The sequence below is a fragment of the Nostoc sp. DedQUE02 genome (assembly GCF_034531035.1).
Taxonomy (GTDB): Bacteria; Cyanobacteriota; Cyanobacteriia; order Cyanobacteriales; family Nostocaceae; genus Nostoc.
Window position 1 is genome coordinate 1 of record NZ_JAVRBY020000022.1, and the last position, 57,671, is coordinate 57,671.

The following is a 57,671-nucleotide window of genomic DNA, read 5'->3' on the forward strand; positions in this document are numbered from 1 at the left end:
GGATGAATCCACCTCAGAACTTCGTTCATCCACCTCTGAACTGGATGAATCCACATCAGAACTCCGTTCATCCACCTTTGAACCGGATGAATCCACCTCAGAACTCCGTTCATCCACCTCTGAACTGGATGAATCCACCTCGGAACTCCGTTCATCCACCTCTGAACTGGATGAATCCACCTCAGAACTCCGTTCATCCACCTCTGAACTGGATGAATCCACCTCAGAACTCCGTTCATCCACCTTTGAACCGGATGAATCCACCTCAGAACTCCGTTCATCCACCTCCGAACTGGATGAATCCACCTCAGAACTCCGTTCATCCACCTTTGAACTGGATGAATCCACCTCAGAACTCCGTTCATCCACCTCTGAACTGGATGAATCCACCTCAGAACTCCGTTCATCCACCTCTGAACTGGATGAATCCACCTTGTCTCCTTGTCCCCTTGTCTCCTTGTCTCCTTGTCCCCAATCCCCAATCCCCAAAATCGGCATCCTTTTCTACCGCGCTCATTATTTAGCGGGGAATACTAAAGTAATTGATGCTTTATGCGAAGCTTTGGTACAGAAAAATTTACAACCAGTGCCAGTATTTGTTTCTTCATTGCGCGAACCAGATGTGCAAGTTGAGTTGAGTGAATTTTTCCAACCCAAAGAAGCTGAATCAATCGCTGTACTGCTAAATACCACCAGTTTTTCTCTAGCACGCTTGGAAAGCGAAACACCCCAAACCGAACTTTGGCAACAATTAGATGTGCCTGTGTTGCAAGTAATCCTCAGTGGCGGATCGATTGAACAGTGGGAATCACAGTTTCAAGGGCTTTCTCCCCGCGATATTGGGATGAATGTGGCGCTACCAGAAGTAGATGGGCGGATTATTACCCGTGCTGTGTCTTTTAAGGCATTGCAAACTCGTAATCCCCATTTAGAAACAGATGTGGTAATTTATGAACCAGTGAGCGATCGCATCAAGTTCGTTGCTAACCTAGCAGCAAATTGGGCGCGTCTCCGTTCCAAACCACCCCAAGAACGTCGAATTGCTTTAATTCTGGCAAACTACCCCAATCGCAATGGCCGCCTCGCCAATGGTGTGGGACTCGACACCCCAGCAAGTTGTGTAGAAATCCTGCAAGCTTTACATCAAGCTGGATATGAAGTAGAAAATCCACCTGCTCAAGGAGACGAGTTGATTCAACGGCTGACAGATGGTGTAACCAACGATCCAGAAGGTAGAGAATCGCTTCCCGTAAACCAAAGTCTTTCTTGGGAAGAATATCAAGAATATTTCGCTTCATTACCGCCAGCAGTGCAGCAAGGTATCAGTGAACGGTGGGACAAACCAATTTTAGATTCAATCCAAAATCCAAAATCTAAAATCCAAAATTGGGCTGTTCCCGGAATTCAACTCGGCAACATCTTCGTGGGAATTCAGCCAGCAAGGGGTTATGATAATGACCCCAGCTTGAATTATCATGCGCCGGATTTAGAACCAACTCATGCTTATTTAGCTTTCTATTATTGGGTTAGAGAAACTTTTGGTGCTGATGCTGTAGTTCATGTAGGGAAACACGGAAATCTAGAATGGCTACCGGGTAAAAGTGTGGCTTTATCGAGTAATTGTTATCCAGAAGTAGCCTTCGGCGCACTTCCCCACCTGTACCCGTTTATCGTCAACGATCCTGGTGAAGGTTCCCAAGCGAAACGTCGCGCTCAAGCGGTGATTATAGATCACCTCACGCCGCCAATGACTCGTGCGGAACTCTACGGTTCTTTGCAACAGTTAGAAAATTTAATTGATGAGTATTATGAAGCCGACAGTTTAGATCCTTCGCGTTTGCCAGTAATTCGCGATCGCATCCACGAACTGGTAGTCAAAGAAAATCTCCATCTAGATTTAGGAATCCAAAATGAAACCGAAATTTTTAAGTCTGAATCTTTAATTTTGAATTCCATCGGTGGTTATCTTTGTGAATTAAAAGAAGCCCAAATCCGCGATGGCTTGCATATTTTTGGGCAATGTCCCCAAGGACGGCAACTCCGAGATTTAATAGTAGCGATCGCTCGCATCCCCAATCGCCATTCTCCAGGTATTACCCGTGCTATAGCTGAAGATTGGGGTCTAGACTTCGATCCCCTCACAGCCGATTTGTCAATGCCTAGCGGTGAATACTCAATAGTCAATGGCACAGAATGCCGTACCCTCGGCGATATTGTCGAAGTCCTAGAAGAACACGCCGCCCTCATAGTAGAACAACTAATAAATCAGGATTCAGAATTCAGAATTCAGAATTCAGAATTTAGAATTCAGGAATCTTGTACAGACGCGATTCATCGCGTCTCTACCTGGATACGCGATCGCCTCCTCCCAGCTTTACAAAAAACCCACGAAGAAATCACCCATTTATTACACGGACTCGATGGCGGTTACGTCCCCAGCGCTGCATCTGGCGCACCCACGCGCGGCCGCCCAGAAGTTCTCCCAACAGGGAAAAACTTTTATTCTGTCGATATTCGCGCCATTCCCACAGAGACAGCTTGGGATATCGGCAGAAAAGCCGCTGAAACTCTCGTAGAATATTACACTCAAGAACATGGCGAGTATCCCAAAACACTAGGCTTATCAATGTGGGGAACAGCCACCATGAGAACAGGCGGTGATGATATTGCCGAAGCCTTAGCTTTACTAGGAGTCCAACCTGTATGGGATGGTGCAGCACGGCGAGTAGTGGATTTTGAAATTTTGCCCCTAGCGATTTTGGGGCGTCCCCGTGTAGATGTCACCTTGCGAATTTCGGGATTCTTCCGCGATGCTTTTCCCAACTTAATTGACTTATTTGATCAAGCAGTATCAGCAGTAGCAGATTTAGATGAACCGCCAGAACAAAATCCTCTAGCGGATGCAGTTCGCCAAGAAACTGAATTGTGGACAAACCAAGGATTAACTGTCGAAGAAGCAGTGGTGCGATCGCGTTATCGCATCTTTGGTTCTCGCCCAGGTGCTTACGGCGCCGGACTCCAAGGTTTAATCGAATCGCAAAACTGGACAGATGACGAAGATTTAGCTCGCGCCTACATTAACTGGAGTTCTTACGCCTATTCTTCGGAAAACTTAGCAGGGGAGCAGGGGAGCAGGGGAGCAGAGGGGCAGGGGAGCAGGGGAGGAGAAATTCTTCCTAACTCCCAGTCCCCAATTTCCACTCCTAACTCCTCACTCCTAACTCCTAACTCCCCACTCCCCTCTCCCGAAGCCTTCGAGCAACGCTTGTCTCAAATGCAAGTTGTCCTGCACAATCAAGACAACCGCGAACACGATCTACTCGATTCTGATGATTATTACCAATTTCAGGGTGGCTTAACAGCAGCCGTGCGTTCTCTACAGGGGAAAAATCCTCAAACTTATTTTGGGGATAATTCTATACCCGCCCAACCACGCGTTCGTCAACTGAAAGCAGAAATTGCACGAGTGTATCGTTCTCGCGTAGTTAATCCCAAATGGATTGCAGGAGTAATGCGCCACGGATACAAGGGAGCCTTTGAAATGGCGGCGACAGTAGATTATCTATTCGCCTACGACGCAACTGCAAAATGTGCTGAAGATTACATGTATCAAGGTATCGTAGATGCTTATTTACTCGATCCAGTTGTTGTAGAATTTATTCAGCAAAAGAACCCTTACGCACTGCGTGATATTGCTGAAAAATTATTAGAAGCACACAAGCGCAATTTATGGGAGGATGTAAATATAGGAACATTAGAAGCTTTGAGGAACCTAGTACATCAAGCTGAAGCAGTTATCGAAGAAAAATCAATGGTGTAGGAAACAAATATGGAGAATCTTGCGTATTTGCACCTAGCTTTCGCCTACGAAGACAGCACACCCAGTGAATTGGTCTCCCTCAGTTCCTTGTTTAAGGACGCAGCTGCACCAGACTGGAAAAGGCTTTCAGGTAGGGCTTGGAAGTATATGTTGCCCCTTGCTCTGTCTTTATCTATTCTTGGCGCTGTTAGCAGCGTCATGGCACTAGAAAAAGGCGATCAAGGCCCTTCTGTCAGAAATCTACAACAAAAGTTGAAAACAGCAGGTTTTTACCAATCTTCTGTTACCCAAGTATATGACGCATCCACACAAGAAGCTGTACGGCGCTTCCAAAAGGCCGCCGGCTTACCAGTGGACGGCATTGTTGGAGCAAGCACCCTGCAAAAATTAGAAAGTTGGCAAGCGAAAAAGCCCACAACTAGGGCTACACAAGCTCAAAGAACCACTGCTGTAAGCGCACAAGCGAAAAAGTCCAGCACTACTAATTCAGCCACCAGCAAACGCCGCAATCCCAACTACCTTACTAAGGGGGATGAAGGTGAAGATGTCAAAGCTTTGCAAGAAAAGTTAAGAATCGCAGGCTTTTATTACGGAAACGCCACAGGCATATTTGGCCCAATTACCGAAGAATCTGTCAAGCGGTTCCAAGATTCTTACAAATTAAGCGTTGATGGAGTTGTTGGCCCAGCAACATTAGCTAAATTGCCAGGAACTGGCATTGGTGATGGAGAAGAGGCTCCCAAAAAAGTAGTCAATCGAGATAAACTTCGTATAGGCGATCGCGGTGAGCCAGTTAGAATTCTTCAAGAACAATTAATCCAGGCAGGATATTTAGAGGGAGAGCCAAATGGCTACTATGGCCCCTTTACTGCTGATGCTGTCAAGAGATTTCAGGCAGCTAACTACTTGAGTGCAAGTGGTGTTGCTGGCCCAACTACGCGAGCTAAGTTATATAGCTCAGTTAATACAACTAGCAAAAGCGAATTTAATACCCTAGAAATCCAAACCCGACTACGGGAGCGGGGTTTTTATAAAGGCAAGCTCAATGGTGTGATGGCAGATGACACCAAAAAAGCGATTAAACAAGCCCAAGAATTCTACGGCATTAGCCTTAAGGATCTTAAGAGCGGACGCTTTTAACATCCGCTTTGGTGTCGTTAGTATCAGTTCCCAACTGGTTGCTTGCCTCCAGTAACAGCAAATTACGAACTGCTCAGAATTCCAATTCTTTGGTAAATTTGAGTAGTTTCGTCTTATTTATCCACCCAAGTGCTAAAGCGGCATCAGCGCCCGTTGGCACTTGGGACACACTGCATGAATGGTCATTTGACAATCTAAGAGGTGAAAACCTTCTTTTTGAGCGGTTTTTGACCCAATTTTTAAAATTGAATCATTTTTAAACTCAATAGTCGAGTTGCATCTAACACAAATTAAGTGATGGTGATGATGAGGATAGGGCTGGTTGATTTCATAATGCTTATGTCCCTCGCCCAATTCTAGTTCCCGTAAAATTCCCATCCTTGCCATCAACTTCAAAGTCCGATAAATAGTTGACAGACTGATCCCTTCACCATCAGTTTCGAGCCGATGATAAAGATCCTCCGCACTCAGATGTTCACCTTGCGGAAGTTCTTGAAAAATGTGTAAAATTGTTTCGCGCTGGGGAGTTAAACGCCAGCCTCGTTCGTTCAGTTCTGCCTTGAGTGAAGTAGTTGTGTAGACAGTCATACTAATAGTTCTCAACAAAGCTTGTTAGTTGAGAATATAACAAATCTTGGGAGCAATTTGCAACAATCATTGCCTATTGAGAATTCTTACTAAATATTTAAGAACAATTCATCAAATCTTGAGCAAAATTCAAATAATTAGCTGTAGTGCATTTAATTTGCATACAGCTAACAGTTAGGATACTTGTAACGATTGCATCCCTTGACGTTGAATTTTCCCTAAGTTAGATTTGAATTGCTTAGTTGCTCCCCACCTTCAAGATATCTGAGCAAAGATTGGGGAAAACTTTTATACAGTTTAATGCTAATTATTTGCTGTAAGCCAATAAAAGGCTTTTAACTTAGGGATCAAATCACCCTTTTGTCCCTAGTCATTTGTCAAGTGTAATTTTCTAATGACAAATGACTAATGACAAATGACTAACTTAGAGACTCCAAATAGTCGCGGATGAGGTTGCGGCGCTTGGGTTGACGTAGCTTTTGCAAAGCCTTAGATTCAATTTGGCGGACTCGTTCGCGCGACAAATCAAGAGCGCGGCCAATTTCTGCTAAAGAATAAGGATGACCATCTGCCAAACCAAACCGCATCAGAATTACATCGCGCTCCCGGCTAGTTAAATCTGACAGAAGATGATGCAAGTCTCTTTGTAAAGATTCTCGCATTAACATCTCTTCTGGAGTTACACTGTCGGTTTCGAGTAATTCGCCTAACTCAGTGTCTTTATCTTTTCCTACCTTGGTTTCCAAAGAAACGGAGCGAGGAACCCGCAACAAAACTTCTCGGACTTGGGTTGGTGTCATCTCTAACTCGGTTGCTAAATCTTCCAGAGTTGGAGTCCGACCTTTTTCTTGAGCTATTTTGCGTTGAGCCTTTTTGATTTTGTTTAACTTTTCGGTGATGTGAACCGGTAGGCGAATTGTGCGACTAGAAGTAGCGATCGCTCGTGTAATACCCTGACGAATCCACCAGTAAGCATAGGTACTAAAGCGATAACCCTTAGTTGGGTCAAATTTTTCTACAGCCCGCTCCAAACCTAATGTACCTTCTTGGACTAAATCCAACAATTCCAAACCACGATTTTGATACTTCTTAGCAACAGACACAACTAAGCGAAGATTCGCCTTAATCATGTGTTCTTTTGCTTGGAGTCCTTGGGACTGAACTTGCTCCAACTCTTCTACAGTTAACTTGGCAATTTCAGCCCAGCGACGCTTGCCTTCTGCCAAAGTTGGCCTAAGATCGGATAAAACTATATCAGCAGTAGCAGCCCATCTTTCCAAAGACGGCCGATGTCCCAGTTCGGAAGTAAGACGTTCTTGAACTTCAATTAACCGAAGATAGGGCGTAATCACTTGATCCCCTTCCTTGGCGGCCTTAGCAAGTACTATCCGCATCCGCAAGTAGCGTTGGACTTTTTGAGCTTCTGAAACCTCTTCATCGCGCCCCAACAAGCGAACCCGACCAATTTCTTGAAGATATAGACGTACTAGGTCTGTACTCCGACGGTTGGTGCTAGCAGCAAAGTTAGCATTGTCTACAGTTGCCAGTTCTAGCTCCTGTAGGTCATCTACCGATAACTCACTGTCATCAACCGTGAGATCCGAGTCCAAAGCCTGGCTAGACTTTTTGGTGTTGTAGGGGGCGTCTGCATAAAAAGATGTTGCTGGCATAAGATCGTCTCAATGGCTCCAGGTAACAATAGATTTCGGTCAGCTTAGATTACGGTCAGCTATTCAACTGTTGCTATTGTTCCCGCGATTAACGATGAACTAACATAGTTGAACGTTCCCTTACAATTTTTTTTAGAAATTAACTGTAAGGGTTTTATTGGATACAGGATTACTGAACTTAATCGGCTGCTAAACTTTTGATTAAACCAATAGCTATTTAAATCCACAGCTAGGCTTTCAATATTTCAACTACTTAGTTAAGATTTCAACCTTGATGGTTTTTAGATAGTAACTTTTGTAACACAGTATAAACATCCTTCAGTGAATGTCATCTTTATAATTGGCATAGTCACATTTACATGGCTGCAAAAGTAATATCCTGACGATTTAGCAATTTTTTCTCAGGATTATTCAGGTATAAGTAGAACTAATAGATATCGCAAAAGTGATTAGCATTAACGGCAAAAATTCTCTCGACACGGAGATAGAAGATGCGGATAAATTATCAAACACCCTCTCCGTGTTCCTGCGTCGTTTTGTATGTCAGCTTTAATCTGCCAATTTCAACTTGACAGACTACTAGTAGTTCGCCAAGGGAACGCAAGCGGGGTAAAGGGTAAGGGGTAAGGGGGAAAGGTTTTAAATCCCTTACCATGAGTCCCTTTCCCTAGCCCTCACAAGCGCATTTTTGGGTTGGCAGACCACTAGTAGTCCATCATGCTAACGAAAGCTTGGTATGTAGTAAGCACTTCAGTGCTTAAGAAAATGACTAAAGTCCTTACTACAAACTTATTTACGCAGCATAGTTGACTTAACAGACTACTAAACTAGTAGTTGTACTCTGGCTTGATATCTCGCAACATCAGTTCATCAAGTGCTTGTCCGGGTGTGATTTCGCCTTGAAGTAACCGATAAACTTGCTCAGTAATTGGGACTGCAATGTTTTGTTGCTTGGCTCGTTGCATCAAAACTCGGCAAGTGTTCACTCCTTCAGCAGTTCCTTGTAAATTTGCGAGAGTTTCTGTAAGTGACTTACCACCAGCTAGCTGATAGCCGACTTGGTAATTGCGACTTAAGGGACTATTGCACGTTGCTAACAAATCTCCTAGACCCGATAAACCATAAAATGTTTCCGTCTTCGCACCCCAGTTGTTACCGATGCGAACCATTTCTGTAAGTCCACGGGTAACTAAAGCAGCTTTGGCATTGGTTCCCAGTTGTAAACCATCGCATACACCAGCTGCGATCGCAATCACATTTTTCAGTGTTCCCCCCAGTTCTACCCCCAAGGGATCAGGATTGGTATATACCCGAAAACGATGAGAAGAAAATACTAACTGCACTACTTCCGCAGCCGTGGGAATATTACTGGCTACCACGCTGGCTGCTGGTAATTCCATTTGAATTTCTTTTGATAAATTAGGCCCAGACAAAACAACTACTGGATGGTTAGGAAATATTGTTTGCCAAATTTGTGAAGGTGTACAGGTGGTTTGGGGATCTAAGCCTTTTGTTGCTGTCACAAAAATTGTCTCTGGAGAAAGGGGAAAAGACTGGACTTGGGAAGCAACATCTCTCACACCAATCATCGAGATAGCAGACAGGACTATTTGGACATCTTTTAAAACTAGTTGAAGACTGTGGGAACCTTGACGCGACCACACACGTACCTGATGACCATTCGCTGTGGCCAGATTTGCCAGAGATGCACCCCAAGCACCTGCACCAAGAATTGCAACGGAAAGTTTTGTGTTGGAGTACATCTGCTCACTCATAAATTCTATTCCTAACTCCTAACTTTTGAGCGTGGATAACGTTTCATTAATTCTCTGACTTGTTCTGCATGATATGAGCTTCTTGTCAATGGTGAAGAAACAACTTGTAAAAATCCGATTTCTTCCCCGAATGCCTTCCAAGCAGTAAATTGTTCTGGATTGACAAATTCGTTTACCTGCAAATGTTTTTGACTGGGTTGGAGATATTGCCCAATGGTCAAAATGTCGCAATCGACAGATCGCAAGTCTTGCATGACTTGGCGAATTTCTGCGTCAGTTTCACCGAGTCCAACCATGATCCCGGATTTAGTGTATGTGCTAGGAGAAAGTTGGCGAGTGCGTTGCAATAATTCTAATGTGCGATCGTAGTTTCCTTGGGGACGCACCCGGCGATATAGGCGTGGAACAGTTTCGGTATTGTGGTTTAATACCTCTGGCGCAGCTTGTAGAATTAACTCCAGAGCATTCCAATTACCGCATAAGTCAGGAATTAGCACCTCAATTGTGGTGTTGGGTGAAACAGAGTTAACTGCATCAATACACGCCATAAATTGAGATGCCCCACCATCAAGCAAGTCATCTCGGTTTACAGAAGTGATGACTACATGATTAAGGTTCAGGCGACGAACAGCTTGGGCCAATCGTGTAGGTTCTGTGGGGTCTAGTGGTTTGGGTTTTTTCTCAAAATCAATATCGCAGTAGGGACAAGCGCGTGTACAAGCGGGCCCCATAATCAAAAACGTGGCAGTCCCAGCGTTGAAGCATTCACCAATATTCGGACAGGACGCTTCCTCGCAAACTGTATTGAGGGCTAAATCCCGCAAAATTTCTTTAACGTTACCGATGCGCTCAAGCTGAGGTGCTTTCACCCGCAACCAGTCTGGTTTTACAGTCACAATCCGCTTTTACCACTAGAGTTATACAAATTTAATCGTAGCAAGCAAAGCCTTTGATGAAGTGATCATATATAGATGTAATTCTGATATTTGACATAGGTTGTGATATTCTTAATTTACAATGCCATTTTTATGGCGGGATGTGGCGCAGCTTGGTAGCGCACTTCGTTCGGGACGAAGGGGCCGCTGGTTCGAATCCAGTCATCCCGATTGGTAGATGTCGAATAACTAACTATTTGTGAAACTAGAGAAAGAGGCAAACGATTTTTCCTCTAGATGAAGATAGTTATAAATATTCCCGGCTACTTGTTGACAGATTACTAGTAGCGTCTTCCAGACTAACTAGGGCGGTTATTCACACCGGAAGTTTTTGGGATAGTTTGTCAAAATTAAAGATAACTGGAGGTTCAAAATATGAAATTTTCAATCCAATCACTTTACGCTTGGTATCGCGATGTGCTTCGTAACCCCAAGTACCGTTGGTGGGTTATTTTAGGAACATTAATCTATTTGGTTAGCCCGGTTGATATTCTCCCAGATTTTATACCTGTTGTGGGACAGATTGATGATGTTTTCCTTTTGACTTTGCTAGTTTCTGAGGTGTCTGGGCTAGTAATTGAGGGCTGGAAAGCTCGTAAGGGTGATCTGGGTACTGAAGTGCCTAATACTACCGAGGGTTCTACCTCTAGTGGAAGCACCATTGATGTTGATGCTGTTTCTGTTAAGTAATTTTAATGAAACCCCTGCTTTTGGGATATGAGGTGGGGGTATTTTTTTTAACGCAGAGGAACGCAAAGGGAAGCGCAGAGGTTCGCAGAGGAGGAGTTAGAGGTTATTGGCTATGCGTTTGATGCCTTCTTTGAGGTGGAGGACGTTAAAGTTGAGGAGAAGACCTAGTTTGCAGTTTGCTAGTTTGAGATAGGTTAGGAGTTGGACGGAGTGAATCGGGTGGAAGGATTCTACAGATTTAATCTCTACAATTACTTTGTTTTCGACCATCAAATCTAATCGATAAACGCATTCCAATTGCACATCTTGGTAAACTAAAGGCAATGGAATTTGCCTACCAACATTCAACCCGGCTTTCTTCAACTCATAATCCAAGCACTCTTCATAAGCCGACTCCAATAAACCAGGCCCCAAAGCAGTATGCACCCTCATCGCACACCCAATAATAACCCCACTCAACTCATTCTCTCTCATCCTCTGCGTTCCTCTGCGCTTCCCTTCGCGCCCCTCTGCGTTTAAAAATCTTTCACAAATTCCGTCAAGAACCTAAACGCCTTCAAAATATAACTAGCGCAATCTCTAGGTGAAGTATTGTAAAACGATCGCCACGCACTCGCCTTATCCTCGTCATAGCGATCGCTACGTTGATTATGATTTTCTAACCACGCCAATCGCACTGCATGGCCAATTAACACATCTAATACGATATATTCTTCAATTTGCAGCTTAGGATTATTGGCAGCGATCGCTCCTAATTCGATTAATGCTTCAATATTAACTTGGCGGTATTCTGGTGCTTCAATTTTATTCAGCAAATGCTCAATCAAGAGAGCAAAATTTCTTTCACCGGCTGTCATTTCCGACAGCATTATCTCACTATCTAAACGATTGCGCCGCTCTAATTTATCGCCAATTACTAGACCCTTGCAATGTTGCATTAATAGCCAAACTTGTTTAAAAAATTCTTTTGGTACGCGCCCTGTTGCACCCTCGGCTTGGCGAAACCGTCGCCAACCTCCAGGCGGAACTTCTATCCCTTCGGCGATTCCTGGTAGCACCACCCAAGCAATATCACTTTCTTTTTGTTTGACGTGCAGTGATTCTTGCTGACGTAACAGGTTACTCATGCCAGTATATCCAGTTAATACCTGACGCAAACGTACTTTAACTTCAAAGGGTGAAAGTTGCATTAAGCGATCATAAGCTTCATCTTGAGTAACGTGCAATTCCCGCGCTAGTTCGCTGGTGATCAATAAGATGAGATAGCCGACTCTTAATGTTAGTAGTCCCTGAAATAGTTCGGGTTCTGAGCGAATTAAGATACCAACATAGATTAAAATCTCTTGGGTGAGGACGCGATCGCGGATATCCTCACGACAAAAATGATTAATTTTATCGGCAATTTCATCGTGAGACATGGGTACGCTAATCAAGGACGCTTCACTGTAAGCTTTACCCACAGCAATTTGTTTACCTCGCACCAAAATACTCGTAACTGCATCTGATAGGCTGATATCAACCATTTGCCTTAACCCCGCAGCCCGACGCACCACTGCCCAAATACCTAAATCTCCAGCTTTGGTATAAACTTCATCGAGTAAATCAGCAACGGTGACGCGATATCCCGGGCCACCATATCCTGTATCAAATTCCATTCCCTGCAAGCGAGTTAAAGTTTGCAATAACTCGATTTGCTCGTAAATATTTTCTGATGAGCGCAAGTAAGAAAGCAATAACCCCAAGTTAGTTTCGTACTCCATTTGAAATTCTTGGGTATGTCCTAAGCGCCAGTTTTTCTCAGGATGATATGCTAAATAATAGCAACGTGGGCTAGCATTTTTGACTGGCGATCGCGCGAATTCTGCATTGGGGAGAAAATCAATTCTTTGGATTCCGGCTGTTAGCTTTAGCTGATTTAGCCGCCCTAATTTCACTCGCACACCGTTACAAACACCATCTTTCAGTTCTTGCATTAATTCTAGTAATGCTTTCGAACCTGCTTCTAACATGGTGTGCGTCAACATTAAAGTTAAGGTAGGACGACCTAAATCGCTCCAATATTTTTGAATATAAGCTAGTTCGCTTCTAATTTGATCTAGTAAAAAATGGTAATCAAGGGTTAAGTAAAACTGTTGAGAGTCGGAAAATGAAGGCAAAAATACAATTGTTTCACCGCTAATCCGAAAGATTCTAGATGTTGTTAAACTCCGCAGCCGCCGCACTGGCCGCCCAGTTAAACCAAGTTTATTGTTACGTCCAATTTGGGTATAAATAGCTGAAAATTCTTCAGCTATTCTCACTTGAATCGGTTCTACTTGAGTAGGCGTTTGCGCTTCAATTCCGTGAACTTCTAGTTTTGTTTGTAAATCCTCATCTTCTGCTAACAAAGCAATTTGTACCAATGCATCGCGCTGTTTGCCCACACACAAATGTCTTCCCAAAGGGTCGATATCACCAACTGCGATTAAACCTTCACTCAACATTTCAGCGAGAAAATATAAACTCTGCGCCCACACCAAGGGAATATTTTCATTGGGCAAACGTGGTTGCGTTTGAGGTGCTAACTTTTCTGCTTCTATATTTTCTGCGGGAACATAATATAGTTCTGGCAATAAACGTAAACCATCTTGTTCTATAAGTAATGATTCTAAAAGATTTTGGTATTTTTTAACTTGTTCTTGTTCGCCGCGAAATAATGCATCTAGAACTAAATAAGTGAAAAATAACGGCCATTCGCATTCAATATGCTCAAATTGTTTGAGTTCCCACGGTTCATAGTGTAAACGTTGATTATCTTCTAAAACTGTTTGGTGTCCATCACGCAGAAAGCGTTTGCAGCCGTATTTTCCTGCGAGTTTATTGATAATATCGTTTAAGGTGCGATCGCGTAACTCCAAATCTTCCACTGCAAAGGCAGGATAACTAATAATACTCAACAGCGCCGCATCAATTTCTTTGGAACCAGATTCTCTCGGTAATAAGGATTCTAAAGTAATCCGGGCGCGGGCGATTTCATCTGGTAGCACATGAATTACCGATGCTTGACTACCACGCACACCAAACAAATCCAGCCCATTGATAGCTTCTAAAGCAGCTTTTGCCATGCCTACAGAACTGGCATTTAACTCAGCATTACCCCGATTAATTTTATTCCCACGTTCCCAAATGCCATAATCTGGTGTGCGGTAAGCTCGTCCAATGTAGTAAACTAAATTTTGGACGAAATTAACTTCGTCAATGGTATAAATTATTGGCAATCCGGCTGCGGTCATTTGCGCCAATATCAACAAAAATATAGATGTGGCATCAAGTTGCAAATGTCCCCATTCATCATCACCAACAACAATGTCACCGCTTGCGGTATTATATTTGGCGTGTAGTCCATCTAGTAGCGACTGAGTGTGTTTAAATGTCTCTACTTTATGAGCCTGTCGCATCATCGCAAACAATAATCCGCGCATCAGTTTGATGACACTGTGTTCTAGTTCATAGGTGCGTCCTTTGTCGTCGTCAATCTTGCGGTATGCAAGTCCTAAACCCCAAACTGCCAAAATGCTGTAAACGTTGTCTCGCACCCAGGCATCTGTATAATCGCCGTGGGCTGTAATCGCTGTACTCGCAGGTAGTAAACCAGTAATCGGATTTTGACGAGTCAGGATGATTGTTTTGATTTGCTGGTAGTAATAGTCCAGGCGAGTTAGCAATTTGGTAGATGTTTTCATGGTTTGGTTCAGAACAACTTGCTCTCATTTCACCCTGTAACTGTCAAGTGAATTACCTAAACCAAGTCAGAATAAGTTCTGTAATGGTTGATGGGACAACAGCTAAGGGTGGTGTGAGTTTATTATTATCTCCTGTTAACACGCCTCTGGGTACTGAATTTTAGCGATCGCAAACTAAAAAATGATATTTTTCAAACATTCATATACACGTACAATAATTTATACTGTAAGCAAAGGAATTTTGCAAGAATTTCCAGGTAAACACAAATCAGGGATCAGCTCATTAGCTAAAAGTAAATCTTTAGTTGACTAAATGAATGCTCTTTGTTTTCGAGATAATCAAGGAGTCTGCAAAAGCTTTTACCCTTGTTTGGTTGTTAATGAGCGATCGCGCCTATTACAGAGTATCAATTTTTGTTTTTATGTCTAAGTATAGAGTAAACTAGGCACACCCAAGAGCGATCGCTAAAGCTCAAACACCTTACTGCAACTATGAAGTGAAACCTGCTAACCCATTTCTGATTCTCCGTCGTCCAGGTGACTATGCATGAAGTTGCTTGATACCAAATATTACTTACTGATATCGTAAATATTTTAACTATATAAAGTTTGCGAAAAAAATCGTTGATTGGCAAGACACATAGCTTATAGCAATAGTAAAATCTACTTTAAGCTAGACGAAAATTACCTAAATTTCGGGGTAATTAAGTTAGGTACTAGTGGTAAATATGACAAAAGCTGAATGCTAATATTCAGTATCTCCCGGAGAGCGCTATTCCGGGTTAGGATGATGACTAGCGATGCCTTAATTTAGATATCGATATTGATTTGTTGAAATTTTATGGGCAATAGTCCACCAGATGGCAGTATCAACCTCCTCTGAGCTGGCGAGTCAGTCTCCCAGCGCGGGGGAGACTTAGGAGATATATCTCATGCTTACACAAGATATTCGTGATTTGCTGACTGATACTACCGATTTAAATCAGTTGAAATGGGATTTAAATCGCTTGCAACCTGTGGATGTAGGAGATTACATTACACAATTGCCTGAGAAACAACGCGCGATCGCATTCCGTTTACTCAATAAAGCTCAGGCAATTGATGTATTTGAATACCTGCCCACAGAGGTGCAAGAAGAACTAATTAATTCTCTGCATGATGTCCAGGTAGTGCAACTTGTAGAAGCGATGAGTCCCGATGAACGGGCAGAATTGTTTGACGAACTACCGGCTGGAGTAATCAAACGGCTATTACAACAACTAAGTCCAGAAGAAAGGCAAGCAACAGCAACGATTCTCGGCTATCCAGAAGGCACGGCTGGGCGGGTAATGACAACCGAATACGTGCGGTTGCGCCAGGGATTGACTGTAGGTGAAGCCTTGAGCAAAATCCGTCGTCAGGATGAAGACAAGGAGACGATTTACTACGCCTACGTCACAGATGACAATCGGACGCTGGTGAGAGTAGTTTCACTGCGTCAGTTATTGTTTACCTTTCCCGATGTTTTCATCAAAGATATTGCTAGCGATCGCGTCATCAAAGTTAGAACCGAAACCCCTCAAGAAGAAGTGGCGCGAATCATGCAGCGCTACGACTTAATCGCTATCCCCGTAGTTGACCGAGAAGACCGATTGGTGGGCATTGTCACCATTGATGATGTCATGGATATTTTGCAAGAGGAAGCCACAGAAGATATCCAAAAACTGGCGGGTGTGAGTGGTGATGAAGCAGCTTTATCCTCTCCCTTACTCACCATCCGCAACCGCTTGCCGTGGCTATTGGGCATCATGGCACTATATATTGGTGCAGCTAGTGCGATCGCGCCTTTTCAATCTGTAATTGCCGCAGTGCCAGTTTTAGCAGTAATCATGCCGATTTTTTCTAACACTGGTGGTACTGTTGGGATTCAATCATTAACGGTGACAATTCGCGGCTTGGGAGTGGGAGAAGTAACATCCAAAGATACCTTGAAAATTCTCCGCAAGGAACTTCTCGCTGGTTTAGGTACAGCCGTAGCTTTAGCCACAACGATGTTCCTGCTTTCCTTAATTTGGGCGCAACCCCAAGAACGATGGGTAGCTTTAATTGCCGGAATGGTAATGGCAACTAATACAATTGTGGCTGTTACACTCGGCACTTTATTGCCAATGGGTTTGACACGGCTGAAGCTTGACCCTGCTTTAGTTAGTGGCCCGTTAGTGACTACAATGCTAGATACAATTGGATTTTTAACGTTCCTCAGCTTAATTTCTCTAGCTTTAAACGTTTTCCATTTACCAACTTGAAGGGATTGGGCATTGGGGACTGGGGATTAGGGATTGGGCATGGGGCATGGAGAAGAGACAAGGTAGACAAGGAAGAGGGGGGAGACTTGTTCAATAATTCCCCCTTGTCCTCCTTGTCCCCTTGTCCTCCTTGTCCCCTTGTCCCCTTGTCCTCCTTGTCCCCCTTGTCCCCTTGTCCTCCTTGTCCTCTTGTCCCCAGTCCCCAAATATGCCTACTACTACCTGGAATCGTCATCACGTTCTTTCCCTAGCTGACTTCACTACCGCCGAATACGATACAGTTTTGCAAACTGCTGCCAGTTTTCAGGAAGTGCTATCACGGCGGACAAAGAAAGTACCAACCTTACAGGGACAGGTGGTGGCGAATTTATTTTTTGAATCGTCTACCCGCACCCGCAGCAGTTTTGAACTTGCGGCGAAACGTTTAAGTGCGGATACCCTGAACTTCGCCGCAGCCACATCTTCTATGACTAAAGGAGAAACAATTCTCGACACGGCGAAAACCTATTTGGCAATGGGAACTGATATTATGGTAGTCCGCCATCGAGAGGCAGGAGTACCAAATGCGATCGCCGCGGAAATGGATCGTTTAGGTGTACGAGTTAGTGTCCTCAATGCTGGTGATGGACAACATGAACATCCTTCCCAAGCACTGCTAGACTTATTTACCATTTGTACTCTAATTGATCCAGCCAGTCCTCGACTAGAACTTTTAAAAGGTAAAAAGATTGCCATTGTTGGGGATATTCTTCATTCTCGTGTGGCGCGATCGAATATTTGGAGTTTAATTGGCAGTGGTGCCGAAGTGCATCTCGCAGCACCACCCACCCTGTTACCTAAGTTATTTGCCGAGTATATCTTAGAGGAGGCAGAGGGCAGGTGGTCACTGAGCGTAGCCGAAGTGGGGCAGGGAGCAGAAGGAGACAAATTAATTCCTCCTCATCCACCACTCCCCGCTCCCCAACTATTTTTACATTGGCAGCTAGAACCAGCTTTGCAAAATGCCGATTTTGTGATGACTTTGCGCCTGCAAAAGGAACGGATGACCGCTCATTTGCTGCCAAGTTTGCGAGAATATCATCAGCTATTTGGCATTACACGTGCAAAGCTGCAACTTTGTCAACCTAATGTCAAAGTTTTGCATCCAGGCCCAGTTAATCGTGGTGTCGAAATTAGCTCTGAATTGATGGATGACCCAGAATTTAGTCTCATTCAATCGCAAGTCACCAGTGGTGTCGCTGTTCGCATGGCGCTGCTGTATTTGTTAGGTAGCGGCAAGGCTTAATAACAGGACTCAAGCTAAATCCTGGCAATATATTTTCAACCGAAGCAGTTTGGTGGTGTCAGATAAGACTGATGCAAAAATTGTCTGAAACTCTTACTCCTTTGGGGTAGCCTGCGGATTTACTGCTAACAATCTTTTAATATTAGTCCGATCGGACTAGCCCAGAGAAGAATACCTAAGCTCATAGAAATTATATATTCCTCCGATCGCATGAATACAGAATTCTGTGATCTTGGCACACTGGTATCGTAGAAGTTTAAAAATTTAATGACTTCTAGAAGTGTCGGAGGTAAATATGAAACGAATTTTTTTGACGGCAGCAGCCTTACTCAGCACGCTATCTCTAGCTGCTCCCATTCCCGTCAAAGCAGAAAACTCCGCCCCTGTCCGGCGCTTGCTGGAAACTAGAGAATGTTCTGGATGCAATTTAACAGGAGCAAACCTCAAAGGCGCTCACCTCATAGGTGTTGACCTCAGAAATGCAAATTTAAAAGGAGCTAATCTCGAAGGTGCTAACTTAGAAGGTGCTGATTTAACTGGTGCAAATTTGAAGTCTGCTAATCTCACAAAAGCATTCATCAGCGATACTATCTTAAGTAACGCTAATCTGACCAACGTTAATTTGAGTAATTCCCGCTTATATAACAGCGACGTAGATGGCGCTCTTATGGCTAATATTGATTTAAGCGGTGCTGATGTATTTAATACTGCCATTAGCATTGGTGGTGAATACTAATGGTGAATAATGATTTCAAAGTAATGAGTTAAGAGTCATATTCAACTCCTAACTCTCTACTTTTTAAATTTTACTCACCAGTAATCGACAGTTCATTAACCCAGATTTTTGGGCAAACTCCCCCTGGCGTTAACTCTGGCTCTTTTTCTACATAAATAATTGACTTCAAGAGTTCCAAGAAATCGCCAGCAACAGTTGCTGACTCAATACTTGTCTTAACACCCTTGTTAACTAGCCAACCATCAAACGGCAAAGAAAACGAACCCTGCAAGGCTTTAACTCCAGCATGGAGAGCTTGCAAATCATCGATAAGAATCACATTTTCAGCCGTTTCTAAGCTGAACTCTTGCTCAGGAGTTGCTGTTGAAAAAACATGATAAAAATTGGGACTGACGCTGACTTTGGCGCCAATGCTGGCATTACCTGTTGGCTGGGCATTTAACCTTTTAGCAGTGCCTGCACTATGGAGAAATCCTGTCAAAATACCATTTTCAATCAGCGAAGTCTGACGAGTAGGAGTTCCTTCGCCATCAAAAGTTTCTGCGCCCACATTAGCTGGATGAAGGGCATCATCATAAACTGAAAGCAGAGGAGAAGCAATTTCCTTACCTAAATCATCAGGAGTAGATAGGCTTTGATTGTCCAAAATACTTTGGGCATTGAACAAGTTAGAAAAAGCACCCAAGAGACTTAAGAAAGCTTCTGCGGAAAAAACAACTCGATATTTACCAGTCGGAATTTTTTCATAATTCAAGTGACTGATAGTTTTATCGGCAGTTTCTTTGATACAACCATTAATATCTAGATTGTCTAAACTCTGGTTGATTCTAAAAGCACCTGCACTGCGCGGTTTTTTCCCATCTTCCTCAGTTTTGCTGTAAAGATAAACAGATGCCAAAGAGTGAGATTCAGTTCTCACTGCGCCGTCACTATTTAGATAAAATCTGTCAACATCTCTTTGTGATAAACCGTTATAAGGTACACCTTTAATTGCTGGATGAGCTGCCAGTAATTCTTTTTCAGCTACTAACAATTTTTCTATAAGTTCAGAAACTGGTGCTTGAGGTGCTTTATCCTGATGTTGATTTGGAATAGGAACAGTAGCTTCTGGACTAAAATCAGGGACATTTTCTTTAACACCAAAAAAACTGGCTTCATAAGCAGTTTTTAAAGCTAATTCCAGTCCCTTGGGGTCTACATCTGTAGTGCTGGTGACACCCATTGTATTATCTTCATTCCAGACGCGAACAGTAACACCAGAGCGATTTGAAGCTTTAACTTGTTTTGGCTCACCTTGGTCTACTTGCACGCTAGTGTCATCTACTGTGGAACCATAAATGTCGAATTTTTTAATGCCAAGCTTCTCAGCATTGTCCTTGGCAGAATTTGCAATCTCATTGATATTCGGCATAGTCAATTTTGGATTTTGGATTGGAAGCTATTTTGAATATTAGATTTTGGATGGTATTGCTTGTACTTCTCTGGTAGAGTTCTGACTGAAGCAATACTCAAGCAATTGGGGATTTTAGATTTCAGATTGAACCTATAGAACAATCAGCGAACTTGAGCATTTTGGATTTTGAATATCTAAGAATTCAGAAGGACTGAGTTCAGAATCCAGAATAGTTAAACAATCAGGAAAAGATTTGATGAATAAATATACCAATCATTCTAGATTCCTGATAAATTCTGGCTCCTGACTCACCTCGGCTACGCCCTTCTCTACGAGAGGCTACTTCGGCTTACCTCGACTTTGCTCGGCACAAGTCGCTCAGTACAAGTGCGCCAACGGCTACGCTACCTCGACTTCGCTCGGCACAAGTCAAGACAGGCTCGGCGACCACCTGGGTACTGAATTCTTACTTTAATTTTGTAATTCAAAATCCAAAATCTAAAATTCTTATCTTCCACCAACGGTAATAGAATCAACCTTGATGTGGGGTTGTCCGACTGTGGTGTAAATACTGCCACTGACGGAGCCACAAAAGCCTGGTGCAATTTCTAAATCTTGGGAACACATAGAAATTTTGTTCATAATTTCCTTGGCTTCCCCGATGAGAATTGCTCCCTTTAGTGGTTTGGTGATTTTGCCATTTTCAATTAAATAGGCTTCATCAACACTAAAGTTAAATTGACCTGTAGCACCAACGCTACCACCACCCATCTTTTTACAGTAAATACCTTTATCAACAGAGGCAAATAATTCATCAATGGTGTAGTCGCCAGAATCAATATAAGTATTACGCATCCGGCTAGCAGCAGCAAAGGTATAATTTTGGCGGCGTCCACTTCCAGTTCTGGGGTGTCCGGTGCGTGCAGAACCTGTTCTATCTGCTAGGAAGTTTTTCAGAACGCCTTTTTCAATTAAGAGGGTTCTTTGAGCAGGCATACCTTCGTCATCCATGTCAATTGTCCCGAAGGCATTTTCAGAGCGCCCTTCATCCCAGGCTGTCAAGCTTTCGTGGGCAATTTTTTCGCCTTTTTTGTCAGCAAAGGGAGAGGTATTGCGTTCAATTTGAGTGGTTTCTAGCAGGTGTCCGCAAGCTTCGTGGAAGATGACGCCGCCAAAGTGATTGGCCATAATGATGGGGTAAGTACCCGATTCCACGTAATCTGCGTAGAGCATTTTTCCGGCAGATTCAGCGATTTTTTCGGCAGCTTGTTGAGAATCCCAAGTTCTCAAAAAGTTGGCATCGCTAGTGTTACCCGCGCGATCGCCAATTGAGGTACGATTAGCACCATCTGCACACAATAAGTTAAATCCTACTGACTGGGTGAGGCGAATATCACGGGCAAAAGTACCGTCACTGGCGGCGATTAAAACTTCTTGCCAATCCCGGAAATAGGTAGCACGGCGCGATTGGACGTGGCTAGCTTTTTTCTTCAGGTTAGCAGTACCATCAAGGAGAATTTCTCCCATTTCTCTGATGGAGCTACATACTGGTAGCCATGCATCTTTACCTCTTTTGGTGGCGTAATCTCTCAATAATTCCAGATTAATTTCTGGGATGAAAGCTTTAGCAGTAGGTAGTTGCAATCCCAGGATAGAAAGACCTTTTTCTAAGGCTGCTTTCAAACCGGAAAAAGAAAGGTCATTGGTGCTAACGTAGCAGTCAGCTTTACCACGAAACACTCTGACTCCCGCGCCTGTAGACAGACTGGGTGAAATACTGGTGATAGAGTCGTCTTCTGCAAGAGAACTAATATAGTTGCGACGTTCTAAAAATAATTCGATGAAGTCAGCACCTGCGGCGCGTCCTAGTCCCAGGAGGGTAGCCAGGGGGGCTTCCCAGGTTTCATCGAAACGCTCTGGTGTGGAGGAATATTGGAGAGTGGGAAGTTGATTTGAGAGAAGTAGCGTACTTGTAAGCATGGGTAGCCTCGTCTGCTGGCGTAGTTCAGAGATTTGACTGAAAAATCCTGGTGTGTTCAGTCTAACAAATCAGTGAAAGTCACAGTTGGTAGAAACGCGTGTGGATTTCCCTCCTCTTCAGCAACGCCTTTGCAAATTCGCCCACACACTAGAAATTTAGGACTATATAAACGAAGCCCGCTTTTGCGGGCTAAGATTTTGAAAGTTCGCACCTTGAGGGTTGGACTATAAAAGAATATGCACCTATGTATATGTATTTAACTGGTATTTTTCTCAAGGAAGGGAGTTATGAGTTAGGCGGGGAATGGGACAAACTCCACTTATGGCCAAAATACAGAAGTCTCTTGACGACTAACCCATATTAAATATGCAATCTTGTTTGCTGTCAAAGCTCTATTTAATCTAGATTATCTTTACCCAGATTTATTTACGATTTCCTATTTTCAGGGGAACTCTTGTTGTTTGTTGCTCATCGAAAGCTTGAGCTAAATTAGCAGCAGTTGGCACTGGCGATGTTAAATTCTTAAACAATAGCTTTAGAGTTCGCGTAATAGTTTTAATAATTTTCATTTTGCTGGCACTAGGCTTTTCGTCGTATCTCAAAACCATTGGGATTTCTACGATTTTTGGTTTGAGTACTTTAGCTTTGAGCAGTAAATCTATCATGCAAGCAAATCCACTTTCTGTGAATAGATTGTTTCCATAATACATATCTAGTTTACTGAGGAAAGTACGGTTATACAGCCTGTAACCACAAGTATAGTCTCTTACACCTGGTACACGGGCTGCGATTCTAAAAAGCCAGCTAGCTCCATAACTCATCAACTCTCTAAATTTTGATAAGCCTATGACTTTAGAACCTTTTCGATATCTAGATGCGATCGCAATATCATAGCTTCCAGCTATCATAGTCTCATACATCTTTACCAACAGTTCTGGTGGCTGAGTGTTGTCGCAATCCATTGCGGCTAAAAAATCACCTTCTTGAGAAATTTCTAAGAAAGTTGTAAAACCTGTTTTAATTGCTTGACCTAAACCAGCATTTTTGGGATGTTGGACTAATTTTAGTAATATACCCAGGGATTGAGATTCATCTATTGCAGTCTGAGCAGTTGCATCACTACTACCATCATCAACAAGAATCAGTTCTATCTCCATCTTAGAGATTTGCTGCAATGTCTGAAATTTTTTGAACAAGGGGCGAATTGATTCTTGCTCATTGTATGCGGGTAAAAGAACAAAAAGACTCATAAATACCTCCTGTGATTTTTAAAATAAAATACCATTACCTAAATTTCAATAATTCAGTAATGTTGATTTTTTGAGAAATTCATCAACCTGGCGCACAACTGCGTTATTGTTGACGCTATCATTGACCAGTTGTGAGGTATTGACGACGAAAAAATCATCGTTTTCTGTACTCACTTTGGGGACAAGACTTGAATAATTTAAAACTTGTAATGGCTGGACTTTAATAGCTCGATTGATGTGTGCTGCTACAATGTCATCTGCTTTTAGTTCTGGGAACATCAAACGTATACCCTGAAAAAACACTTCGCGCAATTCATCATCTGGCTGTTTTAACAACGGGTCAGTGGAAAGTATATATTTTGGTAAGAATGTCATGTGATATCCTGCGGTTTCTTGTAAAGAAACTAAGTTGCTCATACCGATGACTCCGGTAAAAGGAATATTTCTATCGGCAATATTTACTACGTAATAAGGAACTAGAGCCTTGCGAGTAATAAGTACCATACAAATTACACCCAAGTATTCTACTGTTTCACCAGTGTCTGAAACTTTCACCAGTTCATTAGCAGCAACCTGTTGCAGAATATTAACTGGGCCAGTAAAAATAACTTTATCAAAATGTTCTTTTTTACCTTGATATTCTACCCACATTCCACCACCGGGATGAGGTGCGATATATTCTACCGAAACACCTGTGTGAATATGACCTCCAGCCGCGTAAATTAATTTTTCTATATGGTCAAAAACAGTTTTGTAACCTCCTGAAACATAACCAAGTTGTTCTTTATTTAATGAAGAATCACGCGCTGAAAATAGTCGTTTAATATAAGCCCAGATAAAAACTGCTGATATTCGCTTATAGTTATCTCCTAATTTCGATAAAAGCAAGGGTTTCCAAAGTTTTTCGTATGTGCTTTTGCCACCGAGTTTTAATAGCCAATCTTCAACTAAAATCTTTTCTAAGCGCCGCCAGTTATTAAGGCGTGAACCATACAGTAGAGTAAAAGCTAATCTGATTTTACCTATAAGTCCAAACAGAGGAAAACGGAGAAATTCTATAGTGTTACTAATGGAATAAAACTTTTTCTTGTCATAAAAACCTGTTAAACTTCGATGCCAACGTAGTTTATCTCCAAGACCAATATCTCTGATAAAGTTTATTAAGTGAGTATCAGAAGGTAGGATAACGTGATAAAAACGATCCCAGGTAAATAACCCATAATCATGATAGGTGGTAAGTCCACCAAGCTGCTTATTGTTATCAAATACAGTGACTGTATGCCCTTGATGTGACAGACGTTGGGCTAATACTAAACCAGTTATACCTCCGCCAACAATGCCTATATTCATAAATTTAGATTGTTGTAGTAATGTTTTTGAGAATTATCATTAGAGGCTTTTGTTTTAATAATTAATAACCTAGATTATTGCCAATGCAGCTATTAGTTTACAACTAGAACTACGCCAGTGATGATAATGGAAATTCCTAACCATTGGCTAAATACTACCTGTTCTTTTAAGAGATAGTGAGAAGCAATTGGTATAAGGGCATACATTAATCCTAGAACTGGAAATGCTTGGCTCAAAGGAATTGTCCGCAATACATAAAGCCACAATAAAGTCATAAATGTATAGCAGATAAACCAAATCAAAAAATAACGAGACAATAAAAGATTTAGGATAGATGCGCTTGCCCCCTTAGTAGGGCTAGAAATGTAAAGTCCGTATTTTAATGACAAGTTAGCTGTTGTTCCCAATAAAACTACAAGCATTAAAAGTAGCCAAGTAGTAATGTTCATTTTTCAATAGTTTGTTGTGTAATTTACTAAAAATTTATATAGACTTTTTCGGTGGAATAGCTACTAAAAGAACACCCATAAAAATAGTGATGACTCCTGCTATTCGAGTTAGTGTAATTACCTCATTGAAAAAGTAGTATGAACCGAAAAGTATACCGACATAATTCAAACTAGTTAGTGGATAAGCAATACTCAATTTTACTGAGCGCAGAGCCAATATCCAATTTGCTATTCCCAAACAATAAACACTAACAGCTAATGTTAATTTTTGCAGAAATTCCCAAGTCAATAGTCCCTCAGTGGTATGACTCATGGTGTACTTCATCAGCAATTGTCCTGAAATACTAAATAATATGCTGATAAACAGGATGATATAGGGAATTATTTTAAAGGTTGAAGTTTGCGACATAGATTTCATCGTACATTTACCTCAATCGAGATGGTAGGTATAAACCGGACAGTAAACAGTCCGTTGTTTTGAACGTTTCAGAATCTCGGTTACACCTTCTCTGCAATTCGACCTCCACTTCAGTAAATAGACAACAAAATTAGTCAAACTATGTTAAAGGAACTGATTTCAAAATAAACTTTGAAGCTAATTTCCTAGAGTTAACAAGTAAATACTATGAAACTTCCAGATGCTTGGTTGTTTGAGAATGGCAGCTTTGGATATGAGTGGGAGTAGAGCAAGCTCAATTAGTTTACTAAAGTGATATATACTCCTAAGTAAACTGGTTTTTTGATTGGCAATTGGCGCAATCAATTCAGGCTTTGCCCAACTATGAGTTCGAGATATTTTTCCTGCCAGCCAATTGTGCTTCAAGACTACTTTCAGTGCGATCGCAATATCTAGGCCAGATGGAGCTAAACTAATAAAAATGGATTGCCAGAATTTTTGATTAATCCATTGATTAACTTTCATCTGTTGTACCCTGCTGTAGAAATCTCTTTGAAGACACTATTGAACTTCTCAAGTTCTCAACTTGCACATCAAAATTAGCTGGAGTGATAAATGTTCTCTATTTGCTCCAGCAAAGTTTATTAATTTACTCATATACCATAGACTTATTCAGGCTCAGAGATATATCTTTAACCTCCCCTGCAAAGTAAGCCAATTAATAAAATTTATACTCAAATCGAATCTGTGTACGTGCTTTTTTTGGGTATGGGAACAAAATTAATAACAAATGTTTGCTTAGTTACGTAAATCATCTCTAGATGAGTTACCTTAAATAAATGCGCTTCACAGGTTCTTGAGAAATTTTACTGAATGTCCAAATAGCGTTTTTGACTACACTAAAGCTTGGCTAATGCAAAATCGCCTTGGCGCATCAAATCGGACTTGATGTTGATTGCATTGGATTTGAAATGTTTTTGGACTATTTAATTAGGATTAGGTTGGCTTGATTGTCCTTCGTAATTTTAACTAGGGTTTTCTCTCCAAATTTATTGCTACATGTAATCACCTACTAGAATACCACGAGAAAAGCGTGTTGCAAATTTATCGTCATACTTCATCAAAAATTCATTAACCGAAAATATACTTAAACAAAAACTTCATAAAATCAAAACTTTCCTCTATGTAAATTTTTATTTTGAAGTTCGTACATTTATGAAGCACTTTTTGGGTATTAAACTTGCAAAAGTAGGGACTTCGTATTAGATTCGATAAGTTCAAAGCCAAGAGTTTAAGAAAGCAAAATTGAAACTTGAACAACAGTATAAGTATTGGTATTGGGTACAAAAGTATACTAAACTATAAATGAAAAGTAATAGTCTGAATCGACTTTATTTATCTATCTGCGACAGAATTAGTTTAATAGTTAATTCAGATACTAAATCAGCAGTAAAACTCTATTGATGATTCGAGCATCAAGCTTTATTTAATACTGTAATTCCTTGTAAGTATATTTTTAAAGGTTGGCGTAGTCTTACTGGTGAAAAAGTATAATAATACCTGACCATCATGTTCATGGGCTAAAGGAGAGATAAAGCTGCCCGATTAAAAAAAATTCTATTTAAAAACTACCCTAAAGCAGTCAAAACTATACTCAAACGGAATAATTTTCTCTAAAAAAATTACCGAGTTTCGTTTCTGAGGATATTACTGGATTAGCTATCTTCTAATTTTCAGCAGTTTTAAATTGGGAATAAATTGGTTCGTGATGCTTGGGATTATTCAGTTGCTCTAGGTTGTTTGCCTATTGTTTGGACTCATTTTCCTGCAAAAGTCTGTTGCTAATAATAAAGACAATAATTAACAATCCAAACTGAATCTGCCAAGGTGCTAATACTAAGGTTAAAATCAAGCTAATAGCTGCAAATACACCTGCAAGATATGCAATTTCATCAGTACTCTTTTGAAACAAGTAGCCAGTAACTAAAGCCGTACACAGTGGTATCAAGAAAAACAAAGGCATTATACTAACCTCTGAACTAAAAGTTGTTGTACTTAGTAAATAAAACGAAATTGTTTTTGGAATTCGTGGTTGATCTTACCTTTAATCAGCTTTTAACCACAACAGTCGCTCGAAATAAATATTATAAAAAATCAAGATTATGCAATCTGGTATATTACACCAATGGGAATAATTCTTCTGACAGATGAAGCACTCAAAAGCCTAGTATGTGGTCAATGGTGCGTGTAGTAACCTTTTAGAGTAGGTTACAAAACCCTAGACAGAGCTTCTTTTTATGTGTAAAAACACACATTTATTTCTGGTGATGCTTGCTTATATTGCTGCTCTCCAACCCAGTAATAATGTTCTATGCTATACAAAATTTTAGTCAGATACGCAGATTGAAAAGGTTTAAAACTTGCGTAGGTAGGTTTTGTTTATTTCGCCAATAGCACTCTTGTGAGCAATTATAAAGTAAATTGGCTTAAAACTTTGGCGTTGCGCCAGGATAAGGATCTAACATATTACCTTTAGAAGTAGCGTTTTCATTTTTTCATTTTAGACACCTAATGCTGAACATTCCTCAACTACTGGCAACTGAAATAAATCTTAAATCCCATCAGGTGCAAAACGCGCTGGAACTATTGGCGGAGGGTGCAACAATTCCCTTTATTGCACGTTACCGTAAAGAGCGCACCGATGAGATGAATGAAGTGCAACTACGTGAACTGGCTGATCGATATACTTATTTAACAGAACTGGAAGAACGAAAATCGGTGATTTTAAGTGCGATCGCTCAACAAGGTAAACTTACAGATGAACTCAAAGCCAAAATTTCATCCTGCTTACAAAAAACCGAACTTGAGGATTTATATCTACCCTATCGACCAAAGCGACGCACCCGCGCTACCATCGCCAGAGAAAAAGGACTCGAACCACTAGCAGAATTTATCAAGTCGTTAAATATCAAAAATCCTGCAACGGCTTCACTGGAAGAAGAAGCGGCTAAGTATATTTCTGAAACCAAAGGAGTAAAAACAGCAGACGAAGCGCTCAAAGGTGCTGCTGACATTTTAGCGGAAGAAGTAGCTGAAAAAGCGGAATTACGTGCATATATCCGCGATTATCTTCTAGAAGAAGGGGTATTTGTCTCCCGGATCAAAGATGATTATCCTGAAGGTACAACTAAATTTGAGATGTACCGTAACTATCAAATTAAGGTCAAAAATATTGCACCCCACAATATGCTGGCGTTGTGTCGGGGTGAAACGGAGAAAGTATTAAGCTTTGAAATTGCTTTTGATGAGGATACGCTACTTTACTATCTTGAGTCGAAAGAAATTAAAACCAAAGTTCGGGCAATTCGGGATTTTTATCAGGCGATGTTGAAGGATGCATTCAACCGTTTGATGAAAGTATCTCTTATGGGAGAGGTAATTTCTGAGAAGAAAATCTATGCAGACATAGAATCAATCAAGACATTTGAAACTAATCTGCGAGAGTTGCTGCTGTCTGCACCGGCAGGCATGAAACCAACACTGGCAATAGACCCTGGATTTAGAACTGGGTGTAAGGTTGCAGTCCTCGACCAAACAGGGAAATTTTTGGAATATCAAGCGGTATTTCCCCATCAAGCGGCTGAACAACGACTCAAAGCTGCACAAACTGTCAAAAATCTAATTGAAAAGTACAAAATTGAGTTAATCGCCATCGGTAACGGTACAGCATCCCGCGAGACAGAAGAATTTGTCACGCAAATTTTAGAAACCATAGAACGCAAACCAGTTAAGGTGATGGTGAATGAGTCTGGCGCATCTATATATTCTGCAAGTACTGTAGCGCTAGAAGAGTTTCCCAATTTAGATATTACCGTGCGTGGTGCCATAAGCATCGGTCGCCGTTTGCAAGACCCTTTGGCGGAACTGGTGAAAATCGATCCTAAATCCATTGGTGTGGGACAATATCAGCACGATGTCGATCAGAAGTTGTTGAAAAAGAAATTGGATGAGACTGTAGAAAGCTGCGTGAACTACGTCGGCGTAGACTTAAACACCGCATCCAAAGAACTTCTGACATCCGTCTCTGGGATTACGGCAACAGTTGCCAATAATATTGTTGCCTATCGCAACCAGTATGGAGCCTTTAAAAATCGCCGACAACTGTTGAAAGTTCCGAAGTTGGGGCCGAAAGCCTTTGAACAAGCAGCAGGTTTTCTGCGGATTCGCGGCGGTGATAACCCTTTGGATAATACAGCAGTGCATCCAGAGAGTTATTCTGTAGTAGAAGCGATCGCATCCGATCTAAATGTGCCATTAAATCAGGTAACACAAATTGCCGAAAAACTCAAAAAGACCAACCTGAAGAAATACGTTACCGATAGCGTCGGCGAACCCACACTACGCGACATTCTCAGCGAACTAGAAAAACCAGGTAGAGATCCTCGTGCTGAGTTTAAATATGCCACCTTCAGAGAAGGAATTAAGGAAATCACGGATTTAAAGGTGGGAATGGAACTAGAGGGAATCGTGACGAACGTCGCCAACTTCGGCGCTTTTGTAGATATCGGCGTACATCAAGATGGCTTGGTGCATATATCCCAACTTGCTGATAGATTTGTAGATGATCCCAACAAAATTGTCAAAGTTGGACAAGTAGTGAAAGTTCAGGTGTTAGAAATCAACGAGAAACTCAAACGGATTAGTTTGTCGATGAAAGCAGTTAAACAATAATTAGAAACAGTAGATGGCAGTTTATCAAGTTCGATTTATCAATCCTACACTTGGATTAGATCGCACCATTCCAGTACCAGACGATCAATATATTCTCGATATGGCGGAAGATGCTGGTATCCGCCTACCATCTGGGTGCAAACAAGGCGAATGTTCTGCCTGTATTGCTAAACTTATTAGTGGTGAAATCGATCAAAGCGAGCAAAAATTTCTGCGTGCAAGTGAAATACAAGCTGGTTATGTCGTTACTTGTGTAACTTACCCTTTGTCTGATTGCACTTTAGAAACCCATCAAGAACAAGTCTTATATAAATCAGCACTTTACTATAAGCCTGAGTCGGGAAAAGCTGAGTGATTTTTTGCTTTATGAGATTAAATTAATCTTAAATTTGGAGGTTGCGTTAAATTTGTTTAACGCACTTTTGAAAAGAAGCGATGTCTACGACGGGCTACGCCTACGCAGCACTTGTAAGTTTTACAGTTGGTTGAACATACTATGGGCGCATAACTATGCGTCCATACAATATAATATTGCATCTATATGAGAACCGATATATTTTTCTCCATGATCGGCCTAACGGTAGAAGTAAATTCTATCTTACAAGAGAGGTTAAAGCCTAGCACATAGCTGAAGATGAGATCAGAAGTTACAAAAAATCTTTAGTGATTAGGTAAGAAAAATGTTAACACCATTATTAACCGCCCTAGCTACAGCTTTGAGCCTGTTGATTGTTGATTTAGTTGTTCCAGGCGTTAATATTGCTAACTTTCCCGCAGCTATAATTGCCGCTTTAGTAATTGGTTTAATTAACGGTTCAGTTAAACCAATTTTGTCTACTCTTTCTCTCCCACTTAACTTTCTATCATTTGGAGCTTTTTCGCTCGTTGTCAATGGTTTGTGTTTCTGGTTAGCAGCAGTGCTAGTTCCTGGGTTTGCAGTTCGCGGAATTATTGGTTTCCTTCTTGGGCCAGTGATTCTAACTTTTGCTAACACCTTCATTAACAACTACTTTGTTGAAAGAAACCTTTTAACCGGCAGCAGTGATGTAAAACCCCAAGGTGAATTACCTTCTAGATAAGTATTATACGGAGTAGAAATACCACTTTGATCATATCTCTACTCCAAATAAAATGTCCGAAGGTGGATTTCCTAATTTGGTATCTTCACCAGAATGTAATTAAAGAAAATCACAAAAATACGGCAAAATCATGAAATTAGTTCGTTTTCTTCTAGGTTTGTTAGTGCCTCCTTTAGGCGTTTTCCTGACAGTTGGAATTGGCCCAACCTTGTTTATTAACATCTTGCTCACAGTTCTAGGTTGGCTACCCGGTAGTATTCATGCAATTTGGGTTATTGCCAAGCATGATGAGCAACTGAATAGAGAAGGAAATATCTACTAATACGCAAGATGAATTGTAGGGAATCTTAAATATGGTGCGTTATGGCTAAAGTCATAACGCACCATTTTTGTTTCTATCATTGGTATTATTAGACCTAACCCCCTTCCCGAAGCGGGAAGGGGGAAAAATTTAAAGCCTCTCTCCTAAAAAAAGAGAGTTCAAAATTCTACCTCATGATGTCAATAAACGCCATAACAATAGTTAAAAAATTATCCAATTTAGGTTTTTTCAGCTTATCAAGTGATGCATTCGCCTTTGGCATAATGTACCCTACGAAAAGTGAGTCTTGAATAATTATCCAAATACGTTAGTAGGGACACAGCAATGCCGTGTCCCTACGAAAATTATATATGTATCAGGGTTTCTGTGAAAGAGCAGTCTAGTCTATTTATGAATAGTATCCCGCTCTTTATTAGCAGGTTCCTTATCTTTGAATAAGTCAGCTGCTGTTAGAAGTAACTCCCTCAAAGTTTGTTTGATTTGGCGCTCTTTTCTTGCTAGAGATGTACCAGCTTGTCCCAGTTGATCTTCTAACTGCGATCGCTTTTGTTCTACCTGTACAGCCATAGACTCTGCTTGGGGACGAGCTTTATTATACCAATGTTTCGCCTCGTCTAGATAATCTTGAACTTCCATATTACGTCCGCCATAGCGTGCAGCTAAGTTAGCTCGGACAATGGCTAGCTGTGCTTGTAGTTGCGCGTAACGCTTCTTCAACAATCCTACTTCTTCACTATCTTTAATAGCATTGACAGCAGAATCAATAGCCGTTTTGGTGCTAGCAGGTTTTTCCTTACCCGCCTCTTCAATCTCTGCCAAAATTACATCAACTTCTTGCTGGAGTTGTTCTTCTTCACCATCCAGTTGAGCCTGTAGCCGCTTGATATCTGTCTGAGTTTTAGCAATGTTTTCGTGTCTTTGACTATTAATTCCTTCCAGCGCTCCTTCAATAGAAGCTGTAACTTCATCTTTGAGTTCGCTACCTTTTTCTTGGAAGTTTTCAATAACAGCAGAAACTGCATCTTTAACAAGGCTACGAAGTTCAGTAGAACCTTGTTTAAACTCAGAAGATACTTGAGAAACTGCCGATTTGACAATTTCTCGAATCCGCTCAGTTCTTAATTGTCCAGTTTCTTTCGCTTGTTGCAAGTCGGCTTGAATTTGTTGTTTGATATTGTTAGGCATTTTCAACTCGGAGAATTTAACTAATCGGGATAAAAGTTTCTAGAAATGTTCCTACATCCACATTATGGCGTAGCCTGATAGGACTAGGTACTTCCTTTAGATAGAAAATTTCAGTCTCAAAGAAGTGATTTATATAGGACTCATATTTGATTTTTGAAAAAAATTCGGTATATCTTAATCTGATGAAATCCTCTTGCAAGAGTGCCTATTGCTTACTAAGCCAAGTGATTTCAGTAATCAAACCGGATTCTTATAGGATGTTACCTATTTGTGAGATGATAAATATTTAGTGTTAATAATTGGTAGGAAAATATGTGGCAAGTAAATATTACTTGTTCGGACGATGCCTGGAAGCTTTATGGTATTGATTTTAAAGCGATCGCAGAAAAATATCAAGGTGAATTGATTAGTTCCAAAAAAATGCCAGATGGTAGGCGCATCATGTCATATAAAATTGAGGATGTTAGTGATGCAGAAGCTTTTCAAGAAGATTGTGCAAAGTTTGCTGGATTTATAACTGACTTTGAATCTCTATAGTATTGGTTTTAATACTTATACCTATAAGCAATATGTCAAAACCTGGAGAATTTGAATGAAAAAAATACTCACATTAGTATTAGTAACATTTTTATTATTAATCAGTACTTTTACTATGCCTGTTAGTGCCGCAGACATAGTTAATGGTGAACAAATATTTAATATCAATTGTGCTGGTTGTCATATCAACGGCAGCAACATAGTGAGACGAGGTAAAAATCTCAAAAAGCAAGCGCTAAAAAAGTATGGCATGAATTCAATAGAGGCAGTTACATCTATAGTTACCAATGGTAAAAATAATATGTCAGCCTACAAAGATCGCCTCAGTGAACAGCAAATTCAAGACGTTGCTGCTTACGTTCTCGAACAAGCTGAAAAAGACTGGCGTTAGAAAGTTAGGAGTTAAGACTTTAGCAGTTATTCGCTCTAGCAGTCCTAAATCATTCATAATAAAATTAAGAAAGCTGTAAAAACCCGCTTGTTAACTCACTAATCATTAACTCTTCTCACTCCTAAACTTGAAAATGAACTTACCCGCAGCTAGCCGTCTCCAATTCACTCCCGATTTAAACATCTGCCGTATCTTAAATGGAATGTGGCAAGTATCCGGCGCACACGGACGGATTAATCCCCAAGCTGCTATTGAGACGATGTTTCAATATTTAGATGCAGGCTTTACCACTTGGGATTTAGCAGATCATTATGGGCCCGCAGAAGATTTTATTGGTGAGTTTCGCTGTCAACTAATTGATACTCGTGGTAAAGAAGCTTTATCTCAAGTACAAGCCTTTACAAAATGGGTACCTCGTCCAGGCAAAATGACGAAAAAACTCGTCGAGGAAAATATTGATATTTCCCTGAGAAGAATGAATGTACAATCGTTAGATTTGATGCAATTTCATTGGTGGGAATATCAGGATAAAAATTACTTGGATGCCCTCAAATATATGGCTGAACTTCAGACTGAGGGTAAAATTAAGCATCTAGGTTTAACTAATTTTGATACGGAAAACTTGAAGATTATTACCGAAGCCGGGATTAAAATCGTTTCTAACCAAGTGCAATTTTCCCTGATTGATCGCCGTCCAGAAGTTAATATGGTACAGTTTTGTCAACAGCATGACATAAAACTTTTTACTTACGGTACACTGTGCGGCAGTTTGTTATCAGAAAACTATTTGGGGAAACCGGAACCGCGAGGATTTGATTTAGCTACTGCTAGTTTGAAAAAATATAAAAATATGATCGATGCTTGGGGTGGTTGGCAATTATTTCAAGAGTTGCTGGCTATCCTGAAGGAAATTGCTAATAAGCATAAGGTAAGCATCTCCAACGTAGCAGTACGTTACATATTAGACCAGCCAACTGTAGGAGGTGTGATAGTTGGTGCCAGACTTGGTGTATCTGAACATATAGAAGATAACGCCAAAGTATTTAATTTTAGTTTAGATGCTGACGATCGCGATCGCATCAATGCAGTATCTCACCAGTCACGAGATTTGTACCAGCTTATCGGCGATTGTGGCGACGAATATCGGCGATAACCAGCAGAGTGCTTTGGAAGTTATTTTAATTTTTCTTCAGTCTAATTTCAGTCAATTGATGTCGTTGATTAAACAGAGAGAAAAAGGCTAAAATTACAACTCCGATGGTGGCGATCGCAGTTCCCGATGTTTGCGTAAAAATAATTAGAATTTGGTATCTTACTGCATCACTAGGACTAGCACCCGCTAAAATTTGACCAGTCATCATTACTGGTAAACTAACTAAACCCATCACCATCATCGAGTTAATAGTAGGAATCATACCCGTTCTGAGGGCTTCTTTGATACTTTGATGCGCCGCTTCCCAACGAGTTGCACTGAGTGTGAGTAAAGCCTCTATTTGCTCTTTTCGGGTGGCTAGGTCTTCCATAAACCTATCTAGGGCTAAAGATGTACCTGTGAAGCTAAAGCCCGTAATAATACACTTTTACCAGAACCGGAAACACCAAATATAGCTACTTTATCACCAGAAAATATTTCAAAATTGAGATTTTCCCAGATCCATTGATCTTGGATTTTTTTACCTGCATTTTTAACAGTAAGTATACTTGATATCATGTCCACATAATTAGTTATGATTTCCATAGTCATTGTACCCCATCTCCTAATTCCCTCACCGCAAACGGTGAGGAGATTAAGGGTTTAATAAATGATATGAAATTCAATATTAATTATTAATGGATCAACTACTGATTTTTATTAGCAGCTTCCTCCATTTGTTTCCTCAAACTTAAAGGTCTCATATCAGTCCACACTTCTTTAATGTATTCCAGACATTCTGATTTCAGTCCACTTTTACCTACATCTGTCCAACCGAGAGGATTTTCTCTATCAACAAACCAAATTGAATACTGTTCTTCATGATTAACTACAACTTTATAAATTGTTGTATCTTCTGAAGTAATTTGACTCATTTTGATCTCCAATTAATTTATATTACTCAACTAAAATTTTAAACAAAAGGACGGGGAGGTAGAAAACCTCCAGACCTGAGTTGTTCTACACTATCCTTAACAGCTTGAATAATGTATTGAATATCTTCATCTGTATGGGCTGTAGATAAATAACCGCTAATACCCAAAAGGTGAACTCCCTTATTCAGTAGATGATATTTTAATAAGCTCATAGTGACTGAAGCAGTAGAATTACCCTCAGAAAGTTCTACTGATGCAGAACCAAATAGTGAACCAAAATTCGCCATTTTTAACGGGAGTTTTTCGGCTGTAAAATAATTATTCAAATCAGCCACGAATTGTGTTGTCCGTTCATTCAATTTATGATGCAATGATAATCCTTCACTTTGGAGATATTTGAGTACTGCTTTTGCAGCAGTCATCGCTAACGGATGTTTACAAAAAGTACCTGCAAAAAATGTTTTTTTGGCTTGAGGATAGGAATCATCGCCATAGTTCCATATCCCACCATCAATTGCATCCATATATTTACTTTTTCCAGCAATTACTCCAATTGGTATTCCTCCACCAACAATTTTACCGTAGGTAGCGATGTCTGCTTGTACGCCAAAATATGCTTGTGCGCCACCAGGATGAATGCGAAAACCTGTAACCATTTCATCAAAAATTAAAGCAATTTCAGTTGCTTGTGTTAATTCCCGTAACTGGTACAGAAATTCTTTTGGCTGTAAAGCTGGTCTACTAGTTTGTACAGGAACTACCAAAACTGCTGCTAATTCTTGTTGATGAGTTTTGATAATTTCTAATGATTCCGGGTTAGCATAATCTAACACCAAAACATCATTAACAAAATTTGGTAATATTCCTGGTGCTAATGGTATTGCAGATTGATTATTTTCTGCATTATGACCTTTAACTAAAGTACCATCAAAATGCCCGTGATAAGAACCAGAAAATATCACGATTTTATTACGTCCTGTAACGGCTCTAGCAATGCGAATAGCAGTCATTACGGCTTCTGTACCTGTATTGCTAAAACAAACCCGTTCCATTCCAGTAAGTTGAGAAATTAACTCAGCCACTTCACCAACAAGTTCTGATTGGGGGCCAATTTGGATTCCTTTATCCATTTGAGTAATTAAAGCCTCTTTAATAAAAGATGGATTATGACCAAAAAGATTAATTCCCAAACCCATCATTACATCTACATATTCATTACCATCTACATCCCATATTTTGGAACCCAAAGAGCGATTAGCAACAATGGGATAATACATTTCTTTAAAGAGTAAATTAAACTCTCCTAAATTTTTATCATCAGATAAAAATAAACGTGAAGTTTGAGAAATCTGTTTGGATGTTTTGGTGCGATCGCTGTAACGATTGATAAAATATTTTAAGTACTCTTGTTGCTGCTGAGTAAGTCCAGCTTTAGCTAGCAACTTAGCTAAATTGTCTGAATTTTGAGGTAATGTAACTGGTTGTGCATTCATAACTTTTTTCTTTTAAGTTAATAATTAAAATCTCTTATTTGGCTGCAATTTTAGATTTCTTAAATATGCACAGGCTTGTAGCAAAGAAAATAAGTACTACCAGGAGTTTGAGATATTCTTAAATCATCATGTGCATCGTAACAACTAATTTCACCAAATCCAGCAGTTTCTAGAGCATAAAGAATCTCTTCTTTGAGATAACATTTTTCATAAATCACTTTATCTAAACGTTGCCAAGATTTTTCTAACAATGTGAATACAGTTAAATATATTTGACCTATTTTATTTTCTGAATTGTAGACATTTTTTGTAGACCAAGCGTAATCATCTTTTACATTACCAGAAAGTTTCCCGTTCCAATTTGATTGAAATTCTTCTTCTGTAAAGAAGTGACACAAGAATATCCCATTTTCGGTTAGTGCATTATAAACATTATTAAATACACATTCTAATTCTTCAATCTTCATAACATAGTTCAAAGAACCAGTCGTTGAAACCACTGCATCAAACTTAACAGGTAAATCGAAAAATCGAGCATCGCCAAGAATAAGTTTTGCTTCTGGTGCATTTTCACGAGCATAAAGCAACATTTCCTCAGAGCCATCAATTCCTGTGATTTTATAATCCTGTTTGAGTAATTGTTGTGCTAAATGTCCAGTCCCGCAACAAAGGTCAAGAATATGCGCTCCCTTGCTTAAATGGGGTAGTAACAATTTTTCTAAAACTGGTATTGTTTCCTGAAAAAGTCCTAATACCCAATCTTCGTTATATATGCGAGCTAGAACATCATAATCATCATAACGAATTGTCGAGTTCATGAAATATTACTCCTGAAACTATTGCAAAAGTTTAATTAGTCTTTAGCTTCAAACTTTACGATCTAAATAACTCTGCCTAATTAAATAAGAAATATAAACGCTGAGTAACTGATTGTCTAAGGAAGGACAAGTAATGGAAGTCTCGACTAATCCATCGATAACATTTTGGTTATCAAGCTGTAAAAATCCTGAATTGGAATTTTCTTCTTGAGCTTGTCTTGCTGGAAAAAATGGCACTAATGAATATAAAGGATGTTCTAATGAACCTTGAGAAACATTAACTAACTTCTCTCGCCACTGCTCATAAGAATTTTGCTCAATTGAATAACCCCATGAGCGAATATGCTCGATGAGTGTATTTGAGTGAAGAGTTTGGGGATGAACTAAATGGAAGGTTTTACCGAGAGATTCTTCCTGTTTTGATAAATGAACTATTGCCTTGCTGACATAATCTACAGGGACTATATTCTCTTTGATGTCTATATCTGGCGCACTTCCTAATTGTACACAACCTATTATCAATTTGTACAAAAAGTCATTACTATTAAAAACTCCTGTTTGGCTATGCCCCGATATACGTGATGGTCTGTAAATAGAGATAGGAATTCCTCTTTCAGCCGCAGTTTGTACTAACTTTTCAGCTACCCATTTAGTTTGACAATATCCATTGCTGGGAAATTCCTTCTCATTCAGTCTATCCTGTTCTCGTACTATTTTAACTCCCGATTCAACTTGTGAGGAAACAACACCAGAACTAGAAATAAAATGTACTGGTTTGGTTTTAGTTTGACTAGCTAATCTGAGAATTTCTTGTGTACCCAGTACGTTGGCAGGTTTTAGAATTGAATAGGGATAAATATGATGTACCCAAGCACCATTATGGTAAATGACATCAATTGTAGATGCTAATTGTTGAAATCTTTCAGTTTCCAAACCCAAAAGAGGCTTTGATAAATCGCCGATAATGGGAATAATTCGAGAACTCCAAATTTCGTTCCAGATTCCATAAGATTCTAGGGTATTTTGCAGCTTGTTATTGCTATATTCAAAATTTTGATAACGTACTAAGCAATAAATATCTGCTTTGGTTTGTTGCAAAAGTTCAGCTAGTAAAAATGCTCCTAAAAAGCCTGTAGCTCCAGTCAGTAAAATAGCATTGGGTTCAGAGATAAACTTACCAACAGTTTTAGAAGAAATTGTCTCATCTAAAATAGTTTCAGTTTTGATATCCAAAGTTGGATAATTAACTTCTGTTTGACAAACTCGATCAATATTTTCTGATAACCCCTCTACTGTAGGTTTTTCTAACAAACTGCGTAAAGATATATCCAAGTTAAAAGTTGCTTTAACTTTGGCTAGAAGTTGAGTAGTTAATAAAGAATGTCCACCCAATTCAAAGAAGTTGTCGTAAATACCAACTTTCTCAACTTTTAAAACCTCTGACCAGATTTGAGTTAGCATTTCCTCTACAGGGGTGCGAGGAGGAACAAATTCTCCTATTAAATCTGATCTGACTTGCTCTGGTGCGGGTAACGTCTTTCTATCGACTTTACCATTGGGGCTTAGAGGTAATTCTTTTAGTAGTACGATAGCGGATGGAACCATGAATTCTGGTAGTTTATCTTTGGCAAAATTGCGGAGTTCATTAACTGTAGTAGCTGATTTTGACAGGGGAACTACATAAGCAACTAAGCGTTTGTTTCCTGGTATGTCTTCACGTGCAATAACTACTATTTCTTGCACTCCTGGATGTTGATTTAGTAATGCTTCAATCTCACCTAATTCTATACGGAAACCGCGAATCTTTACTTGGTTGTCAATGCGTCCTAAAAAGTCAATATTGCCATTACTAAGATATCGCGCTAAATCACCAGTTTTATACAGACGAATTCCTGGTTGTTGGCTGAAGGGATGGGGAATGAATTTCTCAGATGTAATTGCAGGCTGATTTAAATAACCTCTAGCTAAACCTTCACCGCTAATATAAATTTCGCCAGGAACACCAACAGGAACCGGATGTAAGTGAGAGTCTAGTATGTATATTTTTGTATTGGCTATGGGACAACCAATGGATATTTGCGTTCCGGTTTCTAGAGAATGACAATGGTATACACTACTCCAAACAGTTGCTTCTGTGGGGCCGTACTCGTTAAATAGAGATGTTTCTGGCTGTAATTGAAAGTGAAGTTGTACCAATTCTGGTAGACAAGCTTCACCTGCAACTATGACAGCACGCAGAGAATTTAACTGTTCTAGTTTTGCTTGTTGCAATATGAGAGCATATAGAGAAGGAAGACTTAATAAATGGGAAACTCCATTTTGATAAATTAACTCTACGATTTTAGATACTTCCTTTTGTACACTTTCTTCTGGTAAATGTAGAGTTCCGCCACAACAAAGTGTCCAGAAAATACCTACAATAGAACTATCAAAAGCAAAGGATGAGAGTAATAAGAAACTGCTGATAGGTTCTTGATAGTAGGTAATGCGTGCAATTGTGGAGTGAACTAAGTTACGATGTGCGATCGCAACTCCTTTAGGTTTACCTGTAGAACCAGAGGTATAGATTACATAAGCTAAGTTTTCAAGAGTTCCTGTTGGAACGGGTTCTTCCTGACTCTGCTGTGCGATAGCTTCCCAATCTGTATCTAAACAAATTGTCTGTGCATCGTGCTTGGGTAAGTTTTCCAAAAGATACTGCTGAGTCAATAATATAGAGACTTGAGTATCCTCTAGCATGAAGGCTAAACGCTCTTGGGGATAGTGCGGATCGAGGGGAACATAAGCACCACCAGCTTTGAGAATACCCAAGATACCTACGAGCATTTCGAGCGATCGTTCCACACAAATCCCCACTAAAACTTCTGCGCCTACCCCCAATTTTTGTAAGGAATGAGCTAATTGATTTGCACGCGCATTTAGCTCAGTATAAGTGAGTTGCTGGTTGTTAAATACGATAGCAATATTATCTGGGATACGTTCTACTTGCTCTGTAAATAGTTGGTGAATGCATTTATTTTGTGGGTAATCTGCTTGAGTTTGATTGAACTCAAATAGAAGCTGATGCAAGGTGCGATCGCTTAAAATTTCTAATTCACTGATTCTAGCTTCTGAATTATACGTTGCACTTTCTACTAACTTGTGAAATTGCTCTGCTAAACCTGCAATATCTTGTGCAGAAAATAGGTTAGAGTCATAATGAAATTCTGTATTCAAAAAACCATTCTTGCGTTTACAAGAGAGTTTAACTTTGAAACGTTCAGTACAGATATCAAGTTTGGAAATAGAAAATGAGATATTACCTGCACAATGCTTTATATCTTCTTCTGTAAACTCAAAACCCACGGGTAAAAAAGGCAAAATATCTGATTTATTATTTCCTTCTGATATTTGTTCCCAAGTAAAACACTCTTGCCATTTGTCGATAGATTCTACAGATTCATGCACTTGCTGTAAAACTTGACTAAATTTAAAAATATCTTCTAAATGACAATGAAGTGGTAAATATTTAGCAAATAGTCCCAATGCTCCTTTGAGTTCCTCATATTTTCTGCCATTAAATTCCTTGGCGACGTTCATTTCAGATTGTCCACTCAATCGCCAAAGTAAAACTAGCCAGCAAGTTAGATAAAAGTTAGAGGCAGAAGTATTATACTTATGAGCCAATGTTTCGATATTAGCTACTAGTTCTGGAGTAATAACTGAATCTACTAATTTTGGTTGAAATTTTTGTTGGTTCGAGGGACGATTTTCAAAAGGAAGCTGAAAACTGCCAATAGTAGAGTAGTCTTGCTGTTGCCAATATTCTCTACCTATTTTAGTTTCTTCTGCTTCTAGGATTTGATTTTGCCATTCTGAAAAGTCTGCATACTGAAGTGGTTCTTCAGATAATTCTTCATCCAGCTTTCCTAAGTAAGAAAGAGCCAGTTCCCGTACTAAACAATTAAGGGTTGCACTATCTGCACAAAGAGCAGGCAAACTGATAAACAATAAATACTTATTTGGCGAAATAGTTACCAAATATGTATTTAAAATGGAACCTTTTTCAAGCTCAAAGTTTTGTTGTTTAATTTTCTGAAAAATTAACTCAATCTGCGCCTCTAGTTCTTGAGGTTTCAAATTACTAATATCGGATTTTTTATCTAAAATAATCTTGCTATCTGTAATTACCTGTACCGGAATAGTCATTCCAGGTAGACAAACAAAACTGGTGCGGAGAATTTCATAGCGATTGACAACATCTTGCAATGCCAATTCCAAATTATTGACATTAATATTTCCTTCAATCAAAATTGCACAATCGCTACGATAAGCCGAACTTTTATCGATTTGTTGTAGCAACCATAAATGCTCTTGCTGAGGTGAAAGTCTGAAACCCTCGATACTTTCTACTTGCATATTTATACCTCAGTGTTAGTTAAATACTTTGTGGTGTATAAGGTTCAGCCATTCCGACTAAAATTCTTCTGGGAGGAACAAATGGCTGACGAGCATGTATTGATAACATATTATCCAACATCAATACATCTCCTTTCTGCCAAGAAAAAGTGACCATTTCTTCTTGATAAGCAGCTCGCAGTTCAGCTAAGACTGATGGCTCAATTGCAGAACCATCACCGTAATATGTGTTAGTTGGTAAATCTTCTTCTGGCAAACTTTTCAATAACGATTCGCGTACTGTTGGTTCTAATGTAGAAACGTGAAAAAAAGTTGCGTGATTAAACCAGACCATTTCACCTGTTTGAGGATGTTTGATAATAGCTGGGCCAACTTGTCTAGTTCTTAAGCGATCGCCTGCTTTCCATTCAACCTGAATTCCATTGCTTTGGCAATACTCTTCTACTTTTGTTTTGTCTGTAGTTTGAAATACAGTTTGCCAAGGAAGACCAAATCCATCACCAAAGTTACGCATATACATAACTTGTTTTTCAATGAAGCGATCGCGGATAGTTGGATCAATCCGCTCAAAAACTTTTCGACAATTACCAATTGGAGTTTCTCCTCCCTCCTTTGCTGGACTCATACAAAAAAAGAAGATTTTCAACGGAAATGTAGGAGAGTAAGCATGTTCATTGTGAGGAAAAATACTTTGATCCGCAGGATAGTCAGTTGAAGTATAAATTCTCCCACTTACTTGAGTTCGTGGAGATGCCCGATAACGATATTCCATTGCTTCTTTACAAATCGCTGCGATAATTTGCTCAAATTCTTCTATTGAATTAACTTTGAAATCTCGAAAAAGGAGCGCTCCATATTTTAATAATTCAGTTTTCAAATATTCTCGATTATTCTTAGCCCAATTTTGTAGATTAACTCCCTTTACACTAGGCTTCATCACCAAAGGAAAGTTAGTATCTGAGTTAAGAAATTCAGTTGTGATTAACTCTTTTGTGGATATATTAACAGCTTTCCGTCTTACAGAACCCAAAGATTTAATTTTTGTCATGATTTTTATTATTGGTTGCTGATTCTTTACTCGTTCTACGTTTAACGTTGGTTAATTTTTGTTGGATAGTATTTTGATAAATCTTTTCTCTAGATAAATCCTCTTTTTTATTTAATTCATCAAAAATTATTTTTAATTCACTTAATTTACTTTCTGGATGTGTTGCAATCTTATTTAGAAGTGTTGCAAAATTATTCGATAATCTAACAATGCTGCCTCGCTCGAATAAATCAGTGTTATATTCCCATACACCAAATAATCCCTGCTCCGTTTCGTTTAACTCCAACAACAAGTCAAACTGCACTGTTTTGTTTTCGACCTTCAAAGATGTGATAGTTAGACCTGGCAGTTGTAAAGACGGGGTTTGGGTATTTTCCAAAACAATCTTGGCTTGAAATAGCGGTGTGCGGTTTAACTCCCGTTTTGGATTCAGAACATCAACCAGTTTGTCGAAGGGTAAATCCTGGTGAGCATAAGCTTCTAAAGTCATTTCGCGGACTCGTTCTAATAACTCTACAAAAGTAGGATTTCCTGATAAATCTGTACGCAATACTAACTGGTTAACAAAAAATCCGATCAATTCTTTAGTCTCGGCTTGATTGCGATTGGCAATATCAGTACCCACAACAATATCTTCTTGATCGGTGTACCAGTGCAGCAAAGTCTGGAAAGCCGCTAACAGAATCATAAACAGTGTGATACCTTGGCGCTGATTCAGAGCCTTCAGCTTCTCAGATAAAGTTTTGGGTAGAACCAGAGTTTCCCTAGCTCCTGAGAAAGTCTGGATAGGCGTTCGCGGAGCGTCTTGTAGAGAAACTCGCCGTAGGCGATCGCTACGGAGTTCCAGAACAGGAAGTTTACCGCCTAATTGCTTTTGCCAGTAAGCAAGTTGAGTTTCTAATCGCTCTCCCTGTAACCACTGTCGTTGCCAAACAGCAAAGTCTGCATATTGGATAGATACTTCTGAAAGAGGCGAGGCTTTGCCATCAGAGAAAGCTTGGTACAAGGTTGCGATTTCGTGAATCAGCACACCTATAGCCCAGCCATCAGCGACAATGTGATGCATGGTTAACAATAATGCATATTCTGCTGCCGCAAGTTGCACTAAAGTAACTCGCAACAAAGGCCCTTTAGTTAAGTCGAAAGGCTGTTGAGCTTCTTCACTCGCCAGTCTCAAAACTTCAGCCTCTCTTTGCTTTTGGGAAAGCTCTTGTAAATCTATCACTACTAGTTTGAAGCTCAAACTTGGAGCAATAACTTGCAAAGGTTGCCCATCAACTACTGTGAATGTAGTTCTTAAAACTTCGTGCCGTCTCACAACTTCGTTAAAGCTTTGCTCCAGCGCTGCTACATTTAACCATCCCACAAGACGCATAGATTGAGAGATGTTGTAAGCACTGTTTCCAGGCTGTAACTGGTCGATAAACCACAACCTCTGCTGGGCAAAAGATAGAGGAAATAAGTTAGATTCTCGACTTTGACGAACTATTTGCGATTGTGAAAAGACGTTCTCTTTTTTCTTGTGAAGGCGTTGTGCAAGAAGCTGAAGTTTTTCTGGGGAAAGACCAGCGATCCGTTGCGAAAGGTCACTCATTTTAATTCCCTGCTTTTCCCTTCGTTGGTATAATTTTTAAACAACTAAATGATTGATGACCAGATTTAATCAACTTAATTACTTACTTAATTTTGCGAAGCAATTAAGGTCTGCATCTCATGTTCTGATAGCTGTTCAATATCTGCTAAGGCTTGAGCCAACTCTTCTAAATTTGTCTGTTCAGACAGTTTTTGGACAATAGTTTCAGCTAATTCAACTATAGTTGGCCCGTTAAAGAAGCCTTTATAAGAGAGTTCTATTTGGAAAATTTTGCACAGTTGAGAAACTAATTGAGTGGCAAATAAAGAGTCTCCTCCTAGCTCAAAAAAATTATCGTGAGTTCCTACTTTCTCAATACCTAAAAGTTGTTGCCAAACGTCAGCAAGGGTTCGCTCAATTTCATTACTAGGAGCAACATAAACATTTGTTAAATTAGGGCGCGGGTGGGTTGGTTTGGATTTACTTAGTTGGGCTAGTTTTTCCTCGAAGGATTTAGGAGATTCCTTTGCCTTAATCCGGCTAGAAAAATCTTGTGTTGATACAATTACTTGAGGAATGCTACTACACAGAATACGTCTAAACGCCTCTATGCCTTCAAAGGAGACCATTCTTGCTGTCAATTTTTCTCCTGTGATTTCTTGATGCCTTGTTTCAATAGCAATTGCCATTCCTACACTGTTCCATCTATCCCAGTTAATAGACTTAACGAATTTCCATCTCCCATATTTGGAGGTACTGTAGTGAGCGAAGGAGTCAATAAAGGCATTTCCAGCTGTATAATCTGCCATTCCAGATTCGCCAACAAACGAATTGAGTGATGAACAAAGTACAAAGAAATCCAGTTGGCTTTCTTGGAATAAAGTTTCAAGTACTCGTGTTCCTTGTACTTTCGGTGCTAAAGCACTTGCTACAGTTTCTTTTGTTGTGAGTTGCATCATCCCTCCGCCGTAAACTGCGGCTGCATGAATTACTCCATGAATCTCACCAAATTGCTGATTACTTTTGTTAAGCACCACTAACATCTGGTCAAGATTGGTAACATCAGCACTAACTATCATTACCTCTGCACCTAACGCCTTCATCGCCTGCAATTTTTGGATCTTCTGGCTAATACGATCTTGCCAATCGTGAGTCGATAACCATTCAGACCACTTGTCTTGATCGGGGAAAGCTGAACGCCCCAGTAATATTAATTTTGCTTGCACGGTCTGTGCTAAATATTCTGCCAGCTCCAGACCAACACCTCCTAATCCACCAGTGATGAGATATACCCCCTGTTTTCTGAGGCGGAGATTTTCGGTAACGGTTTCATGTAGTTGCACAGGTTCAAAATCTTGCACCCAGCGATTCCGCCCACGGTAAGCAATAATTTGGTCAGATGTATAAGTTGTGAGTTCCCCTATTAAGGTTGTGATGAGTTGTTCCTCTTGATCGCTTTCTACAGGAACTACAACATCAATACTGCGACAGGTTATATTTGGATACTCTAGCGGCATAACTTTGCAAGCTCCGAGAACCAATGCCTTTTCTGGACATAATATTTCTGAACCTGTTACTTCCTGCAAATTGTTGGAGACAATGCTAATTTCTACAGCATCTGTTTGGTTATTTTCTGTAATGGACTGCGCCAAAAACAATAAACTTGACCAGCCTAAAGCTTCAATTGCTGAGTTGGTGTAACTATTTGGTGTCACACTCCACAGATGAACAATCCTTTTTGGAATCTTACCCAAGCTCCGAAGTTCTTTGAGTAGGGTGTTGTATTCATCCTCTTTTTGAGGGTTAATTGTATATGTGAGCTTAGAATATTCGATAATTTGTTGAAATTGCTCTCCAACTCTAACGCTAATAACATCCTGCTTCTCAAGTAATAGCTGTTTTACCAGCTTTTCGCCCAAGCCGCACTCATCCACAAACACTAACCAGCATCCTGATTTTTCTCCCAGTCCAGGTTGAGGTTGCGGTGGCATGGTACGTTTCCAGGAAGGGATGTAAAACCAGTCAGCAATATCTGACTTTTTCACCAACAAATCTTGGTGCTGTTTGCTAGGAGCTTTTTGCTTTGTGATGGTAAATGCTGTGGGTGCTGAGTTAGTTACCGATGATGTAGCAGCCTGAGCCACCAAAATTTGTTCACCGAAAGCTTTAGTTTCCGAGACAGCTGCTACCTCAACAAACCCTTGAGAGTGTAGAGCCTGTTTTTGTGGTTCAATCCAGTAACGTTGGCGCTCGAATGGATAGGTTGGTAAGGGAATGTGATGGCGTTGTTCGTTAGCATAAAAACTAGACCAGTCTACTTTGACACCAAAAAGCCAGAGTTGCCCCAAAGAGTTGAGTAAAAATGCTACATCAGACTGTTGTTCTTGTGGATGGCGGATTGAGGTTAGTATGACCTGTTGATCTTTATGATGTTGCTTGGTAAAGGTACTTAAAGTTCTTCCCGGCCCGACCTCTAAAAATATGCGCTCCTGTGTTTTGAGTAACTCAGTTATCCCTTCGCTAAAGCGCACTGTCTGCCGTAAATGCCTTACCCAATATTTGGGATCTGTTGCTTCGGCTACAGTAATCCAAGTGCCACTAACATTAGATACAAACGGAATTGTCGCCGGATGAAGTTGGAGTTTTTGTAACTGTTCTGTAAATGGCTGGAGAATTGGCTCCATCATCTGAGAATGAAAGGCATGAGAAATATGCAGCCTGCGACAGCCGACAGCTTTGGATTCTAGCTGTTTTTGCAATTGTGCGATCGCTTCAGTTGTACCAGAAACCACGCAGTATGAAGGACTATTGCTTGCAGCTAAAGACAGTTCCCTATTTAGTAATGGCTGTATCTCTAGTTCGGGAAGTTGCACAGAGAGCATTTCCCCACTCGGAAGTTGCTGCATTAGTCGTCCTCGAATTGCCACTAGCGCTAAAGCATCTTCCAGCGAAAAAACTCCAGCTAAAGTAGCAGCAACATACTCCCCGATACTGTGACCAATCATCGCCTCTGGGTGTACACCCCACCCTATCCACAATTGAGCTAGGGCGTACTCAATGACAAATAATGCTGGCTGGGCAACAGATGTCTGCTTGAGTTGCTCTGTTACCTGTGCTGCCTCATTTGGAAACAGTATATGACGTAAATCAAGACCTAGATGGTATTTTAGCAGTTCACAGCAGCGATCAACTGCAAGTGTAAAAATTGGCTCACTCTCGTAGAGTTCTCTACCCATATTTACGTACTGTGTTCCTTGCCCGGAAAACATAAATACCACAGGACGATTAACAGGCTGCTGGTATTGGGTGAAAACTCGTTGTGAATCTAAAGGGGAAAGCACCTTCAACGCATCATTCATGTCTTGACATACTACCATACGGCGATGGTCAAAAGCTCGACGACCGACACCAAGGGTATGAGCCACATCAGCAAGATGCAACTCAGGATATTGCTGGATATGATTAGCCAGATTCGCCGTAACTTTTTCTAATGCCGATTCGGTCTTCGCAGAAAGAACCAACAGATGATATTTCCTCCCCTGCCCCTCTGCCCCCCTGCTTCCCTGCTCCCTTACCGGGGCTTCTTCCAAAATTACATGGGCATTAGTCCCACCAATCCCAAAAGAACTGACTCCGGCACGGCGAGGAATGCCGTTTGTTTTCCATTGGGTAAGTTTGGTGTTGACATAAAAAGGACTGTTGGCAAAATCAATCTGCGGATTAGGTTCTTGAAAGTGCAAACTAGGCGGTATTTGTTGATTCTTCAGGGCTAGGACGGTTTTAATTAAACCTGTTACCCCAGCAGCAGCGTCTAAATGTCCAATGTTACTTTTTACTGAGCCAATGGCGCAGAAGCTTTTTTTCTCAGTGCTGGCTCGAAAAGCTTGTGTTAACGCCGCAATTTCAATGGGATCTCCTAGTGTTGTTCCTGTACCATGAGCTTCAATATAGGTAATGGTTTCAGGTTTAACGTCGGCAACAACTTGAGCGGTTCTAATAACTTTGGCTTGACCGTCTATTCGTGGTGCCGTGTAGCTAACTTTGAAAGATCCATCGTTATTGATTGCAGAACCTTTGATGACAGCATGGATGGTATCTCCATCTGCTAGAGCATCCTCTAATCTCTTCAAAACTACGATACCTACACCTTCGCCACCAACAGTTCCCTGCGCTTGAGCATCAAAAGCGCGGCAGTGTCCGTCAGGCGAACCAATTCCTCCTTCTTTATACAAATAGCCAGATTTTCTTGATGCAGAGATTGAAACACCACCAGCCAAAGCTAGATCGCATTCCCCATTTAGTAAGCTTTGAGTAGCTAAATGCACAGCGACTAAGGAAGTAGAACAGGCGGTTTGAACAGTAAAACTCGGCCCCTCTAGATTAAGTTTGTAAGAAACGCGAGTAGTTAAGTAATCTTTGTCATTTGCGATCGCTAGTTGGTGATTATCTATAGATCCAATAATATCTTCGTTTAAAACAATATTCAGTAAGTATCTACTTAAGCTAGCTCCGGCGTAAACTCCAATAGAACCTTGATAATTTTCTGAGTCATAGCCAGCATCTTCAAGGGCAATATATGCACATTCTAAAAATAGACGATGTTGTGGATCGGTAATTTCAGCTTCTCTGGGATTAAAACCAAAAAATGCAGCATCAAAAAGTTCTACATCTTCTAATACAGCTCGTGCTTTGACAAACTTTGGGTTATTGAGTCTAGCTGCATCTAGCCCGTAAGCTAACAGTTCTTCATCAGTAAAAAATGAAATTGACTCTACACCATTTTGGAGATTTTGCCAAAACTCATCAATATTTTTGGCTCCAGGAAACCGACCTGCTATGCCAATAATCGCTATTTCTGAACCATTATACTCAACAGATGCTACGGGGATATTCACTCTTCCTTCACTCCTTGATTATTCATTATTGACTTCATTTTTTGCAACCGTTTTCTTTGCTGAGATTTACCAATTGCAATTTTTTCTATTGAAATATTAGTTTCATTTAAAGAGGATATTTGATTTTTAGTTGAACTAAAGAACTCTGCAAGAGAGCTAATAGTGGGATATCTGAACATATCGAGCATTGATAAATCGATTTTGAATATTTCGCGTAATTGGCTATTAACTTTAACCAGAAGTAATGAATGACCACCGAGTTCAAAAAAGTTGTCGTGAATACCTATTTTCTCGATATTGAGAAATTTTTGCCAAATTGTAGCGATAGTTTGTTCTATCTCTGTTTGTGGCATCACATAAGCAACTTCTAACTCTGGGCGGAGAGTTTCTGGTGCTGGCAAAGCTTGACGGTTTACCTTGCCGTTCGATGTCAGTGGTAGCACCTCCAGCATAATAAAGACTGATGGCACCATATACTCTGGCAGAAGCTTCAAAAGGAAGTTACGTAGTTCACTGGTTGTCAATGTTTGCTTGTTGCAGGGAACAACATAGGCCACCAAGTTCTTGTCGCCAGGTTGGGTTTCCTGAGCCAGTACCACAGTCTCCCGTATACTTGGGTGTTGAGCGAGCATTGCCTCAATCTCCCCTAGTTCAATGCGGAAACCACGGATTTTAACCTGATGGTCAATGCGTCCCAAGTATTCAATATCTCCATTAGGTAGATAGCGGGCTAAGTCGCCTGATTTATAAAGGCGTGCGTTTGGTTTATCACTAAAGGAGTTGGGGATAAACCTAAGAGCGGTTAGTTCTGGTCGATTTAAATAACCTCGCGCCACGCCAGCACCACCAATGTACATCTCACCGATGACTCCAATAGGTACTGGCTGTCCATGTTGATCCAACAAGTAAATTTGTAAGTCAGGAATTGGACGACCAATAACACTCCCTGGAGCAATTTTTAAGTCAGCCATCGTCAATGGACGATATGTCACATGCACAGTTGTTTCTGTAATACCGTACATATTGACTAACTGTGGAAACCGATCGCCATGTCGTTCAAACCAAGGTCTTAAGCTTTGAAGTTCTAGAGCTTCTCCACCGAAAATGACCAGTCGTAGGCTCAACTTTTTGGTGCTTCCCAACAATTCCTCTGCTTGTATGAGTTGACGGAAAGCTGAAGGTGTCTGGTTGAGTACTGTCACTTGCTGGGTTGACAAGAATTTGTAGAAATCTTCAGGTGAACGACTTAACGAGTATGGTACTATCACTAACCGTCCACCAAACAACAGGGCACCCCAGAGTTCCCAAACTGAAAAATCAAAGGCAATTGAATGAAAAAGTGAAAATACATCCTTTTGGTTGAAGTGATACCAGGACTCAGTTGCTGCCAATAGACGGACAACATTGGCATGATTGACTAAGACACCCTTCGGTTGTCCTGTTGAGCCTGAGGTATAGATTATATAAGCTAGGTTATCAGTTCTATAATTACTAATTAAATTTTGTTGATTTTCCTGAACTCTACTTTCCCAATCTGTATCTAAACAGACAACCCTGGTGTGATTTTTCGGCAAAATTTCTATCAAGCACTTCTGAGTCAGCAGTATTGGTATCTGCGCGTCCTGCAAGATAAAAATTAATCTTTCTGGGGGATATACTGGATCGAGTGGCACGTATGCGCCACCAGCTTTCAGGATACCTAGAATTCCGATCGCCATTTCAAGCGATCGCTCCACACAAATCCCTACTAATACCTCTGGCTTGACCCCAAGCGATCGCAAATAATGCGCTAATTGATTTGCACGATGGTTTAGCTCTCGATAGGTGAGGTGTTGGTCTCCAAAGACTACAGCAATTGCATCAGGCGATCGCTCTACTTGAGCTTCAAATAACTCATGGATACAATACTCTCTAGGATAGTCAGTTTGAGTATTGTTCCACTCCACTAACAACTGATGCTGTTGAGTTTGTGTCAATATAGGCAATTGTGCAAGAGGTTGCTCTGGGTTAGCGACAACACCTTCTAGCAAGGTTACGTAATGTCCGAGCCAACGCTGAATTGTTTGGGTATCAAATAAATCTGTATTGTATTCTAGTTCTAGTAGTAATTCACTGTCTGTCTGAAGAATATTTAAATTAATATCCAGCTTAGTAGCACTCGTGGAATTTTTAGCTATCTCAAACTCTTGTTTTAAAGACTTTGATTCCAATGGAGCTTTATCCAGATTAAACCCTGTGGTAAAAAGAGGGGTGCGGCTAGGGTCTCGTGGTAACTTTAAATTTTCAATTAGTTTAATAAAAGGATAAATTTGATACTCGTAAGCATCTAATAATATCTGCTGGATTGAACTCAAATACTCTGCAAAGCCTGGGTTGCCAACAACTTGGCTGCGTATGGGCAATAGATTAACACAGTGCCCGACAAGATATTCACCTGCGATCGCAGATTGTCCAGCCGAAGCAATACCAACAACAATATCTTGTTGATTCGTCAATCGTTGCAATAAGGTGATAAATGCTGTTAAAAGAATTGTAAATAAAGTATAACCACGTTGTAAACTTAAGCTTTTCAAAGAATTATACAAAGTGGAATCAAGAATTATATTTTCTCGCGCTCCAGTGTAGGAAAATATCGGTGGTCGTGGACGGTCAGTTGGTAATTCCAAAACAGGCACTGAACTAGCAAACTGATTCAGCCAATAAGCTTCAGCTTTTGCCATTTCTGGACTCTGCTGCATTTGTACTTGCCACAGAGCATACTCACTCCATTTCATAGGTTGCGGAAGTTGGCTAGCAATACCTTGGCATTCTGCGGAATAAATTGTTGCTAGTTCTCGTAACAAAATACTAATTGACCAACCATCAGCAACAATGTGATGATTTGTCAGAATTATCAGATGATGATCTTCCTGCAACTTGACGATATGACACTTCAGTAATGGCCCTTTTTCCAAATGAAAAATTTGTTGAGCTTCTCGTGCTAATAATTCCGATAGCTGCGTTTCTCGTTGACTTTTATCTAAAGTTGAAAAGTCGCTCACTGGAATGTCTATAGTCAAAATAGGATGAATCAGTTGATTATCACCCTCTGGGCTAAAAGTAGTTCGCAGCGCTTCGTGACGATTGATAATTTCCTGAACAGCCTTACGTACTGCTAATAAATTGCTACTTCCTCGCAGATGGATAGTTCTAGATTCGTTATAAGCGCGGGAAACTTCATCTCCCATCTGTGCTAAAAACCACAGTTCTTTTTGTGCTGCCGTCAAGGGAACTTCAAGCGTTTTTGAAATCGGGGCAGGTGGTAATAATTCCCCTTGTTGCATTTCTACTACGCTTTCTTTAACTGCCCCAATTACGTGTTCAATATCTGCATCGGTATGCGCCGTAGATAGATAAAATGTCCGTCCTTCCCAGACATAAACGCCTTTTTCTAAGAGATGGTAGAAAAACAACTGACCAAACTTGAGAGGAGATGAGGCAATGAAACGAAACAGCGAACCAAAATGAACTACTTGAATAGGAACTTGTCTTTGTTCAAAGTAACTATTAAGAGTTTGGGCTAATTTCGTTGTTTTTTCAGATAACTCCTGCTGTAATTTTGGGCCACTGTTTTTAATATGATTGAGTGCAGCCCAAGCCGCAGCCATCACCAAAGGATGTTTGAAGAAAGTACCAGCAAATACTGTAGTTTCCGCTTCAGGATAAGACCCATCTCCATAGTTCCACATCCCACCATCAAGGATATCCATTAAAGCTGCCTTGCCAGCTATAACTCCAATGGGCATCCCAGCAGCAACCGCTTTACCATAAGTGGTCAAATCTGCTTGAATATTCCACAATCCCTGAATCCCACCTGGATGCATCCGAAAACCGGTAATCACTTCATCAAAAATTAATACGGTTCCTGTTGCTTGAGTTAATTGTCTGAGTTGCAGCAGAAACTCTTTCGGTTGCAAATCTGGGCGACTGCTTTGTATCGGTTCCACCAGAACTGCGGCCAGTTCGTAACCATGAGTTTTCAGAATCTCTAGAGATTCAGGTTGGCCATAGTCAAGTACGATAACATCATCAGCAATGTATGATGGAATACCTATAGCTCTGGGGATAGAACGCCTCGTTCCTTCGCTGGTTGTTACTCCTCTTACCAAAATCCCATCATAAGTACCGTGATAAGAACCAGCAAATAAAGCAATCTTAGAGCGTTTTGTAGTAGCCCGTGCTAGGCGGATTGCTGCCATTACTGCTTCTGTGCCATCGTTACAAAAAGCTGCTCGTTCTGCGCCTGTCAACTCACAAATTAACTCCGCAACCTGACCGGCGAGACGCGATTGTGGCCCGTGCAATATACCTTGTTTTATTTGTTCTTGAATAGCTTCGATGACAAAAGATGGTGAATGACCAAATAAAAGCGCACCAAACCCCATAGAAATGTCTACATACTCTTGGCCATCAACATCCCAGAGTCTAGCTCCCTCTCCACGCTGTCCGTGAATGGGATACAACATCTCTTTAATGGAGGGCAGGAAGCCTGTTATCGCCCTACTGTTGGCATGGTAGGAACGATAAGTTTGAGTAAGTCGTTTAGATTCGGGAGTCAGCTTGACAAAACGTGCAATTAAAGCATCTAAATGTTTTTGTTGATGGGGAGTTAACAGAGTCTTTGATTCTAAATGAAGAGGCTCAATTGTTTTGTTGATGAGTTGTTCATTAGACTCAGCCTGAATCGATGATGGAATTTCTGGAAAACCAGAGTTATTAGCAATTTGTCTTCCCTCATGCTGAATAGGGCTAGATGAGATTACTTTTTGTACAGATAATATCTTCTTAGATGAACCTGCTTTTTGCAAAATGTCTAACTGTTTGGACATCAACTGAAGCTGCTGTTCTATTACCTGTTCTAGTACTGTACCTGTTACAGATTCATCTTCTTGCTCTAAATTTTGTGTATCTGAAGTCTTTTCAGTATGTGCTTGTAGTATTGGGCTAAAGGTTGATTCTTGAAAAGAAGGCTCTACAATCATATTTTGTAGAGGTATTTCTTGAGCTATATGAGTTCCTAATGCATGAATTGTTGATAAATTTTCAAGCAATAAGCGAAAAGGAATATTAATATCTAACTCTTGTTGAATAGCACGGTTAATTTGCAACAAAATTAGAGAATCAACACCCATCGCCAGAAAAGGAGTATGAATATCTATTCCAGATGATTTTACTCCCAATGACTCGCTAACAATGTACTTGAGTGTCGATATTATTTTATATAAAGAATCTTCATTCATAATATTTTACATTAATTAAAATTACTAATAAATCAAAAAACTTTTGTTAAATGAAACTACATATTTTTTTCTAATAGTTCTAGCTGTTGAAACATAATAGAAATTTGATGCTCTATTATTTTTTTAGCAGAATTATCGCGTTTTTCATTTTTGCTACTCAAATGGAGAATATTATTTTGCTGAGATTCAACAAGCAAATGTTGTGATTTATCTTCTAAATGATTTTTCTGACTACTAATTTGTTCATTCTCCAAATTTTGATTATTATCAGCATCTTTTCTATTCAATCGATTTAACTCATTAGCTGTAGAAGACTCAACCCAATATTTTTTTCGTTCAAAAGGGTAAGTCGGTAAAGGAAGTCGATGAGGTTTTTGATTGGCATAAAATCTTGACCAATCAACTTGTATGCCATACAGCCACAAATGTCCCAGAGTATTTAGTAAGAATGCAACATCGGATTGCTGGTCATGAGGATGACGTATGGAGCAAAGTACTAAATGTTCCTGGACTTGTTGTTTAGTTAAAGTACTTAAAGTACGACCAGATCCAACTTCTAAAAAAATTCGATTTGGCTGTTTGCACAATTCAGTAATGCCATCGACAAAGCGTACTGATGACCGCAAATGTTTAGCCCAATAACTGTTATCTGTTGCTTCTTCTGGAGTAATCCAAGTGCCAGTTAGGTTAGATAAAAAAGGAATTTTGGGATTATTAAGATTGACTTTTGCGAATAACTGGGTAAATGGCTCAATAATAGAGTCCATCATTTGAGAATGAAAGGCGTGAGATGTATGCAGAGAACGGTAATCAATACCTTGCTGGGTTAAGCGGTTTTGCAAATCTTCAATCTCTGCGCTTGGGCCTGAAACTACACAACGCTCTGGTGCGTTGATGGCTGCTAAGGAAAGTTTATCACCTAGCATCTGCATAACTTTTTTCTCCGGTAGCGCCACAGCCAGCATTGCTCCTGAAGGTAGTTGCTGCATCAGTTGCCCACGGGTAGCAACTAGCATTAATGCATCTTCTAGAGAAAATACCCCAGCTAAACAAGCGGCGACATATTCACCTATACTGTGACCAATCATGGCACTAGGATGCACTCCCCTAGCTATCCACAATTGTGCTAAAGCATATTCGATCGCGAACAACGCCGGCTGGGTAATATGAGTTTGTGTTAACAGTTCTGTCGCCCATTGGGTCTGTTCTTGGCTGGGATAGAGAATAGTGCGTAAGTCTAACCCTAAAATAGGTTTAAGTTGTTCGCAGCAATCATCAACCTGTTCCCGGAAAATTGGCTCAGTTTGATATAATTCTCGACCCATATCTACATACTGAGATCCCTGACCGGGAAACATAAACACAACTTCTAACTCACCTGGTTCTTGATAGTGCGTGAAAACTCGTTGCGTATCTTTTGCCTCTAAAACTTTGATTGCATCATCAAGGTCTTGACAAACTACCATCCGACGATAGTCAAAAGCTCGACGACCTACCCCCAGAGTGTAAGCAACATCAGCTAAGTTTAAATTGGGATGCTGTTTGAGGTGATTAGCCAGATTTGCTGTAGCTGCCTCTAATGCTGATTCTGTTTTCGCAGAAACAACCAACAGATGATGTTTCCTCGCCTGCTCCCCCTGCTGCACTACCGGGGCTTCTTCTAAAACTACATGAGCATTAGTGCCGCCAATACCAAAGGAACTGACTCCTGCACGTCTAGGATGTCCGTTTGACTTCCATTCTGAAAGCTTGTCGTTAACGTAAAAGGGACTGTTAGCAAAATCAATCTGGGGTGATGGTTCTTGAAAGTGCAGACTTGGTGGTATTTGCTTGTGTTTGAGCGCGAGGACAGTTTTGATTAAACCTGCAACACCAGATGCAGTATCTAGATGACCGATATTCGTTTTTACCGAACCAATGGCGCAGAAATTCTTTTTCTGAGTTCTAGCGCGAAAAGATTTAGTTAACGCGGCAATTTCAATCGGATCTCCTAAAACTGTGCCAGTGCCATGAGCCTCTACATAACTGACCATATCGGGTTCGATTCTGCTGATGGCCAAAGCCTCTGCAATCACCTTGGCTTGACCATCGATACTGGGAGCTGTATAGCCAACTTTGGCAGCACCATCATTATTAATGGCTGAACCTTTAATCACAGCATGAATATAATCTCGATCGGCGATCGCATCTGCTAATCGTTTTAAAATGACTATACCTACACCATCACCGCCAACTGTTCCTTGCGCTTTGGCATCAAAGGCACGGCAGTGTCCATCAGGAGACAAAATTCCCCCTTCTTGATAAGCATAACCAGTCTTTTGTAAGTTAGTTATAGATACTCCACCTGCTAATACTAAATCGGATTCACGATCTATTAAACTTTGACAAG

The 57,671-nt window shown here is 40.4% G+C and carries 39 protein-coding genes, 1 tRNA gene and 1 pseudogene (1 of these 41 running past the window's edge); 15 read left to right on the forward strand and 26 right to left on the reverse strand.

Features of this window, described 5'->3' with window-relative positions; genetic code table 11:
- Positions 1 to 124 precede the first annotated feature (124 nt).
- Both cobN and RMX98_RS17955 read left to right on the forward strand, forming a co-directional pair.
- A complete protein-coding gene (gene cobN, locus RMX98_RS17950) occupies positions 125 to 3,820 on the forward strand; it encodes a cobaltochelatase subunit CobN (RefSeq protein WP_409881600.1) in 3,696 nt (1,231 codons plus the stop codon).
- A gap of 9 nt (positions 3,821 to 3,829) precedes the next feature.
- Positions 3,830 to 4,960, forward strand: a complete 1,131-nt coding sequence (locus tag RMX98_RS17955) for a peptidoglycan-binding protein (protein ID WP_322680022.1) — start codon at positions 3,830 to 3,832, stop codon at positions 4,958 to 4,960.
- Between the two features lie 132 nt (positions 4,961 to 5,092).
- Here the strand turns inward: RMX98_RS17955 and RMX98_RS17960 are convergent, their stop codons facing one another.
- The 4 genes from RMX98_RS17960 to lipA form a co-directional block, all read right to left on the reverse strand.
- Positions 5,093 to 5,548 (reverse strand): Fur family transcriptional regulator, encoded by a 456-nt coding sequence (locus RMX98_RS17960; protein WP_012407750.1) that lies wholly within the window; start codon positions 5,546 to 5,548, stop codon positions 5,093 to 5,095.
- 419 nt (positions 5,549 to 5,967) lie between these two features.
- Positions 5,968 to 7,218 (reverse strand): RNA polymerase sigma factor SigC, encoded by a 1,251-nt coding sequence (gene sigC / locus RMX98_RS17965; protein ID WP_322680023.1) that lies wholly within the window; start codon positions 7,216 to 7,218, stop codon positions 5,968 to 5,970.
- 827 nt (positions 7,219 to 8,045) lie between these two features.
- The gene (locus RMX98_RS17970; protein WP_322680138.1) at positions 8,046 to 8,981 is read right to left on the reverse strand and encodes an NAD(P)H-dependent glycerol-3-phosphate dehydrogenase; all 936 of its coding nucleotides are present in this window, start codon (positions 8,979 to 8,981) and stop codon (positions 8,046 to 8,048) included.
- 23 nt (positions 8,982 to 9,004) lie between these two features.
- Positions 9,005 to 9,889, reverse strand: coding sequence for a lipoyl synthase (lipA, locus tag RMX98_RS17975; RefSeq protein ID WP_322680024.1), 885 nt, complete (start codon positions 9,887 to 9,889; stop codon positions 9,005 to 9,007).
- 136 nt (positions 9,890 to 10,025) lie between these two features.
- Here lipA and RMX98_RS17980 point away from each other — a divergent pair.
- Positions 10,026 to 10,099: transfer RNA gene (locus RMX98_RS17980), tRNA-Pro, on the forward strand.
- Positions 10,100 to 10,303: 204 nt separating this feature from the next.
- On the forward strand, positions 10,304 to 10,618 hold the full coding sequence (locus tag RMX98_RS17985; RefSeq protein ID WP_322680025.1) for a YkvA family protein: 315 nt from the start codon (positions 10,304 to 10,306) through the stop codon (positions 10,616 to 10,618).
- A gap of 96 nt (positions 10,619 to 10,714) precedes the next feature.
- Here the strand turns inward: RMX98_RS17985 and RMX98_RS17990 are convergent, their stop codons facing one another.
- Together RMX98_RS17990 and RMX98_RS17995 are read right to left on the reverse strand one after the other, a co-directional pair.
- Entirely contained in the window at positions 10,715 to 11,092 is a 378-nt protein-coding gene (locus RMX98_RS17990; protein ID WP_322680026.1) for a GxxExxY protein, read from the reverse strand.
- Positions 11,093 to 11,133: 41 nt separating this feature from the next.
- On the reverse strand, positions 11,134 to 14,340 hold the full coding sequence (locus RMX98_RS17995; RefSeq protein WP_322680027.1) for a glycoside hydrolase family 15 protein: 3,207 nt from the start codon (positions 14,338 to 14,340) through the stop codon (positions 11,134 to 11,136).
- Here RMX98_RS17995 and RMX98_RS18000 point away from each other — a divergent pair.
- From RMX98_RS18000 to RMX98_RS18015, 4 genes are all read left to right on the forward strand, one after another.
- A complete protein-coding gene (locus RMX98_RS18000; RefSeq protein ID WP_322680028.1) occupies positions 14,331 to 14,504 on the forward strand; it encodes a hypothetical protein in 174 nt (57 codons plus the stop codon). The two genes, RMX98_RS17995 and RMX98_RS18000, sit on opposite strands and share 10 nt — an antisense overlap.
- Positions 14,505 to 15,272: 768 nt before the next feature.
- On the forward strand, positions 15,273 to 16,625 hold the full coding sequence (gene mgtE, locus RMX98_RS18005; protein ID WP_322680029.1) for a magnesium transporter: 1,353 nt from the start codon (positions 15,273 to 15,275) through the stop codon (positions 16,623 to 16,625).
- A 208-nt stretch (positions 16,626 to 16,833) separates the two neighbouring features.
- Positions 16,834 to 17,910, forward strand: coding sequence for an aspartate carbamoyltransferase catalytic subunit (locus tag RMX98_RS18010; RefSeq protein ID WP_322680030.1), 1,077 nt, complete (start codon positions 16,834 to 16,836; stop codon positions 17,908 to 17,910).
- Positions 17,911 to 18,205: 295 nt separating this feature from the next.
- A complete protein-coding gene (locus RMX98_RS18015) occupies positions 18,206 to 18,646 on the forward strand; it encodes a pentapeptide repeat-containing protein (protein ID WP_322680031.1) in 441 nt (146 codons plus the stop codon).
- A 70-nt stretch (positions 18,647 to 18,716) separates the two neighbouring features.
- Here the strand turns inward: RMX98_RS18015 and RMX98_RS18020 are convergent, their stop codons facing one another.
- The 8 genes from RMX98_RS18020 to RMX98_RS18055 all read right to left on the reverse strand — a co-directional run bounded on the left by RMX98_RS18020 (position 18,717) and on the right by RMX98_RS18055 (position 27,489).
- On the reverse strand, positions 18,717 to 20,057 hold the full coding sequence (locus RMX98_RS18020) for a TldD/PmbA family protein (protein WP_322680032.1): 1,341 nt from the start codon (positions 20,055 to 20,057) through the stop codon (positions 18,717 to 18,719).
- A 489-nt stretch (positions 20,058 to 20,546) separates the two neighbouring features.
- Complete coding sequence (locus RMX98_RS18025) at positions 20,547 to 22,019, reverse strand: TldD/PmbA family protein (protein ID WP_322680033.1); 1,473 nt, start codon at positions 22,017 to 22,019, stop codon at positions 20,547 to 20,549.
- A 423-nt stretch (positions 22,020 to 22,442) separates the two neighbouring features.
- Positions 22,443 to 23,270, reverse strand: a complete 828-nt coding sequence (locus RMX98_RS18030; protein ID WP_322680034.1) for a glycosyltransferase family 2 protein — start codon at positions 23,268 to 23,270, stop codon at positions 22,443 to 22,445.
- A gap of 45 nt (positions 23,271 to 23,315) precedes the next feature.
- A complete protein-coding gene (locus RMX98_RS18035; RefSeq protein ID WP_322680035.1) occupies positions 23,316 to 24,620 on the reverse strand; it encodes an NAD(P)/FAD-dependent oxidoreductase in 1,305 nt (434 codons plus the stop codon).
- A gap of 92 nt (positions 24,621 to 24,712) precedes the next feature.
- Positions 24,713 to 25,069: an EamA family transporter gene (locus RMX98_RS18040; protein ID WP_322680036.1), complete on the reverse strand. Its 357-nt coding sequence runs from the start codon at positions 25,067 to 25,069 to the stop codon at positions 24,713 to 24,715.
- Positions 25,070 to 25,103: 34 nt separating this feature from the next.
- Complete coding sequence (locus tag RMX98_RS18045; RefSeq protein WP_409881595.1) at positions 25,104 to 25,487, reverse strand: small multidrug resistance protein; 384 nt, start codon at positions 25,485 to 25,487, stop codon at positions 25,104 to 25,106.
- 177 nt (positions 25,488 to 25,664) lie between these two features.
- Positions 25,665 to 25,991, reverse strand: a complete 327-nt coding sequence (locus RMX98_RS18050) for a hypothetical protein (protein WP_322680038.1) — start codon at positions 25,989 to 25,991, stop codon at positions 25,665 to 25,667.
- A 1,279-nt stretch (positions 25,992 to 27,270) separates the two neighbouring features.
- Complete coding sequence (locus RMX98_RS18055; RefSeq protein WP_322680039.1) at positions 27,271 to 27,489, reverse strand: hypothetical protein; 219 nt, start codon at positions 27,487 to 27,489, stop codon at positions 27,271 to 27,273.
- A 548-nt stretch (positions 27,490 to 28,037) separates the two neighbouring features.
- On the opposite strand from RMX98_RS18055, the gene RMX98_RS18060 reads away from it, so the two are divergent.
- From RMX98_RS18060 to RMX98_RS18075, 4 genes are all read left to right on the forward strand, one after another.
- Positions 28,038 to 30,197, forward strand: coding sequence for a Tex family protein (locus tag RMX98_RS18060; protein WP_322680040.1), 2,160 nt, complete (start codon positions 28,038 to 28,040; stop codon positions 30,195 to 30,197).
- Between the two features lie 13 nt (positions 30,198 to 30,210).
- Positions 30,211 to 30,552, forward strand: coding sequence for a 2Fe-2S iron-sulfur cluster-binding protein (locus RMX98_RS18065; RefSeq protein WP_322680041.1), 342 nt, complete (start codon positions 30,211 to 30,213; stop codon positions 30,550 to 30,552).
- Between the two features lie 325 nt (positions 30,553 to 30,877).
- Positions 30,878 to 31,276: a phage holin family protein gene (locus RMX98_RS18070; protein WP_322680042.1), complete on the forward strand. Its 399-nt coding sequence runs from the start codon at positions 30,878 to 30,880 to the stop codon at positions 31,274 to 31,276.
- A 130-nt stretch (positions 31,277 to 31,406) separates the two neighbouring features.
- Positions 31,407 to 31,598, forward strand: coding sequence for a YqaE/Pmp3 family membrane protein (locus RMX98_RS18075; protein WP_100898558.1), 192 nt, complete (start codon positions 31,407 to 31,409; stop codon positions 31,596 to 31,598).
- A 384-nt stretch (positions 31,599 to 31,982) separates the two neighbouring features.
- Here the strand turns inward: RMX98_RS18075 and RMX98_RS18080 are convergent, their stop codons facing one another.
- On the reverse strand, positions 31,983 to 32,783 hold the full coding sequence (locus RMX98_RS18080; protein WP_322680043.1) for a histidine kinase: 801 nt from the start codon (positions 32,781 to 32,783) through the stop codon (positions 31,983 to 31,985).
- Between the two features lie 312 nt (positions 32,784 to 33,095).
- Here RMX98_RS18080 and RMX98_RS18085 point away from each other — a divergent pair, with 312 nt between their 5' ends.
- The 3 genes from RMX98_RS18085 to RMX98_RS18095 all read left to right on the forward strand — a co-directional run bounded on the left by RMX98_RS18085 (position 33,096) and on the right by RMX98_RS18095 (position 34,864).
- Positions 33,096 to 33,320, forward strand: a complete 225-nt coding sequence (locus tag RMX98_RS18085) for a hypothetical protein (RefSeq protein WP_322680044.1) — start codon at positions 33,096 to 33,098, stop codon at positions 33,318 to 33,320.
- A 55-nt stretch (positions 33,321 to 33,375) separates the two neighbouring features.
- On the forward strand, positions 33,376 to 33,711 hold the full coding sequence (gene petJ / locus RMX98_RS18090; RefSeq protein ID WP_322680045.1) for a cytochrome c6 PetJ: 336 nt from the start codon (positions 33,376 to 33,378) through the stop codon (positions 33,709 to 33,711).
- Positions 33,712 to 33,844: 133 nt separating this feature from the next.
- Positions 33,845 to 34,864, forward strand: coding sequence for an aldo/keto reductase (locus RMX98_RS18095; RefSeq protein WP_322680046.1), 1,020 nt, complete (start codon positions 33,845 to 33,847; stop codon positions 34,862 to 34,864).
- Positions 34,865 to 34,889: 25 nt separating this feature from the next.
- On the opposite strand, the gene RMX98_RS18100 is transcribed toward RMX98_RS18095, so the two are convergent.
- The 11 genes and pseudogenes from RMX98_RS18100 to RMX98_RS18150 all read right to left on the reverse strand — a co-directional run.
- Complete coding sequence (locus RMX98_RS18100) at positions 34,890 to 35,234, reverse strand: ABC transporter permease (RefSeq protein WP_322680047.1); 345 nt, start codon at positions 35,232 to 35,234, stop codon at positions 34,890 to 34,892.
- A 14-nt stretch (positions 35,235 to 35,248) separates the two neighbouring features.
- Entirely contained in the window at positions 35,249 to 35,455 is a 207-nt protein-coding gene (locus RMX98_RS18105; RefSeq protein WP_409881339.1) for an ATP-binding cassette domain-containing protein, read from the reverse strand.
- A gap of 95 nt (positions 35,456 to 35,550) precedes the next feature.
- Positions 35,551 to 35,778 carry an MbtH family protein gene (locus tag RMX98_RS18110; protein ID WP_322680049.1) on the reverse strand — a complete coding sequence of 76 codons (228 nt, stop codon included), beginning with the start codon at positions 35,776 to 35,778 and terminating at the stop codon, positions 35,551 to 35,553.
- Between the two features lie 38 nt (positions 35,779 to 35,816).
- Positions 35,817 to 37,271: an aspartate aminotransferase family protein gene (locus RMX98_RS18115; protein ID WP_322680050.1), complete on the reverse strand. Its 1,455-nt coding sequence runs from the start codon at positions 37,269 to 37,271 to the stop codon at positions 35,817 to 35,819.
- Between the two features lie 59 nt (positions 37,272 to 37,330).
- Entirely contained in the window at positions 37,331 to 38,089 is a 759-nt protein-coding gene (locus tag RMX98_RS18120) for a class I SAM-dependent methyltransferase (protein WP_322680051.1), read from the reverse strand.
- 48 nt (positions 38,090 to 38,137) lie between these two features.
- On the reverse strand, positions 38,138 to 42,487 hold the full coding sequence (locus RMX98_RS18125) for an amino acid adenylation domain-containing protein (RefSeq protein WP_322680052.1): 4,350 nt from the start codon (positions 42,485 to 42,487) through the stop codon (positions 38,138 to 38,140).
- Between the two features lie 19 nt (positions 42,488 to 42,506).
- Complete coding sequence (locus RMX98_RS18130; RefSeq protein ID WP_322680053.1) at positions 42,507 to 43,535, reverse strand: TauD/TfdA family dioxygenase; 1,029 nt, start codon at positions 43,533 to 43,535, stop codon at positions 42,507 to 42,509.
- A complete protein-coding gene (locus RMX98_RS18135) occupies positions 43,522 to 45,129 on the reverse strand; it encodes a condensation domain-containing protein (protein ID WP_322680054.1) in 1,608 nt (535 codons plus the stop codon). Before RMX98_RS18135 ends, RMX98_RS18130 begins: the two co-directional genes overlap by 14 nt.
- 86 nt (positions 45,130 to 45,215) lie before the next feature.
- On the reverse strand, positions 45,216 to 50,003 hold the full coding sequence (locus tag RMX98_RS18140; RefSeq protein WP_322680055.1) for a type I polyketide synthase: 4,788 nt from the start codon (positions 50,001 to 50,003) through the stop codon (positions 45,216 to 45,218).
- Complete coding sequence (locus tag RMX98_RS18145; RefSeq protein WP_322680056.1) at positions 50,000 to 55,282, reverse strand: non-ribosomal peptide synthetase; 5,283 nt, start codon at positions 55,280 to 55,282, stop codon at positions 50,000 to 50,002. The genes RMX98_RS18140 and RMX98_RS18145 overlap by 4 nt, the downstream gene beginning before the upstream one ends.
- 275 nt (positions 55,283 to 55,557) lie before the next feature.
- Positions 55,558 to 57,671, reverse strand: a pseudogene (locus RMX98_RS18150) (type I polyketide synthase); its annotated part runs 589 nt beyond the window's last position; the annotation flags it as partial.

Coding starts and splice junctions, on each gene's coding strand:
- RMX98_RS17955 (WP_322680022.1), top strand. CDS start 3,830: ATGGAGAATCTTGCGTATTTGCACCTAGCTTTCGCCTACGAAGACAGC.
- RMX98_RS17960 (WP_012407750.1), bottom strand. CDS start 5,548: ATGACTGTCTACACAACTACTTCACTCAAGGCAGAACTGAACGAACGA.
- sigC (WP_322680023.1), bottom strand. CDS start 7,218: ATGCCAGCAACATCTTTTTATGCAGACGCCCCCTACAACACCAAAAAG.
- RMX98_RS17970 (WP_322680138.1), bottom strand. CDS start 8,981: ATGTACTCCAACACAAAACTTTCCGTTGCAATTCTTGGTGCAGGTGCT.
- RMX98_RS17985 (WP_322680025.1), top strand. CDS start 10,304: ATGAAATTTTCAATCCAATCACTTTACGCTTGGTATCGCGATGTGCTT.
- RMX98_RS17990 (WP_322680026.1), bottom strand. CDS start 11,092: ATGAGAGAGAATGAGTTGAGTGGGGTTATTATTGGGTGTGCGATGAGG.
- RMX98_RS18000 (WP_322680028.1), top strand. CDS start 14,331: ATGTTTTCATGGTTTGGTTCAGAACAACTTGCTCTCATTTCACCCTGT.
- RMX98_RS17995 (WP_322680027.1), bottom strand. CDS start 14,340: ATGAAAACATCTACCAAATTGCTAACTCGCCTGGACTATTACTACCAG.
- mgtE (WP_322680029.1), top strand. CDS start 15,273: ATGCTTACACAAGATATTCGTGATTTGCTGACTGATACTACCGATTTA.
- RMX98_RS18010 (WP_322680030.1), top strand. CDS start 16,834: ATGCCTACTACTACCTGGAATCGTCATCACGTTCTTTCCCTAGCTGAC.
- RMX98_RS18015 (WP_322680031.1), top strand. CDS start 18,206: ATGAAACGAATTTTTTTGACGGCAGCAGCCTTACTCAGCACGCTATCT.
- RMX98_RS18020 (WP_322680032.1), bottom strand. CDS start 20,057: ATGCCGAATATCAATGAGATTGCAAATTCTGCCAAGGACAATGCTGAG.
- RMX98_RS18025 (WP_322680033.1), bottom strand. CDS start 22,019: ATGCTTACAAGTACGCTACTTCTCTCAAATCAACTTCCCACTCTCCAA.
- RMX98_RS18030 (WP_322680034.1), bottom strand. CDS start 23,270: ATGAGTCTTTTTGTTCTTTTACCCGCATACAATGAGCAAGAATCAATT.
- RMX98_RS18035 (WP_322680035.1), bottom strand. CDS start 24,620: ATGAATATAGGCATTGTTGGCGGAGGTATAACTGGTTTAGTATTAGCC.
- RMX98_RS18040 (WP_322680036.1), bottom strand. CDS start 25,069: ATGAACATTACTACTTGGCTACTTTTAATGCTTGTAGTTTTATTGGGA.
- RMX98_RS18045 (WP_409881595.1), bottom strand. CDS start 25,487: ATGAAATCTATGTCGCAAACTTCAACCTTTAAAATAATTCCCTATATC.
- RMX98_RS18050 (WP_322680038.1), bottom strand. CDS start 25,991: ATGAAAGTTAATCAATGGATTAATCAAAAATTCTGGCAATCCATTTTT.
- RMX98_RS18055 (WP_322680039.1), bottom strand. CDS start 27,489: ATGCCTTTGTTTTTCTTGATACCACTGTGTACGGCTTTAGTTACTGGC.
- RMX98_RS18060 (WP_322680040.1), top strand. CDS start 28,038: ATGCTGAACATTCCTCAACTACTGGCAACTGAAATAAATCTTAAATCC.
- RMX98_RS18065 (WP_322680041.1), top strand. CDS start 30,211: ATGGCAGTTTATCAAGTTCGATTTATCAATCCTACACTTGGATTAGAT.
- RMX98_RS18070 (WP_322680042.1), top strand. CDS start 30,878: ATGTTAACACCATTATTAACCGCCCTAGCTACAGCTTTGAGCCTGTTG.
- RMX98_RS18075 (WP_100898558.1), top strand. CDS start 31,407: ATGAAATTAGTTCGTTTTCTTCTAGGTTTGTTAGTGCCTCCTTTAGGC.
- RMX98_RS18080 (WP_322680043.1), bottom strand. CDS start 32,783: ATGCCTAACAATATCAAACAACAAATTCAAGCCGACTTGCAACAAGCG.
- RMX98_RS18085 (WP_322680044.1), top strand. CDS start 33,096: ATGTGGCAAGTAAATATTACTTGTTCGGACGATGCCTGGAAGCTTTAT.
- petJ (WP_322680045.1), top strand. CDS start 33,376: ATGAAAAAAATACTCACATTAGTATTAGTAACATTTTTATTATTAATC.
- RMX98_RS18095 (WP_322680046.1), top strand. CDS start 33,845: ATGAACTTACCCGCAGCTAGCCGTCTCCAATTCACTCCCGATTTAAAC.
- RMX98_RS18100 (WP_322680047.1), bottom strand. CDS start 35,234: ATGGAAGACCTAGCCACCCGAAAAGAGCAAATAGAGGCTTTACTCACA.
- RMX98_RS18105 (WP_409881339.1), bottom strand. CDS start 35,455: ATGACTATGGAAATCATAACTAATTATGTGGACATGATATCAAGTATA.
- RMX98_RS18110 (WP_322680049.1), bottom strand. CDS start 35,778: ATGAGTCAAATTACTTCAGAAGATACAACAATTTATAAAGTTGTAGTT.
- RMX98_RS18115 (WP_322680050.1), bottom strand. CDS start 37,271: ATGAATGCACAACCAGTTACATTACCTCAAAATTCAGACAATTTAGCT.
- RMX98_RS18120 (WP_322680051.1), bottom strand. CDS start 38,089: ATGAACTCGACAATTCGTTATGATGATTATGATGTTCTAGCTCGCATA.
- RMX98_RS18125 (WP_322680052.1), bottom strand. CDS start 42,487: ATGCAAGTAGAAAGTATCGAGGGTTTCAGACTTTCACCTCAGCAAGAG.
- RMX98_RS18130 (WP_322680053.1), bottom strand. CDS start 43,535: ATGACAAAAATTAAATCTTTGGGTTCTGTAAGACGGAAAGCTGTTAAT.
- RMX98_RS18135 (WP_322680054.1), bottom strand. CDS start 45,129: ATGAGTGACCTTTCGCAACGGATCGCTGGTCTTTCCCCAGAAAAACTT.
- RMX98_RS18145 (WP_322680056.1), bottom strand. CDS start 55,282: ATGAATGAAGATTCTTTATATAAAATAATATCGACACTCAAGTACATT.